50 protein-coding genes and 2 pseudogenes are annotated in these 56,720 nt (G+C 66.0%); 32 read left to right on the top strand and 20 right to left on the bottom strand.

The annotated features are described in order from the left end of the window. Positions 1-83: 83 nt before the first annotated feature. The 3 genes from AC1DS6_RS27995 to AC1DS6_RS27985 are packed head-to-tail and all read right to left on the bottom strand — an operon-like array spanning position 84 to position 3,045. Entirely contained in the window at positions 84-1,556 is a 1,473-nt protein-coding gene (locus tag AC1DS6_RS27995; protein WP_051649221.1) for a LutB/LldF family L-lactate oxidation iron-sulfur protein, read from the bottom strand. Further along, positions 1,553-2,272 carry a LutC/YkgG family protein gene (locus AC1DS6_RS27990; protein WP_441631432.1) on the bottom strand — a complete coding sequence of 240 codons (720 nt, stop codon included), beginning with the start codon at positions 2,270-2,272 and terminating at the stop codon, positions 1,553-1,555. The genes AC1DS6_RS27995 and AC1DS6_RS27990 overlap by 4 nt, the downstream gene beginning before the upstream one ends. Next, positions 2,269-3,045 (bottom strand): (Fe-S)-binding protein, encoded by a 777-nt coding sequence (locus AC1DS6_RS27985; protein ID WP_441631430.1) that lies wholly within the window; start codon positions 3,043-3,045, stop codon positions 2,269-2,271. Before AC1DS6_RS27985 ends, AC1DS6_RS27990 begins: the two co-directional genes overlap by 4 nt. Positions 3,046-3,173: 128 nt before the next feature. On the opposite strand from AC1DS6_RS27985, the gene AC1DS6_RS27980 reads away from it, so the two are divergent. Beyond that, positions 3,174-3,893, top strand: a complete 720-nt coding sequence (locus tag AC1DS6_RS27980) for a FadR/GntR family transcriptional regulator (RefSeq protein ID WP_477103632.1) — start codon at positions 3,174-3,176, stop codon at positions 3,891-3,893. Positions 3,894-4,049: 156 nt separating this feature from the next. Here AC1DS6_RS27980 and AC1DS6_RS27975 read toward each other — a convergent pair whose 3' ends face one another. Together AC1DS6_RS27975 and AC1DS6_RS27970 are read right to left on the bottom strand one after the other, a co-directional pair. Further along, positions 4,050-5,087, bottom strand: a complete 1,038-nt coding sequence (locus tag AC1DS6_RS27975; RefSeq protein ID WP_035873980.1) for an AI-2E family transporter — start codon at positions 5,085-5,087, stop codon at positions 4,050-4,052. 474 nt (positions 5,088-5,561) lie between these two features. Beyond that, on the bottom strand, positions 5,562-6,599 hold the full coding sequence (locus AC1DS6_RS27970) for a helix-turn-helix domain-containing protein (protein WP_477103623.1): 1,038 nt from the start codon (positions 6,597-6,599) through the stop codon (positions 5,562-5,564). Between the two features lie 229 nt (positions 6,600-6,828). On the opposite strand from AC1DS6_RS27970, the pseudogene AC1DS6_RS27965 reads away from it, so the two are divergent. The 4 genes and pseudogenes from AC1DS6_RS27965 to AC1DS6_RS27950 form a co-directional block, all read left to right on the top strand. Beyond that, a pseudogene (locus AC1DS6_RS27965) lies at positions 6,829-7,389 on the top strand (amino acid permease); the annotation flags it as partial. A 104-nt stretch (positions 7,390-7,493) separates the two neighbouring features. After that, the gene (locus AC1DS6_RS27960) at positions 7,494-8,876 is read left to right on the top strand and encodes an ethanolamine ammonia-lyase subunit EutB (protein ID WP_477103622.1); all 1,383 of its coding nucleotides are present in this window, start codon (positions 7,494-7,496) and stop codon (positions 8,874-8,876) included. Between the two features lie 13 nt (positions 8,877-8,889). After that, positions 8,890-9,690 (top strand): ethanolamine ammonia-lyase subunit EutC, encoded by an 801-nt coding sequence (gene eutC / locus AC1DS6_RS27955; protein WP_441631424.1) that lies wholly within the window; start codon positions 8,890-8,892, stop codon positions 9,688-9,690. Positions 9,691-9,892: 202 nt separating this feature from the next. Then, positions 9,893-10,072: pseudogene (locus AC1DS6_RS27950) on the top strand (HigA family addiction module antitoxin); the annotation flags it as partial. 17 nt (positions 10,073-10,089) lie between these two features. Here AC1DS6_RS27950 and AC1DS6_RS27945 read toward each other — a convergent pair. Continuing rightward, a complete protein-coding gene (locus AC1DS6_RS27945; RefSeq protein WP_477103621.1) occupies positions 10,090-11,514 on the bottom strand; it encodes an FAD-binding oxidoreductase in 1,425 nt (474 codons plus the stop codon). Between the two features lie 136 nt (positions 11,515-11,650). Next, complete coding sequence (gene pdxR / locus AC1DS6_RS27940) at positions 11,651-13,249, bottom strand: MocR-like pyridoxine biosynthesis transcription factor PdxR (RefSeq protein ID WP_441631420.1); 1,599 nt, start codon at positions 13,247-13,249, stop codon at positions 11,651-11,653. A gap of 184 nt (positions 13,250-13,433) precedes the next feature. Here pdxR and AC1DS6_RS27935 point away from each other — a divergent pair, with 184 nt between their 5' ends. The 9 genes from AC1DS6_RS27935 (at position 13,434) to AC1DS6_RS27895 (ending at position 24,039) form a co-directional block, all read left to right on the top strand. Further along, complete coding sequence (locus AC1DS6_RS27935) at positions 13,434-14,780, top strand: ArgE/DapE family deacylase (protein WP_276286008.1); 1,347 nt, start codon at positions 13,434-13,436, stop codon at positions 14,778-14,780. Between the two features lie 160 nt (positions 14,781-14,940). Further along, positions 14,941-16,557 carry an ABC transporter substrate-binding protein gene (locus tag AC1DS6_RS27930; RefSeq protein WP_477103620.1) on the top strand — a complete coding sequence of 539 codons (1,617 nt, stop codon included), beginning with the start codon at positions 14,941-14,943 and terminating at the stop codon, positions 16,555-16,557. A 158-nt stretch (positions 16,558-16,715) separates the two neighbouring features. Continuing rightward, the gene (locus AC1DS6_RS27925; RefSeq protein ID WP_035859607.1) at positions 16,716-17,720 is read left to right on the top strand and encodes an ABC transporter permease; all 1,005 of its coding nucleotides are present in this window, start codon (positions 16,716-16,718) and stop codon (positions 17,718-17,720) included. Next, positions 17,717-18,556, top strand: a complete 840-nt coding sequence (locus AC1DS6_RS27920) for an ABC transporter permease (RefSeq protein ID WP_035859582.1) — start codon at positions 17,717-17,719, stop codon at positions 18,554-18,556. The genes AC1DS6_RS27925 and AC1DS6_RS27920 overlap by 4 nt, the downstream gene beginning before the upstream one ends. Before the next feature lie 18 nt (positions 18,557-18,574). Beyond that, positions 18,575-20,212 (top strand): ABC transporter ATP-binding protein, encoded by a 1,638-nt coding sequence (locus AC1DS6_RS27915; RefSeq protein WP_477103619.1) that lies wholly within the window; start codon positions 18,575-18,577, stop codon positions 20,210-20,212. A 154-nt stretch (positions 20,213-20,366) separates the two neighbouring features. After that, complete coding sequence (locus AC1DS6_RS27910) at positions 20,367-20,684, top strand: cupin domain-containing protein (RefSeq protein WP_441631414.1); 318 nt, start codon at positions 20,367-20,369, stop codon at positions 20,682-20,684. A 114-nt stretch (positions 20,685-20,798) separates the two neighbouring features. Beyond that, positions 20,799-21,878, top strand: a complete 1,080-nt coding sequence (locus AC1DS6_RS27905) for a histone deacetylase family protein (protein WP_441631438.1) — start codon at positions 20,799-20,801, stop codon at positions 21,876-21,878. Continuing rightward, positions 21,875-22,804, top strand: coding sequence for a DMT family transporter (locus tag AC1DS6_RS27900; protein WP_441631412.1), 930 nt, complete (start codon positions 21,875-21,877; stop codon positions 22,802-22,804). Before AC1DS6_RS27905 ends, AC1DS6_RS27900 begins: the two co-directional genes overlap by 4 nt. Before the next feature lie 236 nt (positions 22,805-23,040). Then, a complete protein-coding gene (locus AC1DS6_RS27895) occupies positions 23,041-24,039 on the top strand; it encodes a Bug family tripartite tricarboxylate transporter substrate binding protein (RefSeq protein WP_441631410.1) in 999 nt (332 codons plus the stop codon). A 169-nt stretch (positions 24,040-24,208) separates the two neighbouring features. Here AC1DS6_RS27895 and AC1DS6_RS27890 read toward each other — a convergent pair whose 3' ends face one another. The 3 genes from AC1DS6_RS27890 to AC1DS6_RS27880 form a co-directional block, all read right to left on the bottom strand. Continuing rightward, a complete protein-coding gene (locus AC1DS6_RS27890) occupies positions 24,209-24,682 on the bottom strand; it encodes an aminoacyl-tRNA deacylase (protein ID WP_441631408.1) in 474 nt (157 codons plus the stop codon). A gap of 122 nt (positions 24,683-24,804) precedes the next feature. Further along, complete coding sequence (locus AC1DS6_RS27885) at positions 24,805-25,755, bottom strand: LysR family transcriptional regulator (RefSeq protein ID WP_441631406.1); 951 nt, start codon at positions 25,753-25,755, stop codon at positions 24,805-24,807. Positions 25,756-25,855: 100 nt separating this feature from the next. Next, a complete protein-coding gene (locus AC1DS6_RS27880) occupies positions 25,856-26,788 on the bottom strand; it encodes a LysR family transcriptional regulator (protein ID WP_477103618.1) in 933 nt (310 codons plus the stop codon). Between the two features lie 128 nt (positions 26,789-26,916). Between AC1DS6_RS27880 and AC1DS6_RS27875 the strand changes: the two genes are divergently transcribed. Together AC1DS6_RS27875 and AC1DS6_RS27870 are read left to right on the top strand one after the other, a co-directional pair. Continuing rightward, a complete protein-coding gene (locus AC1DS6_RS27875; protein ID WP_477103617.1) occupies positions 26,917-27,912 on the top strand; it encodes a Bug family tripartite tricarboxylate transporter substrate binding protein in 996 nt (331 codons plus the stop codon). 26 nt (positions 27,913-27,938) lie between these two features. Continuing rightward, entirely contained in the window at positions 27,939-29,129 is a 1,191-nt protein-coding gene (locus tag AC1DS6_RS27870) for a M24 family metallopeptidase (RefSeq protein WP_477103616.1), read from the top strand. A gap of 63 nt (positions 29,130-29,192) precedes the next feature. Here the strand turns inward: AC1DS6_RS27870 and AC1DS6_RS27865 are convergent, their stop codons facing one another. Beyond that, on the bottom strand, positions 29,193-30,830 hold the full coding sequence (locus AC1DS6_RS27865) for a phospholipase D family protein (protein WP_477103615.1): 1,638 nt from the start codon (positions 30,828-30,830) through the stop codon (positions 29,193-29,195). Between the two features lie 940 nt (positions 30,831-31,770). Between AC1DS6_RS27865 and AC1DS6_RS27860 the strand changes: the two genes are divergently transcribed. The 4 genes from AC1DS6_RS27860 (at position 31,771) to AC1DS6_RS27845 (ending at position 34,960) form a co-directional block, all read left to right on the top strand. Next, complete coding sequence (locus tag AC1DS6_RS27860) at positions 31,771-32,091, top strand: H-NS histone family protein (RefSeq protein WP_035874525.1); 321 nt, start codon at positions 31,771-31,773, stop codon at positions 32,089-32,091. 145 nt (positions 32,092-32,236) lie between these two features. Further along, a complete protein-coding gene (locus tag AC1DS6_RS27855) occupies positions 32,237-32,635 on the top strand; it encodes a lysozyme inhibitor LprI family protein (RefSeq protein ID WP_441631395.1) in 399 nt (132 codons plus the stop codon). A 161-nt stretch (positions 32,636-32,796) separates the two neighbouring features. Then, on the top strand, positions 32,797-33,954 hold the full coding sequence (locus AC1DS6_RS27850) for an acyl-CoA dehydrogenase family protein (protein ID WP_477103614.1): 1,158 nt from the start codon (positions 32,797-32,799) through the stop codon (positions 33,952-33,954). A gap of 187 nt (positions 33,955-34,141) precedes the next feature. Next, the gene (locus AC1DS6_RS27845) at positions 34,142-34,960 is read left to right on the top strand and encodes a M78 family metallopeptidase domain-containing protein (RefSeq protein WP_477103613.1); all 819 of its coding nucleotides are present in this window, start codon (positions 34,142-34,144) and stop codon (positions 34,958-34,960) included. Positions 34,961-34,989: 29 nt separating this feature from the next. Here AC1DS6_RS27845 and AC1DS6_RS27840 read toward each other — a convergent pair whose 3' ends face one another. The 5 genes from AC1DS6_RS27840 to AC1DS6_RS27820 all read right to left on the bottom strand — a co-directional run bounded on the left by AC1DS6_RS27840 (position 34,990) and on the right by AC1DS6_RS27820 (position 42,198). Beyond that, positions 34,990-36,300: an MFS family transporter gene (locus AC1DS6_RS27840; protein ID WP_035874514.1), complete on the bottom strand. Its 1,311-nt coding sequence runs from the start codon at positions 36,298-36,300 to the stop codon at positions 34,990-34,992. A gap of 505 nt (positions 36,301-36,805) precedes the next feature. Beyond that, on the bottom strand, positions 36,806-37,210 hold the full coding sequence (locus AC1DS6_RS27835) for a hypothetical protein (protein WP_035874511.1): 405 nt from the start codon (positions 37,208-37,210) through the stop codon (positions 36,806-36,808). Positions 37,211-37,369: 159 nt separating this feature from the next. Next, the gene (locus tag AC1DS6_RS27830; protein WP_477103612.1) at positions 37,370-40,228 is read right to left on the bottom strand and encodes a M16 family metallopeptidase; all 2,859 of its coding nucleotides are present in this window, start codon (positions 40,226-40,228) and stop codon (positions 37,370-37,372) included. Positions 40,229-40,537: 309 nt separating this feature from the next. After that, positions 40,538-40,705 carry a hypothetical protein gene (locus AC1DS6_RS27825; RefSeq protein ID WP_477103611.1) on the bottom strand — a complete coding sequence of 56 codons (168 nt, stop codon included), beginning with the start codon at positions 40,703-40,705 and terminating at the stop codon, positions 40,538-40,540. A 665-nt stretch (positions 40,706-41,370) separates the two neighbouring features. Next, the gene (locus tag AC1DS6_RS27820) at positions 41,371-42,198 is read right to left on the bottom strand and encodes a helix-turn-helix domain-containing protein (RefSeq protein ID WP_441631384.1); all 828 of its coding nucleotides are present in this window, start codon (positions 42,196-42,198) and stop codon (positions 41,371-41,373) included. 98 nt (positions 42,199-42,296) lie between these two features. Here AC1DS6_RS27820 and AC1DS6_RS27815 point away from each other — a divergent pair, with 98 nt between their 5' ends. The 3 genes from AC1DS6_RS27815 (at position 42,297) to AC1DS6_RS27805 (ending at position 44,594) form a co-directional block, all read left to right on the top strand. After that, a complete protein-coding gene (locus tag AC1DS6_RS27815; RefSeq protein ID WP_441631382.1) occupies positions 42,297-42,668 on the top strand; it encodes a DUF3703 domain-containing protein in 372 nt (123 codons plus the stop codon). A 116-nt stretch (positions 42,669-42,784) separates the two neighbouring features. Beyond that, the gene (locus tag AC1DS6_RS27810; protein ID WP_441631380.1) at positions 42,785-43,228 is read left to right on the top strand and encodes a FixH family protein; all 444 of its coding nucleotides are present in this window, start codon (positions 42,785-42,787) and stop codon (positions 43,226-43,228) included. 25 nt (positions 43,229-43,253) lie between these two features. Then, positions 43,254-44,594, top strand: a complete 1,341-nt coding sequence (locus AC1DS6_RS27805; RefSeq protein ID WP_477103610.1) for a cytochrome-c peroxidase — start codon at positions 43,254-43,256, stop codon at positions 44,592-44,594. Between the two features lie 67 nt (positions 44,595-44,661). Here the strand turns inward: AC1DS6_RS27805 and AC1DS6_RS27800 are convergent, their stop codons facing one another. Continuing rightward, positions 44,662-44,961 carry a hypothetical protein gene (locus AC1DS6_RS27800; RefSeq protein ID WP_477103609.1) on the bottom strand — a complete coding sequence of 100 codons (300 nt, stop codon included), beginning with the start codon at positions 44,959-44,961 and terminating at the stop codon, positions 44,662-44,664. A gap of 282 nt (positions 44,962-45,243) precedes the next feature. Here AC1DS6_RS27800 and AC1DS6_RS27795 point away from each other — a divergent pair, with 282 nt between their 5' ends. The 5 genes from AC1DS6_RS27795 (at position 45,244) to thpR (ending at position 49,337) form a co-directional block, all read left to right on the top strand. Then, positions 45,244-45,939, top strand: a complete 696-nt coding sequence (locus AC1DS6_RS27795) for a hypothetical protein (RefSeq protein WP_477103608.1) — start codon at positions 45,244-45,246, stop codon at positions 45,937-45,939. Further along, positions 45,936-46,352 carry a hypothetical protein gene (locus tag AC1DS6_RS27790; protein ID WP_441631372.1) on the top strand — a complete coding sequence of 139 codons (417 nt, stop codon included), beginning with the start codon at positions 45,936-45,938 and terminating at the stop codon, positions 46,350-46,352. The genes AC1DS6_RS27795 and AC1DS6_RS27790 overlap by 4 nt, the downstream gene beginning before the upstream one ends. 323 nt (positions 46,353-46,675) lie before the next feature. Then, complete coding sequence (locus AC1DS6_RS27785; RefSeq protein ID WP_441631436.1) at positions 46,676-48,148, top strand: AlkA N-terminal domain-containing protein; 1,473 nt, start codon at positions 46,676-46,678, stop codon at positions 48,146-48,148. After that, positions 48,145-48,681, top strand: coding sequence for a methylated-DNA--[protein]-cysteine S-methyltransferase (locus AC1DS6_RS27780; RefSeq protein ID WP_477103607.1), 537 nt, complete (start codon positions 48,145-48,147; stop codon positions 48,679-48,681). The genes AC1DS6_RS27785 and AC1DS6_RS27780 overlap by 4 nt, the downstream gene beginning before the upstream one ends. A gap of 47 nt (positions 48,682-48,728) precedes the next feature. Next, positions 48,729-49,337: an RNA 2',3'-cyclic phosphodiesterase gene (gene thpR / locus AC1DS6_RS27775; protein WP_477103606.1), complete on the top strand. Its 609-nt coding sequence runs from the start codon at positions 48,729-48,731 to the stop codon at positions 49,335-49,337. A 21-nt stretch (positions 49,338-49,358) separates the two neighbouring features. On the opposite strand, the gene AC1DS6_RS27770 is transcribed toward thpR, so the two are convergent. Next, positions 49,359-49,997, bottom strand: a complete 639-nt coding sequence (locus AC1DS6_RS27770) for a LysE family translocator (RefSeq protein WP_477103605.1) — start codon at positions 49,995-49,997, stop codon at positions 49,359-49,361. A 157-nt stretch (positions 49,998-50,154) separates the two neighbouring features. On the opposite strand from AC1DS6_RS27770, the gene AC1DS6_RS27765 reads away from it, so the two are divergent. From AC1DS6_RS27765 to AC1DS6_RS27755, 3 genes are all read left to right on the top strand, one after another. Next, positions 50,155-51,117, top strand: coding sequence for a LysR substrate-binding domain-containing protein (locus AC1DS6_RS27765; RefSeq protein ID WP_477103604.1), 963 nt, complete (start codon positions 50,155-50,157; stop codon positions 51,115-51,117). Positions 51,118-51,396: 279 nt separating this feature from the next. Next, entirely contained in the window at positions 51,397-52,146 is a 750-nt protein-coding gene (locus AC1DS6_RS27760) for a flagellar brake protein (protein WP_441631362.1), read from the top strand. 279 nt (positions 52,147-52,425) lie between these two features. Then, positions 52,426-53,562 (top strand): NAD(P)/FAD-dependent oxidoreductase, encoded by a 1,137-nt coding sequence (locus tag AC1DS6_RS27755; protein ID WP_477103603.1) that lies wholly within the window; start codon positions 52,426-52,428, stop codon positions 53,560-53,562. Positions 53,563-53,607: 45 nt separating this feature from the next. Here AC1DS6_RS27755 and AC1DS6_RS27750 read toward each other — a convergent pair whose 3' ends face one another. Next, a complete protein-coding gene (locus tag AC1DS6_RS27750; RefSeq protein ID WP_441631358.1) occupies positions 53,608-54,705 on the bottom strand; it encodes a diguanylate cyclase in 1,098 nt (365 codons plus the stop codon). A gap of 3 nt (positions 54,706-54,708) precedes the next feature. Then, positions 54,709-55,557, bottom strand: coding sequence for an IclR family transcriptional regulator domain-containing protein (locus tag AC1DS6_RS27745; protein WP_045240097.1), 849 nt, complete (start codon positions 55,555-55,557; stop codon positions 54,709-54,711). A 420-nt stretch (positions 55,558-55,977) separates the two neighbouring features. Between AC1DS6_RS27745 and AC1DS6_RS27740 the strand changes: the two genes are divergently transcribed. Beyond that, positions 55,978-56,499: a hypothetical protein gene (locus AC1DS6_RS27740; RefSeq protein ID WP_441631355.1), complete on the top strand. Its 522-nt coding sequence runs from the start codon at positions 55,978-55,980 to the stop codon at positions 56,497-56,499. Positions 56,500-56,720: the final 221 nt, after the last annotated feature.

The following is a 56,720-nucleotide window of genomic DNA, read 5'->3' as shown; positions in this document are numbered from 1 at the left end:
TCGCATCGCGCTGGGGTGTGGCCCGCGGGCGGGCCTACACATCGAATCCGCGCGCTTTCGTTGTGTTTGTTCCCGGTGCCGGCCTACTCTGCCTGTCCACGCTCGCGCAGCAAGTCCGACAGACTGCGCGGCGCTGGCGTAAGCGGCGCGCGGTGCCGTGTCCAGCCAAGCTGGCGCGAAGGCGTAAGCGCACGCAGCCGCGTTGCGGCCCAGCGGAACAGTCGGTAGGTGAAGGGATGTGCGAAGGCTCCGCTCCAGAAGCGCCAGACCAGGTGTTCGCTGCGGCTGAATTTCGCCCCCTGGCCTCGCAGCGGATGCGCTACCTGTTCGTCCGGATCGCGGTTGGCTTCGGTGCGCAGGCGGACCAGTAATTGCGGGATGGGGATGCGCACCGGGCACACTTCGCCGCAGGCGCCGCACAGGCTGGAGGCGGTGGCGAGATCGGCGGTGGCGTCGAGCCCGAGCAGGTGCGGCGAGATGATCTTGCCGATCGGGCCGGGGTAGGTGGTGCCGTAGGCATGGCCGCCAATGCGCGTGTACACCGGGCAGTGGTTCATGCACGCGCCGCAGCGGATGCATTGCAGCGTGGCGCGCAGTTGCTCGTCGGCGTAGGCCTGGCTGCGGCCATTGTCGAGCAGCACCAGGTGTACCTCGCGCGGGCCGTCGCGCTCGCCGGCGCGGCGCGGGCCGGAGATCAGGTTGAAGTAGGTGGTGATGGCCTGGCCGGTGGCCGAGCGCGTCAGCAGGCTGGCCAGCGGCACGATGTGCTCCAGGCGGGCCACCACCTTCTCCATGCCCATGATGGCGATATGCACGTCGGGCACGGTGGTGGAGAGGCGGCCATTGCCTTCGTTCTCCACCAGCCACAGCGTGCCGGTGTCGGCCGCGGCGAAGTTCACGCCGGACAGGCCGATATCGGCGTTGACAAATTCCTGCCGCAGCGCGCGCCGGCCGGTCTGGATCAGTTCGTCCACGTCCTCGGTGTAAGGCGTGCCGGGGATGTGCCGCTCGAACAGTTCGGCGATGTCGCCGCGCGTCTTGTGGATGGCGGGCATCACGATGTGCGACGGCTTCTCGCCGGCGAGCTGCACGATGTATTCGCCCATGTCGGACTCGATGCAGTCGATGCCGCGCTCGGCCAGGTAATGGTTCAGCTCGATTTCCTCGCTGGCCATCGACTTGCCCTTGATCACCCGCCGCGCCTGGCGTGCCTGCGCGATGCGGTGCACGATGGCGTTGGCTTCATCCGCGGTCTCGGCCCAGTGCACCTGCACGCCGGCTGCCGTGAGCTTGTCTTCGAGCTGCACCAGCAGGTCGGGCAGGCGCGACAGGGCGTGCTGGCGCACCGCTTCGCCCAGGTCGCGCAACTGTTCGAGTTCGTCGCCGTCGGGGAACTGCACCGAGCGCTTGGCCTGCAGGAAATCCATGGCGCCACGGAAGCTGCTGCGCAGCTTGGGGTCATCCAGCGCGGCGCGCGAGCGCGCCTTGAAGTCGGCGGCGGGGACGAAATGCAGGGGCGCGGCGCCTGCGGTGCCGGAGGTGTTCGGCGTACTCATTGGGCGGCTCCCGTTGCATCGCTGCGAGTGACGATGATCACCCACAGTTCGCGCGGACCATGCGCGCCGTAGGCCAGCGTCTGCTGGATATCGGAGGTTTTGGATGGTCCGGACACCAGCACCAGGTTGGTTGGCATCCCAGCGCTCCAGCGTTCGGCACGCGCGGCGGCATGCAGGTCGGGATGCAGGGTGTCGGCGTAGACCAGCGCGATATGCAGCGGCGGTACCAGCGAGACGGTGCGTGGCGTTTGCGCGTCGGGCGCCAGGATCAGCGTGCCGGTGCCGGCAATGCCGGAACGCGCGACGGTAAAGCCCGCGTCCACGGAGTCGAAGAGCTCGGATTTCCAGGCTTCGATGGGGCGGTCGTAGGCGATGGCCGCCACCGGGGCGTGCAGGGCACGCACAAGCGCTGCGCCTTCCGCGCCAGCAGGGTCCAGTAGCAGGCGCCGCACGCCGGCTGCGGCGAGCTTGTCTGCAAGTTGCGCGGGCCAGGCGTCGGCACTCGCGCACCAGGCTTGCGCGTGCGAAGCGCCCAGCGCGGCCTGCATGGCTTGCGCCAGTTCGATCGGGGTGGCAGGCACGGCGGATGCCGCCTCGCGGCGCGCCTGATAGTGCGCGTCGATGCTTGCGTCCAGCATGCTGGCATCGCTCGCGGCGGCCGGCGCTGCCGCGCGCAGCCTGCCCAGCATGCGCTCACGGGCATTCAGTGCGTTCATGCTTGGCCCCCGGTACGCCGCCACAGGAAGGTAGCGAGATGTTCCACCGGGAGCGCCGCGCCCTGGTGCCGGGCCGCATGCCCGATATTGAGCAGGCAGCCGCAGTCGGCGGAAACCAGCCGGTCGCAGCCGGTGGCGCAGGCCGAGGCGATCTTGTCCTGCACCATGGCACCGGAGATATCGGGATGCTTGAGCGAGAAGGTGCCGCCAAAGCCGCAGCATTCGGATTCGCGCTGGTGCTCGGCGCGCGTTACGCCGGGCAGGGCGTCGACCAGGGCTACGCCATGCTCGCGCGTACCCATTTCTCGACGCGCGGCGCAGGAGGTGTGCAGCACCACTGTTTCGGGCGGTTGCCCGGCCACGCCACTGACATCGAAGCGTACCTTCAGCACGTGCAGCAGGAATTCGCTTAGTTCGAACACGCGCTCGGCCAGTTCGCGCGCCTTGGGGCCCGCCACCGGGTCATGCTCGAACAGTTGGGGCCAGTGGTGCCGCATCATCCCGGCGCATGAGCCCGAGGGCACGATGACCGGCCACGGTTCGGCGAAGAGGTCCAACTGGGCCAGCGCTACCGTGTGCGCCTGCTCCGGGTTGCCGCTGCTGTATGCCGGCTGGCCGCAGCAGCTCTGGCCGCGCGGGAAGTGCACGGTCAGCCCTTCGCGCTCCATCAGGCGCACCGCATCCAGCCCGGCTTGGGGCACGAACAGGTCAACCAGGCAGGTGGCGAACAGGTAGACCTGTGCCGGGGCAGGGGGGTAGCGCCTTTGCTTCATGTCTCGCTCCGTGGGGCGGCTGCCTTGCTGTCAGGCCGGCCGGTGTTTGGGCGCATAATTCCGCGAGACGCGCGCCAGTTCAAATTGGTTGGACCAGGTGGATGCGCAGGGCGATTTCGGAGCTGGGGATGGCGGCGGGCATGCAGGCGCGGGGGCGCGTGGAAGAGGTCATGCGGAAACTGGAAACGGCCATGCTGGACGGCACCTGGCCGGCTGGCGCGCGCCTGCCCGCGGAGCGCCTGCTGGCGGCGCAGTACGGCGTGGCCCGCAACACCATCCGCGAGGCGATCCAGCGCCTGGCCGCGCGCGGGCTGCTGCAGAGCCGGCAGGGCGCCGGCGTGTTCGTCACCGACCAGTTGCGTACCGGGATGGCCTCGCCGTGGCGCCAGCTGGTGGCCGACCACCCCGTGCTGCGCGACGATATCCTGGAGTTCCGGCGCGTGCTGGAGGGCGCCACAGCCTATTTTGCCGCGCTGCGCGCCGATGCCGCCGATCTCAAGCGCATCCGCGGCCTGCTGCGCGCGCTGGAAACCTCCCGCGAGCAGGACGACAAGGCCGCCGAGGCCGAGGCGGATGCCAGGCTGCACGAGGCCATCGCCCAGGCCTCGCACAACACCATGTTCCTGCACCTGCATACCAGCGTGATCGGCATGCTGCGCGAACACATCACCATCAATGGCACCGGCCTGCGCGTGCAGGACGAGGACGCCTCGGCGCTATTGCTGCTGCAGCACCGCACGCTGTGCGAGGCGATCTGCGCGCGCCGGCCCGAGGAGGCGCGCACCGCCATGCAGACGCATATCGATTTTGTGCGCAGCCGGGTGGAAGAGGGTGGGGGTGGGGTCTAGGGTGGATTGGTCCAACCAGGGTGGGGAGCCTGGCGACTTGCGCCCTATTCGGCGCATCTTCGGCACGCGAGACAGCGCCGCGCGGCCCTCCCGATTTACCCTAGGTCTTCGGGACATCGGGGCGGCGGCGCGGCGCGAGCCGGCCAGGCCGCCGGCTCAGACCAGTCCCGCGTTGGACAGCTCGCGCTTCAGGTAGGCGTAGTAGATCGGCCCGGCAATCACGCCGGGGATGCCGTACAGCGATTCCATCAGCAGCATCACCGTCAGTAGCTCCCAGGCGGCGGCATTGATGCGCGCGCCGATGATGCGCGCGTTCAGGAAGTATTCGAACTTGTGGATCACCACCAGGTAGAACAGCGAAGCGATCGCCATCGGCAGCGAGATCGACAGCGAGGCCACCACGATGAAGGTGTTCGATATCAAATTGCCCAGCACCGGCAGCAGCCCGACCAGGAAGGTGAGCGCCACCAGCGTCTTGGTCAGCGGCAGGTGCACGCCGAACAGCGGCAACACCACCAGCAGGTAGACCGCCGTCAGCACGGTGTTGATCAGCGAGATCTGCACCTGGGCGAAGATGAACTGCGAGAAGGCCAGTTGCAGGTTGCGGGCGCGTTCCACCAGCGCCGTGGCCAGCGGCCTGCGGTTGGGCTTGGAGATGGCGCGGTACAGGGCGACCATGGCGCCGATCACGAAGCCGATCAGGATGTGCGCCAGGGTGCGCAGCACTTCGGCGCCCAGCTTTTGAGCCATCTGCGCGTGCTCGCGCAGCCAGTCGATCAGTGTGTTGGCGAGCTCGTCCACCCCGCGCGGCAGCGCGTCGCTGACCCATACCGGCAACTGGGCCCGGGACTTGTCGATGATGTCGGCGGTGCGGATCAGCAGGGTGTCCAGGGTATTGCCGTCGCCGCTGACGAAGCGTACGACTGCCCAGCCTCCCAGCGTCAGTCCCAGCAAGGTGACCGCCGACAGGATAGCCACTGCCAGGGCGTCGTGACGCTGGTGCAGGCGCACCAGCTTGGGGGCCAGCACGTCCACCAGGGAGTACAGCAGCAGGCCGGCCAGCAGGGCTGCCACCAGGTTGGCCTGCATCACTGTCCAGAGCGCCAGGGCGGTCAGGATATAGGCGGCCGTGCCGATGCTGAACCACTTTGCTTCCGGCAGGCGGGGCAAGTGTGGCGGATCGGGTTGATTCATAGGTCTCCTGCTTGGGGGGGCCGTGGGACGGCCGGGCGTCTGTGGATTGTACGGCGCTTGATTGGGGGGTGGGGGATTGGGGTGTTGCTGGGGGGAGTATTGAGGGGCGTTGGGGGCTGGCTGCGGGCGCCTTGGTCAAGGTCAAGGTCAAAGTCAAAGTCAAAGGCTTGAAACCTTAAAGTCAAAGGCGGTTTCACCCCCCTGCGGGGGGCGACCTACTTTTTTGTCTTGCCAAAAAAGTAGGCAAAAAAGGCGCGCCGGATGGGGCGACCCCCCCTCGTCGGCAGACAAAAAGAGCGGCCGGGGGCCAAACTCGCATCGCCTTAAGGCGATACTCAAACATGGCCCCCTCTTTTCCGCTCTTTTTGCCTGCCGACGAGGCGCCCCATACGGCCTGGTACACCTTCACGGCTCGCTTCGCATCGCGTGGGGGGCTCGCTTCGCATTGCTTGGGGGCTTGCGGTTGGCGTTTGTCTAGTTCGGGCGGCTTTGCCCGGTTGGTCCGCGCAGGGCCGCCGATGGCAGTTCGCCGAACATGCGGCGGTAGTCCTGGGCGAACTGCGACAGGTGATGGAAGCCCCAGGCTCCGACTATGTCGGAAACGGTGCGGTGGCCGTTGCCGGACTTGAGGTCGCGGCGTACGCCGTTCAGGCGCAGGGCGCGCAGGTAGGCGGCGGGTGACATGCCGGCTACGTCTTCAAAGCAGTATTGCAGCGCGCGCCGGCTCAGGTGGAAATGCCGGCACAGGTCCGGCACGGTGATGGGGTCCGCGGCATGGGCCAGCAGGTAGTCGCGGATGCGCTGTACGGTGCGTTGGCGGTTGACGTGCGTGACGGTGGCGCGTTGCGCGCTGTCGCTGGATGCCATCAGCAGGGTCACCAGGCTGCCCAGCAGCCGTTCCTGCAGGTCGCCGCAGAACAGCGCCGGGTCGGCCCGGTCGGCTACATCCATCGCGTGATGGCCCGCGGCTTCGGAAAGAATCTCCATCAGCGCGCGGCACAGCCGTGCGCGTGCCCACGGCTGGACCGACAGCACCTCGCGCTGGCCGAGCACGCTGGCCGGGTCGCGATGCTCTACTTCCTCCATGTAGCGGGCGAACTCGGCGGTCTCCACCACGATGCCGAAGATGCCGAAATCCTCCGGCGTGCGCAGTTCGAACTCGGTGCCTCCGGGCCGCACGGCAATGGCCGTGGGCGCGATGGCAATCCCGCCCACCTTGGCCGGGGCCTGGACCGAGGGCAGCGGCACGCCGAACCACATCGCGTCGGGCCAGGCCATGCACGACTGCCGCAGGCTGCGGTTGGTGCGCTCGATAAATACCTGCACATGCGGCAGCCATAGCTCACGGACCTCGCCGGCGAAGTGGCCGGGAGAGAGCTGGTCGTAGGTCTGGGTCCAGCGCGACAGGTTGCTGGCGTGCTCGTCGGCATCGTGCGCGGCGGTGACGCGGAAGATGCCGTGGCGGCCGGCGCTGGTGTTGCTGTCGGTGCTGCGATCGAACGTAGCGCTCATGGCGAAGATGGGGGCATTCGGTGCAAAGCGTCTCTCCCGCAAGTTTCATTCCAGCGTCGGGATGCAGCATCCGTTGCGCCGGCGCCCTTGCCTGCTGTCTTTGCACGGGTCCAAGGCAATGCTGCCAATTTTCGATAACGCTGCCCGCACGGTTTTGGCGATGATGCCGGAAATGCCACCGCCAAGGCAATGCACCGCGGTGGCAAACCGCCCCGGAGAAACCCTAGCCATGTCCAGCCAGCCCCACGCATCGCCGCTCTCGTCCTCCCCTTCGTCCGGTGGCGCCAAGACCCTGACGCAGACGCTGGGCACCGTACAGCTCTGGGGCATCGCCGTGGGGCTGGTGATCTCGGGCGAGTACTTCGGCTGGAGCTTCGGCTGGGCCAGCGCCGGCACGCTCGGCTTCATGGTCACGGCGGTGGCGGTGGCGACCATGTACGCCACCTTCATCTTCAGCTTCACCGAGCTGATCACCAGCATCCCGCATGCCGGCGGGCCTTTCGCCTATGCGTATCGCGCGTTCGGGCCTGGCGCGGGCTATCTCGCGGGGCTGGCTACGCTGATCGAGTTCGTGTTCGCGCCGCCGGCCATTTCGCTGGTCATCGGCGCCTACCTCAATGTGCAGTTTCCGGGGCTCGATCCCAAGATGGCCGCGGTGGGCGCCTATATTGTGTTCATGGGACTCAATATCATCGGTGTGCGCATTGCGGCCACCTTCGAGCTGGTGGTGACGCTGTTTGCCATCTTCGAGCTGCTGGTCTTCATGGGCGTGCGGGCCGTGGGCTATGCGCACTACCACTGGCACGGGCGGCACCAGGTCGCGCACGGCGACCTGGCCCGCAGCGGGCCGCAGGTGCCGGCTCCCGTGGCCGCCCCCGCCGACTGAGACGCACTATGGCCTTCACCCACACCGTTGCCTCGCGGCGCCATCTCTTCGCCGATCTCAAGACCCTGCTCGCCAAGGCCAGCCCCGCACGCTCGGGCGACTACCTGGCGGGGCTGGCGGCCGCCAGCGAGGAAGAACGCATGGCCGCGCGCATGGCGCTGGCCGAGGTGCCGCTGGCGCATTTCCTGAACGAAGCGCTGGTGCCATACGAAGAGGACGAAGTCACGCGCCTGATCGTCGACCGCCATGACGCGCACGCCTTCCGCGAGATCGCGTCCCTCACCGTAGGCGACTTCCGCAACTGGCTGTTGCTGCACGAGACCGATTCCGCCGTGCTGGCCCGCGTGGCGCCGGGCGTTACGCCCGAGATGGCCGCCGCCGTGAGCAAGCTGATGCGCAACCAGGACCTGGTCGCGGTGGCGCGCAAGTGTCGCGTGGTCACGCGTTTCCGCAACACCATCGGCCTGCCCGGCAGGCTCTCGGTGCGGTTGCAGCCCAATCATCCCACCGACGATGCCCGCGGCATTGCCGCATCGATGATCGATGGCCTGCTGTATGGCTGCGGCGATGCCACCATCGGCATCAACCCGGCTACCGACAATCTCGGTGCCATCGTCACCCTCATGCGCCTGATCGACGACCTGCGCCGCCGCTACGACGTGCCCACGCAGTCATGCGTGCTGACCCACGTCACCAATACCTTGCGCGCCATCGAGCAGGGCGCCCCGGTGGACCTGGTGTTCCAGTCGGTGGCCGGCAGCGAGCGTGCCAACGCGGGCTTCGGCATCAGCCTGGCGCTGCTGGCCGAGGCGCATGACGCCGCGCAGAGCCTGGGGCGCGGCACGGTGGGCAACAACGTGATGTACTTCGAGACCGGCCAGGGCAGCGCGCTATCCGCCAACGCGCATCACGGCGTGGACCAGCAGACCATGGAAACCCGCGCCTATGCGGTGGCGCGCGAGTTCTCGCCGCTGCTGGTGAATACGGTGGTGGGCTTTATCGGCCCGGAATATCTCTACGACGGCAAGCAGATCATCCGCGCCGGGCTGGAGGACCACTTCTGCGGCAAGCTGCTCGGCGTGCCGATGGGCTGCGACGTCTGCTACACCAACCATGCCGAGGCCGACCAGGATGACATGGACACGCTGCTGACGCTGTTCGGCGTGGCGGGCATCAACTTCATCATGGGCGTGCCCGGCGCCGACGACATCATGCTGAACTACCAGAGCACCTCCTTCCACGACGCGCTCTACCTGCGCGACACGCTGGGCCTGCGGCCCGCGCCGGAGTTCGAGGCCTGGCTGCAGGCGATGGGCATCTTCGGCGAGGACGGGCGGCTGCTTGAACTCGCCGAGCGCCAGCCGCTGCTGCAGCTTGCCCACGGTTTGTGAGACATCGCCAGCCATGAGCCGCAAACTGATCCAGGACAACCCGTGGCAGCGCCTGCGCCAGTTCACTGCCGCGCGCATCGCGCTGGGCCGTGCCGGCCACAGCCAGACCACGGAGGCCGTGCTCGCCTTCGGGCTGGCGCACGCGCAGGCGCGCGACGCCGTGCATCTGCCGCTGGCGCGCGCGGCCATCGAGCAGGCCCTGCGCGACGCGGGTCTTGGCTGCGTGCCTGTGCACAGTGCCGCGCCAGACCGTCAGCACTACCTGCGCCGCCCCGACCTGGGCAGGCAGCTTGATGACGACAGCCGCACACGGCTGGCGCAGGCCAGGCCCGCCGAAAAGCCTGACGTGGTGTTCGTGATCGCCGACGGCCTTTCCGCGCTGGCCGCCGAGCGCCACGGCGTGGCCCTGTTGCTGGCCGTGCGCGAACGCCTGCCGGACTGGCGCATCGGGCCGGTGGTGGTGGCCGAGCAATCGCGCGTGGCGTTGGGCGACGAGGCCGGGCACCTGCTCGGCGCGCGCCAGGTGGTGATGCTGATCGGCGAGCGGCCCGGGCTGAGTTCGCCGGACAGTCTCGGCATCTATCTCACGCATGACCCGCGGCCCGGGCGCAGCGACGCCGAGCGCAACTGCATCTCCAATGTGCGGCCGGAAGGGCTGCCCTACGCACAGGCCGCCGACAAGCTCGCCTTCCTGCTGCGCGGCGCGCTGGCGCTGGGGCGCAGCGGCGTGGACCTGAAGGACGACAGCGAGCACGCGGCGTTGCCCGAGGCAGCGCCGGGCACGCTGCCTGCGTCCGGCGCAAAGACTGACTGAGGCCGTGGTGAGCGCAGTCGGCACCGCGCTCACCGGACAGCCTCGCCATCCGGCCTGTCTGCGGCCGAACCTTCACCTTTTACGCCGGTCCTATGGCAACCCGGCCAGCCGAGCGCTCGCGACCGCGCATTCGACGGTAATACGCAGGGGGCCTGATCCAATCCCTGCCAGGCACGGCCCCGCGCCTGCTTGCTCCGATCTCCTGGTCGTTTATCGCGAGGAGTTTCCCGCGCCTCTGGGCATGAGCGCCAATGCGCTCGCCGTGGCACTGCATGTGACCGCAGCCCGCATCAACGACATCGTGCGCGAGCTTCGGGGGATTACGCCGGACACCGCTCTCCGGCTGGTGCGCCACTTCGGCGGCGACGCTGAATCCCGTTTGGCGACATTGCGCCTTCCTCAATCCGGATCAAACACCCGCCCTGGGCTGAGGATGTTGTGTGGATCCAGCGAGCGCTTGAGCAGGCGCATCAATCCCAGTTCCTCCCGCGTGCGCGAGCAGTGCAGGTAGGGCTTCTTGTGAAAGCCGATGCCGTGCTCGGCAGAGACGCTGCCCTTGAACTCCCGCACCACGCCGTACATCACGTCGGAGATCTCGTGCTCCGGGAAGTCTGCGTCGGTAGCGCCCGGCAGGTACACGCTGACGTGCAGGTTGCTGTCGCCCACGTGACCGAAATTGACCAGTTCCGCATGCGGCCACACGGCCAGCATGCGTGCGCGCAGCGTGTCGGCGAATTCGCCGATGCAGCCGATCGGCAGGCTCACGTCGTAGGCGGCATTGGGCGCCCACATCACCGGGAATTCGGCGACCGCGTCGCGCAGTTGCCAGAAGCTCTCCGCTTCCTTGTTGCTGGAGGCCACCGCCGCGTCCCGGATCAGGCCGGCTTCCATGGCGGACTCCAGCATGCCTTCGAAGGCCGCGGCATCCTGCGCGTCGTCATTGCCCTGCAGGTCGAGCAACACATAGAAGGGATGGCCTTCGGGCAGCGGCGCGCGCACGCCGGCCACGCGCGTGGTCACGAGGTTGTAGAAGTCCGCCCACATCGCCTCGAAGGCGGATAGCCGGCCCGAGAGCTTGCGCTGCGCATGGCGCAGCAGGCGCACCACGTCGTCGTAGCTTTCGAGCGCGCACAGCGCCGTCTGCGTGGCCGCCGGCAGCGGCGCCAGCCGCAGCACGGCACGCGTGATCACGCCCAGCGTGCCTTCGCTGCCCACGAAGAGCTGGCGCACGTCATAGCCCGCATTGTTCTTCTGCATCTTGTTGAGCGACGAGACCACCGTGCCATCGGCCAGCACCGCTTCCAGCCCCAGCACCTGGTCGCGCATCATGCCGTAGCGGATCACGCGGTTGCCGCCCGCGTTGGTGGCGATATTGCCGCCGATCTGGCAACTGCCACGCGCGCCCAGATCCACGGCCAGCAGCCAGCCGGCCGCGCGCGCGGCTTCCTGCGCGGCCTGCAGCGTGGTGCCCGCCATCACCGTCATGGTGCCGGCTTGCGCGTCGATCTCTTCCACGCCGCGCATGCGCTCCAGCGACAGCACCACCTCGCCGCCCTCCGGCGTGGCGGCGCCCGCCAGCCCGGTCAGTCCGCCTTGCGGCACCACAGGCTGATGCAGCCGGTTGCACAGCGCCAGCACGGCAGCTACCTCCTCCGTATTGCGCGGGCGCACCACCGCCAACGGCGGCACCGCGCCGAGCGGTGCGTACCAGTCCTTGCGGAAACGGGTTTCGATGGCGTCGCCCGTCTGCAAGCCGGCGGCGTCGAGCAGGCCGGCAAGTTCGGTGAGCAGGGTGGCGGACTGGGCTGGCGCGTTGCTTGGCATTGGGGGGAGGCGGTGAAGGGGAAGAACAAGGACGCTAATGCTATGGAAGGATCGGCCTTGCGTTAAGGGCCAATCCAGCGGGAGGCGATGGCACCATCGCACGGCGCCGCGCGCATGGCAAGCCGCGCACGCGCCATCACGCGCCGCTCCACGCCTCCCGGTTGATGGCCGCCGCAGGCGCGCGGCGCGGTGCCTGCGTGCGTGCCAGGTGCTCCAGCGCGGGTTCGATCACCTCCGCCAGCTTGTTGAATGCAGGCGCGATCTCGGCTTCCGGCACGCAGGCATAGCCCAGCAGCAGGCCCTGCTGCGTCGCCTGCGCGGGATCGGAGAAATAGCGCGACAGCGGCCGCGTGGACAGGCCCTGGGTACGCGCCGCCATGCTGATGCCGAGATCGTCGGCGCCCGGCGGCAGGTGGAGCACCATGTGCAGGCCGGCCTCGTGCGTGGACGTGGGCCAGGCCGCGCCGAGGCGCGCCGCGATGGACTCGCGCAGCAGGCCCTGGCGTTGTGCGTAGCGCTGCCGCATGCGCCGGATATGCGTGGCGTAATGCCCTTCCTCGATAAAGTCGGCGAGCACCGCCTGCTGTACCAGTTGTCCCTCGCGGAACAACTCCGAAAGCCCTGTGGCGAAGTGCGGCGCGAGCGGCTTGGGCAGCACCATGAAGCCCATGCGCAAGCCGGGGAACAGCGTCTTGGAGAACGTGCCCATGTAGATCACGCGGTCGTGTTCGTCCAGCCCTTGCAGCGAGGCCAGCGGCCGGCCTTCGAAACGGAATTCGCTGTCGTAGTCGTCCTCCACGATCCAGGCGCCGCGCTGGCGTGCGTATTCCAGCAGCATGCGCCGGCGCGACAGGCTCATCACCATGCCCAGCGGATACTGGTGCGAGGGCGTGGCAAAGATAAAGCGCGGCGGATTCTGCAAAGTAGCCGCATCCGGGGCGAGCCCCTCGCTGTCCACGGGGACCGGAATGGTCTCGATGCCCGCGCTGTTCAGCAGGCTGCGGGTGCCCCAGTAGCCCGGGTCTTCCATCCACGCCTTGTCGCCGACGTCGCCCAGAAGGCGGGCGATCAGGTCGATGGCCTGGTGGATGCCGGTGGTCAGGATGATCTGCTCGGGCTCGCAGCGCACCGAGCGCACCAGCCGCAGGTGCTCGGCCAGCACGCGGCGCAGCGGCATGTAGCCGCCGTTATGGGCATAGGTCAGCAGTTCGGGGCGCGGCGCGCGCCAGTGCTTGTTCAGCAGGCGTGCCCACACGGCGTGCGGAAACAGCGACACGTCGGGTACGCCCGCAACGAATGCGCCCCATTGCCGATCCGATGCACCGGAGTGCGATATCAGGTGCTGGCCGCGGCGCGAAAGCGTGAACCGGTTCGGGTTCTGCTGCATCGCAGGCACTGCCATGGTGCCACTTTGCGCCCTGTGGTTGTGCAATGCACTATGGTCGGGAAAACTTTGCGACACGAAGGTGCCACTTCCGCTCGCCGCTGTGACATAGCCTTCCGCGAGCAACTGCTCATAAGCGTAAAGCACGGTATTGCGGGAAACCCCTACCTCTTTCGACAGCAGGCGCGAGGCGGGCAGCTTGGTGCCCGCAACCAATGATCCGGCAAGGATTTCCTGGCGAATGATCTCGTAGAGCTGGCGGTTCATGTGCGCGCCATTCTTGTCCGTCGCGCCGTCCGCAGGCCGCTCCAGACGCTGCAACAGCAGCTCGGACAGAATCGTCTCTTTCAAAGCGGCCCCTAGTGAAAAGAAAAATATGGATCTATGTATGGTACCAATGATCCGCTAAGTTTCCACCCATCATATTTCGAGCGTCGTTTTCCTGAACGGCGTTTTGCCGATCCGGCCTATCCGGCCGAGTTGCCCTCTCCGGACACACGCCCGCTGCGTGCACCGGACCCCCGTGGAGCCACTTATGCATCGTCCTGCAGGCAGTTCCGGTTTGTCCTCCATTGCTACCCCCACGCTTTCCACCGACGACATCGCCGCCGCAGTGCGCGCGCTGGAGCCGTACATGGTGCGCACGCTGTCGGAGTTCGTGGCGGCGCCCAGTCCCTCCGGACAGGAACAGCCGGCCGTGGCGTTCATGGAAGGCGCGCTGCGCGAACTTGGCCTGGAGCCCGAGCGCATCTACCTGCGCAGCGAGACGCTCAAGGACCTGCCGCTGTTCTCGCCGCCGTGCTGTCCGGACGGCGGCCGCTACAACCTGCTGGCCACGCACAGGCCGGTGGCCAAGGGCGGCCGTTCCGTGTTGTTCAACGGCCATCTGGATGTGGTGCCCACCGGACCGGAATCGATGTGGCGCCAGTCGCCCTATGCGCCCTTCGTCGAGGACGGCTGGCTGTTCGGCCGCGGCGCGGGCGATATGAAGGCCGGCATCATCTGCACGCTCGCCGCCTACAAGGCGCTGAAGGACCTCGGCGTGCAGCCCGCCGGCGCGGTCGGTTTCAACTCCGTGCTCGAAGAAGAGAACACCGGCAATGGCGCGCTCGCCACCGTGGCTGCGCTGCGCAGCGCGGTGGGCGCCGGCAAGCTGGCTTCCTTCGACACCGTGGTGATTCCCGAGCCGCTGGGCGAGAGCCTGATGAGCGCGCAGATGGGCGTGTTCTGGATGTTCGTGGAACTGACCGGGCGGCCCGCGCACGCGGCCTACATGACCAGCGGCGTGAACCCGGTGGAAGCCGGCATCGAAGTGATGGCCGGCCTGCGCAAGCTCGAGGCCGAGTGGAACCTGCCCGAGAACCGTCCCGCAGCCTATCGCGACCACGCCCACCCGATCAACTTCAACCTTGGCCAGATCCAGGGCGGCGAGTGGAATTCGTCGGTGCCCTGCACCTGCACGCTGGGGATCCGCATCGGCTTCTACCCGACCATGAGCGTGACCGATGCCAAGGCGCGGGTCGCGGCCTGCGTGCAAGCCACGCTGGATCGCCTGGCCAGCAACCTGACACTCAATATCCGCTACGAAGGTTTCCACGCGCCCGGTTGCGAGTTCGATCTCGATGTGCCCAGCATGCAGGCGCTGGGCGAGGCGCACCGCAAGGTCAATGGCGAGGCAGTGCGGCGCGAGGCCACCACCGCCACCACCGATGCGCGGCATTTCCGCCTGATGCTGGAAACGCCGGTGACCTGCTACGGACCGCAGGCCCGCAACATCCACGGCATCGACGAGTCGGTTTCCATCGAAAGCATGGTGCGCGTCGCCACCACGCTCGCGCAGTTCATGCATGACTGGTGCGGTGTCGAGCCGGTCGCTACCTGAGTCAACGCGTCAATGCGTCAATGCGTCGGCGCGTCCGCATGGCGGCGCGCGGCACTCGCGCGGCTTGACGGGGCTGCATGAGGTGCCATGGACCCAGGCAATCGAAGTTAGTCGTCTTCCGTATCCGCAGATCACGATCACCACCACAGGAAACTGACCGATGAAACACCTCACCCAACACCTGAAAAAGAGCTTTGGCAAAAGCCTGGTGTCGATGGCGCTGGCCACCGCCGGCCTGGCCCTGGCACCGGTACTATTGCCCGCGGGCAACGCTGCCGCGCAGACCGCCGGCGGCACATTGTCCGGCATCGTGCAACCCGAACCGCCGATCCTGATCAGCGCGATGAACTCGCAGGCGCCCACGCAATACATCGCCGGCAAGATCTACCAGGGCCTGCTGACCTACGGCCCCGACCTGAAGCCGCGCCCGGAACTGGCCAAGTCGTGGAAGATCTCGCCCGATGGCCTGACCTACACGTTCGAGTTGCAGAGCGGCGTGAAGTGGCATGACGGCAAGCCCTTCACCTCCGCCGACGTGGTGTTCTCGATCGACAAGATGCTGCGCGAAGTCCACGTGCGTACCCGCGCGGTGCTCAACAAGTACGTGGAGTCGATCCGCGCGGTGAACGACAGCACGGTCGAGATCAAGCTCAAGGAAGCCTTCCCGCCGTTTATCTCGATGTTCGAGACCGGCACCATGCCGATGATGCCCAAGCACATCTACGACGGCACCGATTACCGCAACAACCCCGCCAACCAGAAGCCCGTCGGCACCGGCCCCTTCGTGTTCAAGGAGTGGAAGAAGGGCGCCTATATCAAGCTGGCCAAGAACCCCAACTACTGGAAGAAGGGCAAGCCCTACCTGGATGAGCTGGTCTTCTACGTGATCCCGGATTCGGCCTCGCGCGCGGTCGCCTTCGAGAAGGGCGACGTGCAGGTGCTGCGCGGCGGCGACGTCGACAACGTGGACGTCAAGCGCCTGCGCACGCTGCCCAATGTGGAATACACCACCAAGGGCTGGGAGCTGTTCTCGCCCATGTCGAACCTGCTGATGAACACGCGCAAGCCGCCGTTCAACAACGTCAAGGTGCGCCAGGCGGTGATGCACGCGCTCAATCGCAAGATGATCGTGGACAACATCTTCTTCGGCATGGGCAAGCCGGCGATCAGCCCGTTCGCCTCGGCCACGCTGTTCTTCGACAAGAACACGCCGGCCTATGATTTCAACCTGAAGAAGGCGCGCGAGCTGATCAAGGAGTCCGGCGTCAACGTGGGCCAGTACCCGGTCAAGATCCTGTCCACGTCCTACGGCGCCAACTGGGACCGCCTTGACGAGTACATGAAGCAGATGCTGGAACAGCTCGGCTTCAAGGTCAGCATCGAGTCCGCCGATGCCGGCACCTGGTCGGCCCGCGTCAGCAACTGGGACTTCGACCTGACCGCCACCTACACCTACCAGTACGGCGATCCGGCGCTGGGCGTGGAACGGCTCTACGTGACCAAAAACATCGTCAAGGGTACGCCGTTCGCCAATGTACAGGGCTACAGCAATCCGCAATCGGATGAACTGTGGGCCAAGGCCAGCATCACCATGGACCCGGCGGAGCGCCAGAAGCTCTACACCGAGGTGCAGAAGATCCTGATGACGGAAGTGGCCGCGGGCAACCTGTTCGAGCTGGAGTTCCCCACGCTGTACCGCAAGAACGTCAAGAACCTCGTGACCACCGCCATCGGCCTGAACGAGTCGTTCGACAACGTCTCCATCGAGAAGAACTGAGTACGCGAGTACGAAGCCGCCAGTAAGTTCGCGCGCCGGGCAACCCGCCCGGCGCGCGCGAGATGGTGCCGGCCAAGCCCGTCGCCGCCGCGCTCCGCCAGGACTGCGGTGATGGCGCGGCCGGCCCGGGCCCAGCGTTTGCCCGTGTGGAGCATGCCGTGAATTTTCTCTCTTTCCTGCTATCCCGGCTGTGGAAGGCCCTCGTGGTCGTCCTCGGCGTGGTCATCATCAACTTCTTCCTGATCCGCATGGCGCCGGGAGACCCAGCCACCGTGCTGGCGGGCGAGGCCGGCGCGGGCGATGCCGCCTTCGTGGGCCAGTTGCGCCAGCAGTTCGGGCTCGACCAGCCGGTGCTGACGCAGCTTGGCATCTACCTGAAAGGCGTGGCCACGCTCGATCTCGGCTACTCCTATCGCAATCACCTGCCGGTGCTCGACCTGATCCTGGACCGGCTGCCCGCCACCATCGTGCTGATGAGCGGCGCCTTCGTCTTCTCCCTCGTGCTCGGCGTGTTCCTGGGCGTGGTCTCGGCGCGCACGCGCTATGAGAACAAGCGGCGCTGGATCGACAGCGCGGTGATGTCCGGCGCGCTGCTGCTGTACGCCACACCGCTGTTCTGGCTGTCGCTGATGGCCATCATCCTGTTTTCGGTGGTGCTGGGCTGGCTGCCCGCCTTCGGCATGGAAACCATCGGCGCCGGCTATACCGGCATGGCGCGCGTGCAGGACGTGGCGCTGCACATGATCCTGCCCACCATCTCGCTGGGCTGCTTTTTCATGGCGGTGTATGTGCGCCTGACGCGGGCGTCGATGCTGGAAGTGATGGGTATGGACTTTGTCAAGACCGCGCGCGCCAAAGGCGTGCCCGCCGGGCGCGTGATCCGCGTGCATGTGCTGCGCAACGCATTGTTGCCGGTGATCACCTTTGCCGGTATCCAGCTTGGCCAGATGGCGGGCGGCGCGGTGCTGACCGAAACCGTCTTCTCCTGGCCGGGCATCGGCCGGCTGATGTTCGATGCCCTGCTGCAGCGTGACTACCAGCTGCTGCTCGGCATCTTCTTCGTCACCTCGGCGCTGGTGGTGTTCTTTAACCTGGTGACGGACATCGTCTACCGCTTTATCGACCCGCGCATCTCGGTGGGCGGCAAGGGAGCCACGGCATGAAAGCCTTCGCACAACGTTATTGCCGCAACTACGGCGCGGTGATCGGCCTGGTCGTGCTGCTGCTGGTGGTGGCCGTGGCGCTGCTGGCGCCGGTGCTGTACGAGGAGTCGCCCTGGCTGATGGTGGGCGATCCGCTGGTGCGCCCGTTTGCCGAAGCGGCCTTTCCCTTCGGCACCGACATGCTCGGGCGCGACATCACCGCCGGCATGCTGTACGGCGCGCGCGTCTCGTTGCTGGTGGGCGTGATCTCCACCGGCGTGGCGCTGGTGTTCGGCATCCTGATCGGCTCGGTGGCCGGCTATTGCGGCGGCCGCATCGACGACGCGCTGATGCGCTTCACCGAGTTCTTCCAGACCATTCCGCAACTGGCGATGGCAGTGGTGATCGTGGCGATCTTCAATCCCACTATCTACTCCATCGTGGCCGCCATCTCGGTGGTGTCGTGGCCGCCGGTCGCGCGGCTGGTGCGCGGCGAGTTCCTCACCCTCAAGCAGCGCGAATTCGTGCAGGCCGCGGTGGTGATCGGGCAGAAGCCGCTGAGGATCATCCTCACGCAGATCCTGCCGAACGCCATGTCGCCCATCATCGTGTCGGCCTCCTTCATGGTGGCGACCGCGATCCTGACCGAGTCGGCGCTGTCCTTCCTGGGCCTGGGCGACCGCAACATGATGAGTTGGGGCTTCATGATCGGCGCGGCCCGCACCATGATCCGCGAAGCCTGGTGGATGAGCGTGTGGCCCGGCGTGGCCATCCTGCTGACGGTGCTCTCCATCAACCTGATCGGCGAAGGCCTGAACGACGCCATGAACCCGCAACTGCGCCGCCGAGGCGAGTAAGCACAAGGAATACGCACCATGCAAGCACCAGACAAGCTACCGCTGCTATCCGTGCGCGACCTCACCATCGCGCTGCCCGCCGGCGGCGACCGCGCGCACGCGGTGAAGCACGTGAGCTACGACCTGCACGCCGGAGAGATCCTCTGCATCGTCGGCGAGTCCGGCTCGGGCAAGTCGATGAGCGCCAACGCCATCATGGGCCTGCTGCCGCCCTACCTGAAGCCGCGGGGCGGCCAGATCCTGTTCCAGGGCAAGGACCTGCTGGCACAGGACGAGCAGACCCTGCTGTCCATGCGGGGCAAGGAAATGGCGATGGTGTTCCAGGAGCCGCTATCGGCCCTGAACCCCGTGATGACGGTAGGCGACCAGATCGCCGAGGTCATGCGCGTGCACGACGCCTGCCCGGGCGAGGCGCGTACCCGGCGTGTACTGGAGTTGCTGGCGTTCGTGGGCCTGCCCGATCCCGCTACGCTGATCCACAGCTATCCGTTCCGCCTGTCCGGCGGGCAGCGGCAGCGCGTAGTGATCGCCATGGCGCTCGCGCTGGAGCCGGCGCTGCTGATCGCCGACGAACCCACCACGGCGCTCGACGTCACCACGCAGGCCCAGATCCTGGCGCTGATCAAGCGCATCCAGGCGGAGAAGGGTATGGGCGTGATGTTCGTCACGCATGACTTTGGCGTGGTGGCGGAGATCGCCGACCGCGTCGCGGTGATGGAGAAGGGCGTGCTGGTGGAAGTCGGGACGGTGCAGCAAGTGCTCAACCACCCGCAGCATCCCTATACCCGCCGCCTGATCGGCGCGGTGCCGCACGGACGCGCCAAGGCGCGCGACCAGCAGGCGGCCGAGATCGTGCTGGATGTGCGCGGGCTGCGCAAGACGTACTCTTCCGGCGGCGGTCTGTTCAGCAAGAAGCGCGTGGTCAACGCCGTGGACGGCGTGAGCTTCAGCGTGCGGCGCGGCCAGACGCTGGGCATCGTCGGCGAATCCGGTTCGGGCAAGTCCACCATCGGCAAATGCCTGCTGAAGCTGACCGATATCGACGGCGGCGAGCTGCTGTTCGACGGGCAGGATATCGCGCGCCTGTCCGAGCGCCAGTTCCGTCCGCTGCGCAGCGACGTGCAGATGATTTTCCAGGACCCGTTCGCCTCGCTCAACCCGCGTCATACGGTGGGGCGCATCATCACCGACGGCCCGGTGGCCAACGGCGTGCCGCTGGCCAGGGCGCAGACCCGCGGCCGCGAACTGCTGCAGCTGGTAGGGCTGGAGGCGTCCGCCTTCGACCGCTATCCCAACCAGTTCTCCGGCGGCCAGCGCCAGCGTATCGGCATCGCGCGTGCGCTGGCGCTGGAGCCGAAGCTGCTGGTGGCCGACGAATCCGTCTCCGCGCTCGATGTCTCGGTGCAGGCGCAGGTGCTGCAACTGCTGAGCGACCTGCAGAAGCGGCTCGATATCGGCCTGATCTTCATTACCCACGACTTGCGTGTTGCCGCCCAGATCTGCCACCACGTGATCGTGATGCACAAGGGCAAGGTGGTGGAGTCCGGACCGCCCGGCCAGATCTTCGACGCGCCGCTGCACGATTACACGCAGCGGCTGATTGCCGCGATTCCTGGCAAGGAGTGGGACCCGACGCTGATCCGCGCCGCTGCCTGAAGCCGCGCGCGCCATGCGGCCCGCGAGCGCGCCCAGGTGCTGCGCGCCAGGTACGAACTGATGCTGGCCAACGCCCGCGACCTCGCCGGGCGGGGTGGACCGCTAAGCCGCCAGGCCTTTGCCACAACACATATCGCTTTCAAGAGCATCCGCCATGAGCAGACCCCAGGCCGTCCCCACCGTGCAGGTCGACAACGACCGCGTGGTCGTCACCGAGTGGCGCTTCGCGCCGGGCGCGGAGACCGGCCATCATCGCCATGGCTACGACTACGTGGTGGTGCCGATGACCACCGGCGCGCTGCGGCTGGAGACGCCGGCCGGCGAGGTCGTCAGCCAGCTCGTGGCGGGCCGCGCCTACTACCGCGGCGCGGGCGTGGAGCACAACGTGATCAACGCGCATGACGGCGAATGCGTGTTCGTGGAAATCGAAATCAAGCAAACCGCCGCGCAGCCGCCCGCCACGGGCGACTGAGTGGCAAGGGGTCCAGGCCGGCGATAACGACAACGCGCAAGCTCAGGCGACGTGGTGCCAGGGGCGCCACCCGGCGGCCCGGAAACCGTGAGTCTCACCTTTACAAAAACCATCATGCGCGCCTTCTTCTCGGATGACCAACTGCTGCACCAGCCCCGCCAGTTCATGCGCGCGGGCCGCTTGTGCGAACCTACCGACGTGCCCGCCCGCGCCCACGCGCTGCAACGTGCGCTGGCCGGGCGCGGCATTGCGCTGGCCGAGCCGGCGGACTTCGGCCGCGCGCCGCTGGAGGCGGTGCACAGCCCGGCATATCTCGATTTCCTCGGCTACGCTTACGAACGCTGGATGGCGCTGGCGCGCCCCGGCTTCGAGCCGGGCATCGAAGTGCTGCCAAATCTCTCCCCGTACTACAACGGCCGCGTAGACCAGCCGCGCCGCGTGCCGTGCCCGACCGATTCCATCATCGCGCAGGCTGGTTACTACCTCGGCGACCTGAGCGCGCCGCTCGGGCCGCATAGCTGGCGTTCCATCCTGCGCTCCGCGCACAGCGCCGTGGCCGCGGCCGGGTACGTCTGCGAGCAGCAGGACCGGCAGGGTGTCGCGTACTCGCTGTCGCGCCCGTCCGGCCACCATGCGCACAGCGACCGCGCGGTGGGCTTCTGCTATGTCAACAACTCGGCCATCGCCGCCGAGACGCTGCTCAAGCGGTTCGACAAGGTAGCGGTGCTCGACGTGGACGCCCACCACGGCGATGGCACCCAGCAGATCTTCTACCAGCGCTCCGACGTGATGACGATCTCGCTGCACGCCGACCCCAGCGCGTATTACCCCTTCTATACCGGCTACGCCAACGAGCGCGGCTATGGCGCGGGCTACGGCTACAACCTGAACTTCCCGCTGCCGCACGACACCGGGGATGCCGGCTTCCTGGGCGCGCTCGACAACGCGCTCGACGCGCTGCGCGACTACCGGCCGCAGGCGCTGGTACTGGCGCTGGGCTTCGACACCTATATCCACGATCCCATCAGCGTATTGCGCGTCGGGCTGGACGCGTACCGTGGCATCGGTGAGCGCATCAATGCGCTGGGCGTGCCCACGGTGGTGGTGCAGGAGGGCGGCTACGAGGTGGAGGCGATCGGTCCCGCGCTCGACGCTTTCCTGTCTGGCCTTGTCCCTGCGATGGCCGGGGTATGAGCGATCCGGGGCACGCAGGCGCAGCGGGCTGGTGGCGCGGTGGCCTGATCTTTCTCTGCGCGGTGGCGTTGTTCGCCACCGTGGATGCCACCGCCAAGCATCTGGTGGGGCGCTATCCCGCGCCTTTCCTCAATGCTGTGCGCTATGCCATTACCGCCACCGTGGCCATCGCCATGCTGGCGGGCTCGGGACGCCTGCGCTTCTGGCGCACGCCCCACCGCGGGATGCTGGCGCTGCGCGGCGTGATGCTGGCGCTGGTGGGCACCTGCTTCATGACCGCGCTGCTGTGGATGCCGCTGGCCGAGGCCACGGCGATCTACTTCATGTCGCCGCTGGTCATCGTCGCGCTCTCGCCGTGGCTGCTGGGCGAGCGCGTGGGGCCGCGCAAGTGGGTGGCGGTGGCGGCGGGCTTCGCGGGCATGCTGCTGATCGTGCGGCCCGGCGGGGAACTGTCGGCAGTGGGCACGGTGCTGATGGTCGCCGCGGCGGTGGCGTATGCCCTGCTGCAGCTGCTGACGCGGCGCCTTGCCGGGAAGGTGGAGGCGGGCGTGCAGTACGGTTTCGCGGCGGTGATCTGCATGATTGCCACAGGGTTGCCGGCGCCGTTCTTCCTGCCCGCGGCATGGCCTGGCATGGCAGACTGGCTGGCCATTCTCGCCATGGGATTCATGAGCGCGATCGCACAGGTGCTGCTGATCCTCGCTCTGCAGCGCGCGCCGGCATCCACCGTGGCGCCGCTCAATTATTGCCATTTGCTGCTGGCGCTGGTGTACAGCGCGCTGTGGTTCGGCCGCTGGCCGGATGGTCCCGCCATGGCGGGTATCGCGCTGATCATCGCAGCCGGGCTGTCGCTGACGTTGCCGCAGCGGGCCGGGGCCGATGCGGGAAATCGCCTTCGTTCCACTTCCATCGCGGAATCATCATGAGTGATTTGCGCGCGCCCAAACCGGTGCGCCGCGCAGGCAATATGCACTAACGGCGGAAGGCCGGATACCCAACACGGTGCGCCAGCATCTCAAAGCGATGGTAGCGATGGGGGCGGCTTGGTCGCGCCCTGGAAATGCCGGAGTTTACTGCGAGCCGGATGGCACGGGGCTTGCTGCTGATGCGTATCCGCCGTCCTTTGGATCACGACGGTTCACTACCAGAAGCCAGGAATCCCATGACCTTCCCTTTGCTCCAAAGCCGCACCGTTGCCGCGCTGGCCGCCATGCTTGCCACCAGCCTCATTGCCGCCGCCCCTGCCTCTGCCCAGGCCAGGCATGACTGGCCCACTCAGCCGGTGCGCATTGTCGTCCCCTTCCAGGCTGGCTCCGCCACCGACCTGATCACACGCCAGCTCGGTATGGGCCTGGGCCGCGAATATGGCCAGACCTTCGTGGTCGAGAACCGTCCCGGCGCCGCCGCCATGATCGGCAGCGAGGCCGCCGCGCGCGCGCCCGGCGATGGCTACACGCTGCTGATGTCCGGTCCCGCCTCCATGGTGACCAACCGCTTTCTGTACAAGAAGCTCAGCTACGATCCCGATGCTTTCGAGAAGGTCGCGGTGGTGGCCTTCACGCCGAATATTTTGCTGGCCAGTCCTGACCAGCCCTTCAAGACGCTGCCGGAAATGATCGCCTATGCCAAGGCCAATCCGGGCAAGCTGACCTACGCCTCGTTCGGCGCCGGTACCACCTCGCATATGGCGGGCGAGATGCTCAAGGCGCTGGCCGGAATCGATATCGTGCACGTGCCGTACAAGGGGGCGGGGGAGGCGATTCCCGCACTGCTTTCGGGACAGGTATCGATGTATTTCGATACGATCATGACGGGCCTGCCTTATGTGAAGGCGGGCAAGTTGCGGGCGCTGGGCGTGTCGAACAGCAAGCGTTCGGCGATGGCGCCGGAGATTCCTACGATTGCCGAGCAGGGGTATCCGGGGTTCGATATTGCGCCTTGGTATGGGATCGTTGCGCCCAAGGGCACGCCGGCGGAGGTGGTTGCCAAGTTGAATGCATCGATCAACAAGCTGCTTAAGGATCCAGGCTTTCGGGAGAAGCTGGCGGCTACTGGTGCCGAGCCGCGAGGGGGCTCGGTGGCGGATTTTGGGGCGATGGTTGGGGCGGAGATTCCGCGGACGGAGAAGTTGGTCAGGCAGGCCGGGGTTAGTTTGCAGTAGGGTGGTTTGGTGAATTGCAGTGTTGGAGGCTTTGACGTCAAAGGCCTTACTTCAAAAGCTTAAAGTCAAAGGCAGTTTCACCACCCCTGCGCGGCCTGGTAGGTAAACCTTCACGGCTCGCTTTGCATCGTGCTGTGTGTGGCCCGCTCGCGGGCCACACTTCGGTTTGCTACATCATGCGGCGCGAGAAATGCCCTTGTTCTGCTCCTGCCATCAGGTCTGCGAACTGGTCGCCGCTCATGTGGACGAGTTGCTGGTGGTCGCCTGCCTCGAAGAATACTTCCGGCTGGGCCAGCAGGCTGTCATCGAGATAGGTGTGCATGCCGTAGGCCATGGCGACTGGCGGAATGGCGCCGAGATCGCAATCCTTGAAGACTTCGCGGATTTCGTCTTCATGCGCCAGTACCAGCGTGCGCCCGGTTTGCGCGCAGATGGCGGCGAGGTTGAGGTGGTGGCTGGACGGGATCACCGCGGCTACGTAGCCGATGTCATCCTCCAGCAACAGGGTCTTGGCCAGGCGATCTCCGGGAACGTGCGCAGCCTCTGCAGTGGCCATGCTGCTGAGGGTGTAGGGATGGCGGATGGTGTCGAAACGGCTGTTCCTGCTGTTGAGGCAATTTGCCAGGGTGGTAGCCAAGGCCATGATGCGTCTCCTTCGCTGTACGTGCGGCGGCCACGGGGGCGGGCCCCTGCGTTTCCTACTATAGTCCGTGCCCCCGCCGGCTGCGCTGCTATCCGCCTTGCCCGCGTTGCCTCGCGTCGCCGTCATGCCTCGTCGTCCGCTTGCGCGGGGGCGGCCTGGCGCGGCTGGGGCCACAAAGCCTGCAATTCGGTCTTGAGGAAGTTCAGCAGGTAACGCGTGGCCATGGTCTGGTAGCGGTTCGGCATGGTCAGCATATAGAGACGGCTACCGAATACGCTGATCTGGTAGTCCGCCAGCACGGGCAGCAAGGCGCCCGTGTCGAGCTCCGCGCCGACGGCGTAGAGCGGGAAGATGCCCAGGCCGAGATCGCCCATCACGCCATCCTTCAGGAAGGCGAAGTTCTCGGAACTCAGCGTGGGCTCCAGCGACACTTGCTCGCGTGCGGCGCCGCTGCCATTGCCGCGCGTGCCGAAGGCCTTGAGCTTCTGGCCGATGGGCGAGGCGCAGACGATGGCGTGGTCCTTGAGATCGGCCAGCTCGCGCGGAGGCGGCTGCGTGGCCAGGTAGCCTGGCGATCCGCACACCACCCATTCGACCACGCCGATCTCGGTCGCTACCACTGAATCCGGTGGCGTGGAGATGATGCGCAGCGCCACTTCCACATCCTCGGACACCAGGTTGTGGATGCGGTTGTCGAACACCACGTCGAGCGTGATGTCGGGATAGCGGTGCTTGAACTTCACCAGCAGCGGCGACAGCATCGAATGCCCCAGCCCGGTGGGTACCGACAGGCGTACGTGGCCTTGCAGGCTCTTGCCCATGCTGTTGATCAGCGCGTTGGCCGCCGCCACTTCGCCCAGGATGTTGCGGCCGTGCTCGTACAGCCCCGCGCCCACTGGCGTGGGTTCGACATGGCGGGTGGTACGGCGCAGCAATTGCACGCCCAGTTCTTCTTCAAGGGCCTTCAGGTGGTAGCTCACGTTGGCGCGGGTCATCTTGAGCTTGCGCGCGGCAGCCGAGAGGTTGCCGGCGTCGACGATGTCCACGAAAAGGCGCAGGGCGTTCAGGTCCATGTGGCGGGTTGGTTCCTTCGGGTGAAAACGTGCCGGCAGGCGCCGGCACGGCAGACAGTGTAGCTTTTGCGGCGGGCGGCGCCGTGCGCGGCCTCTGGCGCTATAGCGACTGCGCGACCTCCTTGAACGACTGCACGAGCTGGCTCAGCCCAGGGCTCTCCGCATTCCTGTTCCACAGCATCCCGAGCGCGCTGAAGGCGACTTCCGGCGTCATCCGCACGCATTCCAGCAGGCCCATCGCGGCATAGTGAGCGGCGACCGACCCGGACAGCACGGTCAGGTATGGCGACTCGCGCAGCAGCATCTGGATGGTGATGATGGAAGCGGTCTCGATGCGCGGCATCGGCACCGGGGTGGCGGCGTGCATGAACGCATCTTCCAGCCGCGTGCGCATCAGGGTGCCGGCCGGCGGCATGATCCAGTCGTAGGCCGCCGCCTGCGCCCAGGTCGGCTTGCGCTTTCGCGCCATCGCATGGCCCGGGCTTGCCACCACCTTCACGGTGTCTTCCATCAGCAACTCGCTGGCGAAGCCGGACTTATGAGCGCGGATGTCGAGCGGGCCCAGTATCAGGTCCAGTTCGCGGCGCCCCAGCCGCTCCAGCAAAGTCTCCAGCGTGGCCTCGACCACATGGATGAAGATGCCCGGCATCTGGCGCTGCAGCCGCGCAATGCCCTTGGGCAGGATCACCGGCGCGGCGGAGAGGATGGAGCCCACATGCAGGCGCCCCACCAGACCGGTGCGGATCGTGCCGAGTTCATCGTTTACGCGGCGCACATCGCCCAGCATGCGCAGCGCGTGACGCCGCAGCACTTCCCCGGCCGGCGTCAGTTGCAATTGTCGTCCGCGGACAAATAGCGCGGTGCCCACCACATCTTCGAGGTCCTTCAGCCAGTGAGAGACCGCGGGCTGCGTCATGTGCATCGCCTCGGCGGCCGCGGTGATGCCGCCGGATTCCACCAGCGTGAGGAAAATCTCCAGGTGGCGCAGCTTCATCCGGCGTGCCCAGAGGATGTCGTCAAGGTTCCATGTCATGCACGAATGCTAATGGAAGTCTCAAGTTATTTCATTATTAATTCATGAATAGGCTATGCATAATCGGTCGTGGATTTCACTTCGATGACATGCCCGGCGCGGGCTGGGACGACAACCGGGAGTGCAGCGTGAGGACATGGAAAAGCAGGGCGGTGGCAGGCGCGCTCGTGATGGGCGCCATAGCCGGTTTGCAGTTTGGCGCGGCATCCGCGCACGCCGATGCGGTGTACCCGGCCAAGCCGGTGCGCCTGGTGGTGCCGCAAGCGCCGGGCGGCGGCACCGATGTGGTCGGGCGGCTGTGGGCCGATTACATGTCGCGCCATCTCGGGGCGCCGGTGGTGGTGGAAAACCGGGCCGGCGCGAACGGCGTGGTGGCGGCCAGCTTCGTCGCCAAGCAGGCGCCGGATGGCTATACGGTAATGGTGGCGGGCATTTCCTATCTCGCTTTCAACCCGTATATGTACAAGGCATTGCCCTATGACCCGCAGAAGGATTTCGACGGCGTCAGCCTGCTGGTCAATACGCCATTCCTGCTGGTGGCCAGCCCGTCCACAGGGATCAAGTCGCTGGAGGATCTGGCGAGAGCGGCAAAGGCGAAGCCGGCGGAATTGAATTTTGCCTCGGCGGGGAAAGGCAACTCGACCCACCTCGTCGTTGAAATGCTGGAGCAGCGCCTGGGCCTGCAACTGACCCACGTGCCATACAACGGCGCGGCGGCCGGACTGACGAGCGTAATGGGAAACCAGACGCAATTGATGGCAGATGTGCTGAACACCGCCGCGGTGCAGGCGAATGGCGGCAAGGTGCAACCGCTGGCAGTTATCGGTACGCGGCGCGCATCGAGCGTACCCAATGTGCCCACGCTGGCCGAACTCGGCATCAAGGATTTTCCTTTGCCGGGCTGGTACGCGCTGGTAGTGCCGGCTGGCACGCCAAGGGTAATCATTGACCGGCTGAATGCGGAAACCCGGAAGTTCTTTGCCGATGCTTCGGTGAAAGCCAGGCTCGATGCGCTTCAGCTCGAGCCGCTGCCATCCAGCCCGGAAGCGGTAAAGGAATGGATGCAGCGCGATAGCAGGATCTGGGGTCCCCTGATCAGGCAACTCGGCCTGAGCAACGACTAGATTAGACAGCCAAAGGAAATACTGCCGTGCCAATACTTACCAAAGCCGTCTGGGACAGCCGCTATCGCAAGATGCTCGCCTTGATGGACGACATCCATGCCGATGCGATCATCTTCACCAGCAGCGACTTCTTTCAGTTCGCGACCAATTTCCACACCGATGTATTGCCCTGGGAGCGGCCGGTCTTTGCCGTGGTGCCACGCAATGGCACGCCGTTCCTGGTGATGAACGAGTTGTCCACCAACCATATGCGGTTCTCCCAGGAGCGGGAGAAAGTCTGGATTACCGATATCAGCTATTACGCCGAGCATCCCAGGCTGAGCCACCGCCTGCCCTTGCTCGGGCAAGTGCCGGAATTGCTCGCCGAGCGCCTTAAAGGGGCTGGCCTGGCGCGCTCGCGCATTGCTGTCGAAGGCGGCAGTGCCGTGCTGGCCGCCGCTGCCCGGCTGCTGCCCGAGCTGACGCTGCAGCCCGCCACGGCGGAATGCCGCAGCCTGCGCTGGCAAAAGCATGCGGAGGAACTCGCGGTGATGGCGGCCATCGGATCGATTTCCGACTGGGTCCAGGATCGCTACCGGGAAAATATCCGCCCCGGCAGGCTGGTGCAGGAACTGGATTTCGCCATGGCCTCGCTGTTCGTGCAGGAGGCGGCTGAGCGCTTTCCCGGCGAGCATTTCGAGGTGATCCGCTGCTGGACCCTGAGCGGTCCGGCATCGGCTTCGCCCCATGGCGACGGGGCCTCCTGCGGCGCGCGCATCAAGGAGGGCGACGTGCTGGTCAATATCGTGATACCGCGCCTCAACGGCCTGGCCATCGAAAACGAGCGGACATGGTTCTGCGGCCGGCCGGGCGACGAGCAGGTCAGGCTATGGACCGCGGCCCGGAACGCCAACGAAGCCGCCATTGCCGCGGCCCGCACCGGCAACCCAGTGAGTGCCATCGATGCCGCCGCACAGGCACAGATCGAGCAGGCGGGCTTTGGCGACTATATTCGCCATCGCACCGGCCATGCGATCGGCATCATCCATCACGAGTATCCGGAGGATATGGCCTTCTGCCACCGGCCTCTGCTCGATGACGAAGTGTATTCGGCTGAGCCGGGCATCTATGCCTATGGCATTGGTGGATTCAGGCTGGACGACACGGTCGTGGTCGGGCAGACGCCGCGCACGCTGACCTCCACGCCCAAGACGCTGGAATACGCGACCGTGCTTTAAAGCAATGCCATGGGCAGTGATTCAAGCCGTCACCGGCAAGCCAAGGACCAAGGACAACGCTGGCTACAACTCTTCCTGCAGCGGCAGCAGCCGCAGCAGGCCCTGGCCGAAATGCTGGAAGACACTCATGTCGGGTTCACTGTCGTAGGTCCGCAGTAGCCCGTTGTCGCGCGTTACCCAGACCAGCTTCGGCTCCCCGCCGGCGGGGTCTGGTTCCAGCATTACCTTGTAGGCCACATCAAGCAGCTTTTCGTCCAGCGCCGCGCCAAGCTGCGTGCACAGCGTCGCGTTGTCGACCACCACGCCCATCTCGGTATTGAGCCGGGCCGAGCGCGGGTCCAGGTTGAGCGAGCCGACGAACAGCAAGCGGCGGTCGACCATATAGCTTTTGGCGTGCAGGCTTGCACGGCTCTTGCTGATCAGGCTGCGGTGCCCTTCGTGCGCCATCTCCGCATAGGCCGACGGTTTGAGCTCGTAAAGCTGGATGCCTGCCGCCAGCAGCGCCTTGCGCGTGGGCGCATAGCCGGCGTGCACGGCGCTCACGTCGGTGGCCGCGAAGGAGTTGGTCAGGATACTGACGCGCACCCCGCGGCGCGCCATGCCGGCAAGCCAATCGACCGCTGATGCGTTCGGCACGAAATACGGCGAAACCAGTGACAGCTCCCGCCGGGCGCTATCCAACAGGTGCACCAGCTTGGGGATGGCGTGGCTGCTGTTGTCTTCGGGCGGAAGCGTGACCTTGACAGCCTGGTCCGCAATCACGGAGCCCTGCCCCCAGTAAGCGGGCAACTTGCCGCCTTCCAGCGCCTGCGCCATGCCGGAATCGAGCAATTCCCGCGCATAATCGCCGCCCCTGGCCTCGGCCGCATGTTCGTCCAGGTATGTGCGCAGGGCCTGCACCTCGGCTTGCGCATCGGCAGGGGCCGGCATCAGGCTGGCCACGGGATAGCTCGCCGCGCCATTCCAATAGTCATCGAACACGGCCGATACCTGCGGCACCACCGGGCCGCCGGCGAGCACATCGAAGTCGCTAAAGTCCGTTGCCGTACTGGCGGAGAAATAGGGGTCGCCGATATTGCGCCCGCCCACCACCGTCAGCTGGTTATCGGCGGTCATTGATTTGTTGTGCATGCGCCGGTCCAGACGCCGGAAATCAGTGGCGAACTCCAGCCAGCGCGCGCTGCGGTTGGCGAAGGGATTGAACAGCCGCACCTCGATATTCGGATGGGCGTCGATTGCCGCCAACTCGCGGTCCTGCCCGCTCAGGTGCAGGTCGTCGAGCAGCAGGCGCACCCGCACGCCGCGGTCGGCCGCGGCAACCACCGCCGCCAGCAAGGTCTTGCCGGTGAGGTCGCCGTCGAAGATGTAGTACTGCAGGTCCAGGCTGCGCTCGGCGCCGCGCGCCAGCGCCAGGCGTGCCACCAGCGCATCCGGCCCGGACGAAAGCGGGTAGAAGACCGATTGGCCAGGGTGCTGCGCCTGGCCGGGGGCGAGCGCCCTGCCCAGGCGCGTGCCGGCGGTGTCGGCAAGGGCTCGCGATGGCGTCCGGCTGGCCGGCTCAGGCAGGCTGGCGCAGGCCGTCAGCAGGGCGGCTGCCATTGCGCTGCCGGCAAACAGGCCGAAGCGGCGGAGCCAGCGTCCTTGCGCTTTCCCGGCGGCCACTACCTGCGCCTCATGGATTTCCTCCAGGCAATGCGACATGGTGTTTTCCCCAAATTGGCTGTGCCAATGCCCCAAGGGGGCGGCGCGTTTTGCAAGGTACCACCAGTCCGGTTGGCATGGAACTGAAAGATTTCTGGCCAGCCAGATCTCGTGGCACGCGCGCTGCTTTTTGGAAAGGCGCGGGCGCCAGAATCCATAAGCCGGAACGCTGCCTATCAAACGCCGCAGGCGTTCCAGGCTAAAACGCAATCAACCCGGAATTGGGCAAATGCCGGGTAAAAAAAGTCGCCACAGATGCATAAGCGAGGCTTCGGCAGCGCCGATTTGCTAGTGTTTCTGGCGCGCGGATTGCCCGGCATTTCTTGCTTTGACGATCATCGATCGCCAGCTTTCCGCGCGGTTCCAGGGTGGGATTGACGGCGAGGCACGGCCCGAATTGGATGGGAAAGTGGATACTGCTTAGCATCGTGGCCGAACCCTATGCCTTTGCCTGGCAATTTCCGGAAACCCGTGCTCGCCGGTTCAGCCTTCCTTATCACATTGGCATGGCCTGCACAATGTCCGCACATCGCTCGGATTAGTCGGGCATCGCGTTTGCCAACGACTTGCAAGACCGTCCTTTCAAAGACCTTTCGGACAGAGTTGTCTTATTGCATCTTAGTGCCGGCGGGTGATTGCGGCGCCGTGGCGCACGTCAATGCCGTTAGCAGCGTGCGGGAGCAAATTGTTGAGCCGCCTTTGCCGCGCAAGCTATTACTTGAATCCGGCAATGCGCACAGGTATTCGTCTGCTTCGACGGGGCATTCCGGCTGCCGATCCTGGGTGCAATGTGGGTGTCCGCCGGGCTTTTCAATTCGCTACAATTCGGGGCGGATGTATCATCTTCTTACGCGATTGGATTTTCTTTAATCAAACGTGGTAGGCTGTGCCAGCAAAATTTCCCCTATCATTGAATTAACACCGCTCCAGGAGAATCAAAATGGCGACTTACAAGCAACTGATCGCAGAAAAGGAAGCGCTCGAAGCCAAGCTGGCGGAGATGCGTGCTAGTGAAGTGGCGGGCGTTATTGCCCAGATCCAGGGGCTCATGGCGGAATACGAACTGACGGCTGACGATATCGCCCCGAAGCGCCGCCGGGGCCGCCCGGCAGCCAGCGCGAACGGCGCCGCGGCCAAGCCCAAGTCCAGCCTGCCTCCCAAGTATCGCGATCCCAAGACAGGCGCCACCTGGACCGGCCGTGGCCGCGCACCGGCCTGGCTGGGTAAGAACCGTGCCCGCTTCCTGATCGCAGAAGCCTGATCACGCAATAGCAGACTGAAAGCGCTGGCTCCAGCCGGCGCTCGCTTGCCCACATTTGTCCGCTTGCCGGGCATGGTGGCAAGCCAATGGCCGCGCCTTGTGCGCGGCCATTGGCGTCCAGGAAACAATTCCCCCAAGATTCGATATGAAAAAAGCGCTGCTTTCAGCGTTGCTGCTTGCCGCGTCCTTTGCCGCGCATGCTGACGAAAAACTGTTGTCGAAACAGTACGGGGCCTGCATGGAGCGCCCGGATGTCACTACTGCCGGCATGCACGAGTGCATTGCGGCGGAGACCGCACGGCAGGACAAGACCCTGAATACCATTTATAAGCGTCTGCAGCAGGCGATTTCGCCCGCCAGGAAGCCCAGGCTGCTTGATGCGCAGCGTGCATGGCTGAAGTTCAGGGATGCCAACTGCGATTTCCAGGCCGATCCCGACGGCGGCACGCTTGCTGGCGTCAATGCGTCCGCCTGTGTGATGCAGATGACGGCGGACCGGGCCAAGGAACTGGCCGACCTCGCCGTCGAAGCGGGAGCGCGCTGACCAGTCGGATCGGCCATGCGGCGAGGAATGCGCCGTTTTGGCCATATTCCACCGTTGTCAAAATTTGTTATCCATTCTGTTCAAGACCGGGGGGATTGTCAAAACCAGGTGACGGCGTACCATGTGGGCCACATCGTTGTTTGCTTTGACCGGAGACCCCCATGAGCCTGGATGCAGAATCCTTTTCGCTGCTGCGCGCGTCGGTGCAGCGTTTCATCGACGAACGCCTGAAGCCGGCGGAAGACACGCTCGAGGAAACCGACGACGTACCAGCCGATATCGTTGCCGACATGAAGGAGATGGGCCTGTTCGGGATCTCCATTCCGGAAAACTACGGCGGCATCGGTTTGTCGATGGCGCAGGAATGCGACGTGGTGTATGACCTCGGTCATACCGCTTTCGCTTTCCGCTCGGTATTCGGCACCAATGTGGGCATCGGCTCGCAGGGCATCCTGATGGACGGCACCGAAGCGCAGAAGCAGGAATATCTGCCCAAGATCGCCAGCGGCGAGCTGGTCATCTCGTTCGCGCTGACGGAGCCGAACGCGGGTTCCGACGCGGCTTCGCTGCAGACCAAGGCAGAGCTCGACGGCGATCACTACATCATCAACGGCACCAAGCGCTTCATCACCAACGCCCCGCGTGCCGGCGCCTTTACGCTGATGGCACGCACCGGCGGCGCCGGGGCATCGGGCATTTCCTCGTTCATCGTGCCGGCGAATACGCCGGGCATCTCCCTTGGCAAGCCGGACAAGAAGATGGGCCAGCGAGGCACCAAGACCTGCGACGTGGTGCTGGAAAACGTGCGCGTGCCTGCCGCCAACATCATCGGCGGCGTGCCCGGCGTGGGCTTCAAGACCGCCATGAAGGTGCTCGACCGGGGCCGCCTGCATATCTCCGCGCTGGCCTGCGGCATGGCGCACCGCCTGATTACCGATGCCGTGGCCTATGCCAAGGAGCGCAAGCAGTTCGGTCAGCCGATCGGCGATTTCCAGCTGATCCAGGCCATGCTGGCCGATAGCCAGGCCGAGCTGTATGCCGGCTTGTCGATGGTGCGCGACTGCGCCCAGCGCTACGATGCCAAGACGCCTGGCAAGAGCGATCCGGAAGTCAGCATGCTGGCCTCCTGCACCAAGATGTTCTGTACCGAGATGGTGGGCCGCGTGGCCGACCGCGCCGTGCAGATCCATGGCGGCGCGGGCTATATCGCCGAGTACAAGGCCGAGCGCTTCTATCGCGATGTGCGCCTGCTGCGCCTCTACGAGGGCACCACGCAGATCCAGCAACTGATCATCGCCAAGCAGCTGCTGCGCGACTGACCGGAAGACGCGAAGCGAGGCGGGCGCAAGGCCAGCCTTGCCGTTAGCGTGCGGACCCCCGGCCCGCGGCGCGCCGGCCGGTGTCCGCGCCGGGTCCGGGCAGTGTTCGTGCCGCGATGGCGCTGCGCCCGCGGGCCAACCGAAGCGCGCACGCGATGTCCTGTTGTATTCAACGGAGGCCGCCCCGATGGCAATTGCCGCTTTCAATTTTCCCGTTCCCAGTACTGACCACCTGCGCCGGCCGCACTCGTCCGGCAACGGCACGTGGACCGATGGCGCACCGTGCTACCCGATTATCGAAGCCCTGATGGCCGGCGCCGCGCGTGGGTCAGGCGCGCCGCTGGACTGTATCCGCCTGGCGCTGGACGCGGCCGGCGCGCTGGGCCGTGCCGATCCGGTGACCTCGGTCCAGCCGGCTCGCCTGCAAAGCTTCGACGGCGCGCTCTACCGCACCGGCACCGGCGCGTGGACCATCCTCCACAGCGATCGCCTGGCAGCGTCGGATGTGCGTTTCATGATCGCTTACCTGCTGGGCCGCCAGCTTCTTGGCGGCAGCGAGATGGACTACGTGGAGTGCGCGAACGCCGACGTGATGGTCATGCCGGAAGATGACTCCGCTGGCGGCCTGGCCTACGCCTTTGCGAGCCGGTTGCTGATGCCGCTCAATGCCTTCCGCCTGGCATTGCCCGGCGCGGTGGACCTGGATGTGCTGGCCGGGCTGGCCGAACGTCTCTGCCTGCCGGTGCATCATGTGGCGCGGCGCTGGTTGTCCTATACCTCCCGCAGGGCCCGGCTGACCTTGCGGCGCGACGGTATCACGCTCGGCACCTGGGCCAGCGAGACGGCATTCGGGCTGTGGGGCGAGGGCCTCGACGGCGCGAAGGGCTTGCGCGCGGCGCCACAGACGTTGCGGCTCGACGACGGCACCAGCATCGAGCTGGCCGTGGGCCCCAGGCATCTTGCTGCGCGGACCGGCGCGTACCAGTGCGCAGCCTTTCCCCGCTAACCCAGGCCACCCCCGGCCGGGCGCCGGCGTCAGTGTTCGTGATGCAGGTACTTGGCCTGCCGCGGCAGGCGGAAGCTGACCATGAACACGATCACCATCATCACCGTCACGTACCAGTAGAAGCTCGATTCGTGGCCCAGGGATTTCAGGTCCAGCGCGACGTATTCGGCGGAGCCGCCGAAGACCGCGTTCGCCACGGCATAGGCCAGGCCCACGCCCAGCGCCCGGATCTCCGTCGGGAACATCTCGGCCTTGACGATGCCGCTGATGGACGTGTACAGGCTGACGATGGCCAGCGCCAGGGAAATCAGCACGAAGGCGACGAAGGGACTGTGGACGCCGCCCAGCGCCGTGAGGATCGGTACGGTAGCCAGCGCTCCCAGCGCGCCGAACAGCAGCATATTGTTGCGCCGCCCGATGCGGTCGGAGAGCGCGCCGAACAACGGCTGCATGCACATGTAGAAAAACAGGCAGCCGGTCATCACGTAGCTGGCGGTCTTGATCGACATGCCGGCGCTGTTCACCAGGTACTTCTGCATATACGTGGTGAACGTGTAGAAGATCAGCGAGCCGCCCGCGGTGTAGCCGAGCACCGTGAAGAAGGCCGCCTTGTGATTGCGGAACAGCTCGGTCAGGGTGCCGGCCTCCTTGCTCGCGCGGGTGGCGGCAGAGGTGGTTTCGTGCAGGGTGCGGCGCAGGAAGAGCGCCACCACTGCCGTGACGGCGCCGATCACGAACGGAATGCGCCAGCCCCAGGCCTTGAGTTCCTGCTCGTCGAGAAACTGCTGCAGCACCACCACCACGAGCACCGCCAGCAACTGGCCGCCGATCAGCGTGACGTACTGGAACGACGAGAAAAAACCGCGCTGGCCCTTGAGCGCCACCTCGCTCATATATGTGGCGGTGGTCCCGTACTCGCCGCCCACCGAGAGCCCCTGCAACAGCCGTGCCATCAGCAGGAGCGCGGGCGCCCAGGCTCCGATGCTGTTGTAGGTGGGCAGGCTGGCGATCATCAGCGAGCCGCAGCACATCATCGTCACCGAGATCAGCAGCGAGTTCTTGCGGCCATGCCTGTCCGCGATACGGCCAAAAAGCCACCCGCCGATCGGCCGCATCAGGAAACCCGCGGCAAACACGCCCGCGGTATTCAGCAGCTGCGCCGTCGGGTCGGATTTGGGGAAGAAGGATCCCGCGAAATAAATGGCGCAGAACGCGTAGACGTAGAAGTCGAACCACTCGACGAGATTGCCGGATGAGGCGGCGACGATGGCGTAAATGCGCTTGCGCTTTTCCTCGGCGCTCGGCGGTGCGTCGAGAAGGGGGGCGGACAGGTCAGTCATGATTTGTCTCTTCCTTTCGGCATGCCGCCCCACGTGAAGAGCCGTGGTGCGAGATCGGCACGCAGGATTCCAGTGTAGTGCGCTTGCGCCGAACTGCCGGGCCGCCGTCAGGCCGGGAACTGCGTGGTGGACAGCACCTGCCTGAGCATCAGGAAGTCAAAGACCTGCCGCACGCTGGGCAGTTACACCAATTGCCTGGCGTGCAGGCGGTTGAAGCTTTCGCTGGCCCGAGTGCGCAGCAACCCAGTCCGTGACGGCCGATCCGCAACCGGCCTGGGGCCAAGCGTGGAGGGAGCCGGGGGAGGGGTGCGATGCCTGTGAAGAACGGCGTATCGCCTGGATTGGACCGGGAGGCGTCCGGTGCGCGGGGAGCATCGCCGCACATAAACGATGCTGGCCGCATCGCGCGGCTGGGCAAGCGCCGCTAAGCCGCTTCAGTTGCGAGGCGCCTGGCCTGGACGGCTGTTTTCGACGTGGATAGCGCCTCTTGCTACCACTTGCCGCCTTATTGCGTGGGTTCTTGCGTTTCTTGTGCTTCTTGCGGCCAGACTCCGTCCACATCCCTTAGCAGATGACCTGCCAGGATGTAGTCGCCCAGTCGGGTCGCCTTGGCTTCGAGATCAAGCAGTTCATGATCGGCCAGCGTGCCGAGATCGAACTGGCAATACAGGTTGCGCTGCCGGAAGGTGGTCTTGGTTTTGGCCAGGCCCTCGATCAGGGCTTCGCGCGAATGGACAGCAATGCTTTCCTGTCCGCGGTATTGCACTTTGATGCCGCGCTTTTCTCCGAGCCGGCCGAGTTCGACGGCGTCCTGCCATCCGGTTTCATAGTCCAGCTCAAGCGCCAGCACATCTTTCGATGCGAGAAGCCGAAGCGCTTCTGCTTTGCTGCTAGCTCGCACTATTGACATCCACACCTCTTATATCGTCTTATACTGTACGAATATACAGTCAACGCGTCATTGCGGCAAGGGGTTGCCCCCCGGCCCTTTGGACTACTCTTGGGCTACCGCGCCGGCGGCGTCTTCCGCCGCCCCGCGGTACCGCTATTTTCCTCCAGTCTGGCCCTTTTAGGGGGCGGGTGTGGTCTCGGTGGCCGCACTATCCGCCTTTATGGTCGCTCCGGCATTTTGCGCTGCCGTGACAGAAAAATCGCCCGCATAGACATGCACCACCCGCGCCGGGTCCAGGTACCTGCGGATTACCGCGTTGACCTGTTCGACGGTCGCCGTGGCGATAGCTTGCTCATATTCCGTGACAAAGCGCATCGTGCGCCCCAGGAACAGCTGGTTGGCCAGCGCGCCGGCCAGTGCCGAATCGCTGGTGCGGGAAAGCGTGCCTAGCTGCAGCAGGCCGCTCCTGGCTTGCGCCAACTCCTCCGGCGTAATCCCGGTATCCGTAAGGCGGGACATTTCCTCTTCGACGCCGCGCTTGAGTCTATCCAGGTTCTGCGGCGCATAAAGCGCTTGCATGCCAAACCTGCCGTTGGTGTCGAGCGCGCCCACTTGCACGAAACTGCCGACACTGTAACTGATGCCGTCGCGTTGGCGTAGCCGATCCGCAAGCCGGCCCTTGAGCGCGTTGCCGCCGAACACGCGATTGGCAATGACCAGGGCCGGATAATCCGGGGAATTGCTGGTCAGCTCGATCGGCAGGGCGGCCAGGTAGATGGCATTGGCCTTACCAGGTGTCTCCCGGGTCAGGCGGGCGGGCGCGAGCGGTACGAAGGGGCGGTCGACACGCGCATAGGGCGCCTGCGCCTCCCAGTCGCCGAACAGGGTAGCCAGCTGCGCCTGAGCCGCCTCGCGGTCGAAGTCCCCGACCAGCACCGCCTGTCCGTGGCTGGCGCCATAGAAGCGCGTGTGAAAGTAGCGCAAGTCGGCCAGCCGCAGCTGTCTGAGTGCTGCAATATTCTCTTGCGTCGTGGGCACATAACGCGGGTCCCCCAGCTCGTAGGGATTGCTGTGGCGGCCGAGCGCATTCGATGCAACCGTTTCGGGCTGGCTCAGCCCGCTTTCGACGCCGGCAATGGCGTTGGCACGCAGCGTCTCGAACTCGGCGGCTGGCAGGCTGGGCTCGCGCAAGATCTCGCGCAGCAGCGCCAGCGTCTCGGCAAGTGTTTCCCGCCGCGCCTCGAAACGAACGTTGACCGATTCGGCGTCGCCCTGGATCGACACCACTGCCCTGAGCGCATTCAGCCGGTCGGCGATCTGCTGCCGTTCCAGGCGAAGGGTGCCGCGCATCAGCATGGCGGCGGTCAGGCTGCCGGCCGCGTCCAGGCCCTGCAGGCTGTTCACGTCGCCCATGCGCAGGATCAGCATGCCATTGACGGTCTGCCCGCGGCTGGGCTTGGGCAGCAAGGCGAACTGCATGCCGTTGGCCAGCTTGCCGCGCAGCGTATGGGCCTCGATATTGTCCGGGCTCGGGTCGAACGCCGGCACCGCGGCCTTGGCTGGCTTGGCCTGGTAGGCGGCCACCAGCGCGGCGATATCCGGAGCGGCGGGCACGCTGGCCGACGCAGGCGTCTCGGCTGGCTTGTCCCCGGGCATGTCGAGCGGCACGAAGCGTCCCAGCGTGCGGTTGCTGGCGCGCAGGTAGTTCTGCGCCACCCGCTGCAGGTCGGCCAGCGTCACGCGCTCGGCCTGCTGGCGCGCGATCAGCAGCAGGCGCCAGTCGCCCTTGGCAATCGCCTCGGACAGGGCCACGGCATAGCCGGAGGGGTTTTCCAGCAGGCGCTCGTAGCCGTTGAGCATGCGGGTGCGGGCACGCTCCAGTTCCACCTCGGTGACCGGCCGCTCGGCGAAGCCCTCGACCTGCGCCACCAGCGTCTGCCGCGCCACCTCGAGATCCTTCGACTTGCTCAGCCCGGCGCCGAACAGGACCGAGCCGGGATCCTTCATTGACGATACCGAGCCGAACTGCCAGCTGGCCTTGCCGCTTTCCACCAGCGCCTTGTACAGGCGGCCGCCGGAGCCATCCGAGATGATGTCCGCCAGCAACTGCATGGCCACCGCATCCGGATGGGCGCCGGGGGCAATGTGGTACTGCACGGCCACCACTTGCGAGTCACCGACGCGGCGCAGCGTGATCTCGCGCGCGCCTTCCTGCGGCGGCTCCACGGTGTACTGCGCCGGCAGCGTGCGCGCCGGGCGCGGGATCGCGCCGAAGTGCGTGCCGATGCGCGCCAGCGTGGCGGCTACGTCGAACTTGCCGGCCACCACCAGCACCGCGTTGTCGGGCTGGTAATAGCGGCGGTAGAAGTCCTGCAGGTTGCCGATGGCGACATGCTCCACGTCGCTGCGCGCGCCGATCGGCGCCTTGCCGTAGTTGTGCCAGCGATAGGCGGCCGAGCGCATCTGCTGCATCAGCACGCTGCCGGGGTTGTTCTCGGCGCGCTCCATCTCATTGCGCACCACCGTCATCTCGCTGTCGAGGGCCTCGCGGGCGACGAAGCTGTTGACCATGCGGTCCGCTTCCATCTTCAGCGCCCAGTCGAGGTTCTCATCGCTGGCGGTGAAGCTCTCGTAGTAGTTGGTGCGGTCGAAGGCAGTCGTGCCGTTGAACTGCATGCCGCGGCGCGTGAGTTCCTGCGCGATGGTGTTGCCCGGCAGCGCCGGCGTGCCCTTGAACAGCAGGTGCTCGAGCAAGTGCGCCATGCCGGTCTCGCCATAGTTCTCATGGCGGCTGCCGACCAGGTAAGTCATGTTCACGGTGGTGACTGGCTGCGCCGCGTCGGGCGCCAGCAGTATGCGCAGGCCGTTGGGGAGCCGGTACTCGGTAATGCCCTCCACGCTGGCCACTTCGACCGGCGCGGCGGAAGACAGCCTGGCAACTGCCGCAGTCGCCGGGACTGCCGGGGCGGCGGCAGGTACGGCTACGCTGAAAGTCAGGGCCAGCAGGCAGGAAAGGCACTTGAACGTGAGACGCATGCGGAATTCGAGGTGTGGATTGGCTCCCTTGTCGCGGAGATCTGTGCGATTCTGCGGGGCGCGGCAAGGCAGCGGTAAGGTCGGCCCGATGGCTGATTCTAGCTCTTGCCAGGCCCGTAGCGGCATGGCGCAGCGCTTTTCAGCCGGTTCGCAGTGAATTTGGGAATATTCCGCATGCTTCAAGCCGCGGCAGGGCACCGGGTGTCCTGAATCAAAATTCGTTGAATTCAGGTTCAGGACATCAAGACAAGATGCCAGCGGATTGCTGCTCCGGCCGGTCCCCGTCAACAGACCGGCAGCGCACCGGCATCATCCATCGTCGCTCTCGCCCTCCTGCTCATCCAACGCGGCCAGTTCGCTCAACACCAGCGTTTCGTGCGCAAGCACAGTCACCAGCGAAAGCAGATGGCCCTGGGTCTCTTCGGTGAGGTTGCAGAAGGTGCCGCCCGCCGCGTTCTCGGTAGCAACCGACAACAACGCATTGAGCTGCGCGGTCTTTTCGGCGGCGAGTGCTTAGCGGGCTTTCGGATGGGGCATGCGCGGTCAGGAAGGTATCGCGGCCCGCGCGTTGGGCGGTGATGTTGTAGCGCGGGTAGTACTTATGCATCGAGTGCCCTCCGTCGGGATGCGCGCAGGCGCTGGCAGATTAGGGGGAGCTTGGGGGATGCGATTTGCCCGGAACGGGCGAGCGAAGACTGGGGCATGGGAGTGCCTCCTCTGTCAGCGTATTTTGACTCCGCTCCCCGCTGCTAATCGGGGTGGGCGGGCGCAAGGCGAGGTTAGCAGACCGGGACAGAGATCCGGCGAGCCCGAAGGCTCCCCCGCCTAGGCCCGCCCATAAGGACGTGCAGAGGCACGACGGACGCAAAAACGCCGCCTGGTGGCGGCTGTCCGCCTCTGTCATCCGGGCTGCTAAACCCGGCCGCTGTGGTTGCAGCGACGAGCGAAGTATAGCGTGGGGCAATGCGGCCCAACCCGGCCGCAACAAAAAGTCACGCCCGCTACGCCATCAAACCACCACCGGCACCAGATCGATCCTGCCGGCCGTCCAGCCGAGCAAGCATGCTTTCCCGTCGGTGATGTGGGACTCAGCCCCGGCCAAGCGTTCTGCGCACCTTTTGAAGCATCGGCATTCCAGCACCTCAACCGGGCGCCTGAGGGCGCAGTGCCGTCGGTTCGATGCCGAACATGCGCTTGTGCGTGCGAGTAAGGTGAGCCGAGTCCGCAAATCCTGCCTCATGCGCAGCTTCGGTCCAGGATGCGCCCGACATGACCGCCTCGACGGCCAGATTGATGCGCAGCCATAGGAGATACGCTCTGAACGAGCTCCCGGTCCCGGCGACGAACAGATGCCGAAAACGACTCTCCGACAGGGCGACCACCGAGGCCACGTCATTTAATGAGAGGGGATTTCGAATGTTCGACCGGATATAGTCCAGGGCCCGGCTAAGGCGCGGGTCCATGTCCTTGTCCGGCCTCGTCGCGGTCCCACACAACTCTGCAACGGCCAACGTTGCTGCCTCGACCATGTCTTTGGCCAACTGGCTCGACTGCAAAGCCTCGGACAGCAACCTGGCAGCCGCGCGGGCACCTGCGGCCGGGAGTTCAGCGACGGCATTCGAACCGAAGCGTGCCGTGAGTGCGCGCCCGGCGCTGGTTTCGGGTTCCACGAAGAGATGGGCCATGGTAGCGGCGCCAACAACTTCGAACTGGTGCGTGCATTCACTGGGGACGATGGCGGCCTCGTAGTCAGTCCAGGCACCATCAGCCGTGGTGCGAAAGCGGAAGCTACCGCGCAACGCGATGACGAGTTGATGGGCATGGTGCCCATGCCATTGCGTTCTGCCCTGACCTTCGCCTATCCAGAGAATGCCGCCTTGCCATAAGTAGCTGCGACCCGTGGATGTGACGGCCGAGAAACGACCGTGCGCGATGGACGGTTGCGCGGAATCGCCCTGCAGTGCTGTCACGATGCGCCCCCCCTCAACTCAGCCGTTTCGTTCAAGTTCATTCCGTGCGCGGCCCCGACAATGGCTCGCATATTAGCAGCCCATCCCGGACACCCACGATGTACCGCTCTACCTTCGCCTTTCAAATTCGCCCCCACGTCCAGGCCGAGCTCGATGCCGCAGCGGCGCACGAAGCTCGGGGCGAGTCAATCTTGGCGTTCACGCATCTCGAGCGCGCCCACATCCTTGGGCAGGAATCCACTGTGGAACACGTGCGCACCCACTGTGCGATGTTCCGCTGGGCGCTCCGCCAGAACATTGCGGGCGAAGCTTTCGGCCAGACCTGGCGAATCGTTGCCGCGGCATTGAAAACCTGGCCGGGTTGGGTGCCCATCGGTAATACCGGCGGTGCCAAAGTCAGCGGCTTCAAGCCCATGCCGGTTCCGGCAGACCTGCAGCAGCTCATCGACGCCGCTCGCTCAGTGCACTAGCGGCCACGACGCGCCCCATCGACGGCGCCCCCGGATTCCCGACAACTTCTTTAGGTGCCTCATTAGGGCACCCGGACTTAGCTCATTCCATCGTCATTGGAAAAAAGGACCCAACCATGTTCAAACTCTCCGCGCCGACCGCGCTCGCAGCAGTCGCCTTCTCCCTTCTCACCGCCGCCTGCGGCACACCGCCGGCGAACCTTGACCTTTCCCTGCAGCATCCTAGTTCCCAAGGCCAGTTCGTTGTCCGCATGGACCCTCCGGCTTCGGGGCCAGCTATCAACCAGATGCACGCATGGCAGGTGCACCTGGAGACACCCGATGGAAAACCTGTGTCGCGAGCCGTGATTGGCTTCGACGGGGGCATGCCGCAGCACGGCCACGGCTTCCCTACCAAGCCTCGCATCACACGCGAGGTAGCGCCTGGCGTCTACGCACTCGAAGGCATGAAGTTCAGCATGACCGGCTGGTGGGACATGCGCCTGGCAATTCAGGCCGGGGATGTGACCGACGGAGCCGTGTTCAACGTCATCGTCGGGGACTCGGGGATTCAGCGCTAAGCGTCTTGGTCAGGGAGACAGTTTAATGAGCCAGCTCCACAAATCCAAGCTGCCTGCGTCACGGCAGGCGAGCAAGCGCGGAAGGCTGACGGGCGCACTCGCCGCTGTGGCCGTGGTCCTGGCCCCGCTTGCCTTGCTTACCGGCTTCGGACGTGCCGGCGACGCCATGGACGGCGCCGCCTCGTGGTCGCAGGAGGAACGGGCCGTCCTATCCTCAACGCGCCTTAACAAGCTTCCCGCACCGCCGCCCGACCCGTCGAACGCCGTGGCGGACAAGCCAGAAGCAGTCGCGCTCGGCAGGCGGCTGTTCGCGGATGCACGCCTATCTCGCAACGGGGCGGTGTCGTGCGCCAGTTGCCATGCGCCCGACCGCCAGTTCCAGGACGGACTGCCTCTCGGAAGGGGTATCGGAGTCGGGAAACGCCGGACCATGCCAATCGTGGCGACGGCGCACAGCCCGTTCTTGTTTTGGGACGGTCGCAAGGACAGCCAGTGGTCTCAAGCGTTGGGTCCCTTAGAGGATGCTGTTGAGCACGGCAGCAACCGCGTCCAGTTCGCCCGGGTCGTGCGGACGCACTACCAGCGGGAGTATGAGTCGCTGTTTGGCGCCCTCCCGAACCTGCAGGATCTGCCGGCCGACGCGAGCCCCCTGGGCGGCGCCGACGAGAAGCGGGCCTGGTCTCGGCTGACGAACGAGCAACGCGATGCCGTCAACCGCGTCTTCGCCAATCTCGGCAAAGCCATCGCGGCCTACGAACGGACAGTGACCTACGGTGAGTCCCGCTTCGACCGGTACGTTGACGCGGTTCTCATAGGTGACCGCGCGGGCCAGAAAACGTTATCGACCCAAGAGGTCAATGGCCTTCGTCTGTTCATCGGCAAGGCTCAATGCGCGACGTGCCACAACGGCCCGCTCCTGACGGACCAGGCCTTCCACAACACGGGCGTCCCGCCCAGAGAGCCAGCACGCCCGGACAGTGGCCGCGCTCCCGCCACAGCCAAGGTCTTGGCGGACGAGTTCAATTGCCTGAGCCGCTACAGCGACGCGCCACCGCAAGTCTGCCAAGAGCTGCGCTTCATGGCCACCGGCGAACCGGGCATGGAAGGCGCCTTCAAGACCCCGAGCTTGCGCAACGTGGCACTACGGGCTCCGTACATGCACGCGGGCCAGCTCGCGACCCTGGAAGAGGTAGTAAGGCACTACGTGCGTTCGCCGGCAGCGGCTGTCGGTCATTCCGAGCTGGCACATGGTGGCACGGGGCACGCCGAGCGCAAGCCCATCCGCTTGACGGAGGAGGAGATGCGCGATGTTGTCGCGTTCCTGCGGACCCTGTCGGGTCCCGTCATGGAGCGTTCTTCTCGCTAAGAACCGAGAGGGTTGCCCTATCATTTCAGCCGCGTTGCACTGGGGAAGATGGACGCAGGTTCACCCCTCAGCCATGGCGCGCGACCATACCCTCGCGGGCAACGCATTGATTTGCGTACTGATACAGGTACTCCTGGGCGAAGCGGAATGCGTCCATCGGGAGCGTGCTGGCTCCATGCCTGCGAACCGCTACCTTCGCCGCGCGCAGGGCATTGAGGCGGAGGTCACGAAATCCACCTTCCGTCGCGGCCACGTAAATGCGGCAAGTCGTCGCAACGGCGACGGCTGGAAAGAGTAGCTTGCGGACGAGCGGATTGGAATCGGACGAATCCGTATTTTGCTGCGGAATCTTCGCAAAAATATGCATTGCATTTTAGGACTTGTCTGATTGATTTCCATGAGGAATTACGTGCAAATGGAGGGCGAATTTGCGCACATAGCCCATCCTGACGGAGATCGTATGCAGGAAGACAAACAGCCCATCTGCAGTTGGGCGGCCCAACCATGAAGCGAAGCACTGCCTGCGTTGGCGACGCGCTGGAGCGCGGGGGGAAGACCCTACCTGATGCAGGCCAGGCTTACTGCGAAGCTTGCAACAGCACCGGCACGATTGCCAGTTCCGGGCCGGGATCTTCGGGGAGGGTGCCTGATGCAGCCGATCAAGACAGTTAAGGTGCAACATGCGCCCGTCGAGGACCGGGCGCCGGCCAAGGTCGATTTGCCGCCGCCGCGCGGCACCCTGTATTGGGGCGGTGCCGGGCTGGACGGCGGATATGTTCAGCCGCTGCTCGATGCGTTCCGGAAGGCGGGGATTGCGCACTGCTTCGCTGGACTGACCCATACCGCCAGAGCGGCCATGCCAGATGGATACGAGTTCGCTGGCACGTTGCTTGATGCCATCCATTCGGGAATGCTGATCCGCTCACGCGACGACAGCGAGTGGACGATTACGGGGCGCATGTCGGCGGAGGCGCCGCAGTTCAACCTGATCGGTTACAGCTACGGCTCTCTCCTGGCCGCGCAAACCGCATGGTCATATGCCCGCGCCGGCCACGTGATCGACCATTTGGTATTGGTGGGCTCGCCGATTGAGGCGGGATTCCTTGCGCACCTGCGCAGCCACGAGAACATCCGCAAGATCGTGGTTATCGATTTGAAGCAGCTCGGAGACCCGACCTACGCCGGAATGCCCTGGCGCGCGCTGGTCGAATCGGCACCGATGCTAAATATGCAGATGCTCGCCGGCAAGGGCGAGGGGCACTTCTACTATGCCCATGTTGTGCGAGACAGCCCGAAACGATGGGCGGCACTTGCCGAGCGCGTTGCGGCGGAGGGCCTTGAATGACGACGCGCAAAAGGGCCGTGGTGCGCATCGTTGACTGCATCGCCGTGCTTCTCGCCCTGGATGGGTTCGCCTTTGCGGTGGCCACCATGCTGACACCGATAACTCGGCAGCAGGTGACTACGGGCGCCCTCGTCGTCTATGCCGCGGTGGCATTCCTTCTGGCTGCCGTGCCGCTGCTGGTGGGGTTGGTGTTTGTGCTGGTGGCTATGGTCCGGCGGTCCGCTGGCGCATTCTCAGTTCCTACTGCATCGGGTTCGCGCTGTTCGGCGGGGGGGAGTCTTCGTGTCGGAGTGGATCGCCGCGCGTCTCCCATAGTGAACAAAGCCATTCTTGGCCGAGGATGGTTCGCGCTCCGCCGCCAACTCGATTGCAAGCTGGCATGGAATGGTCGATACCTGATTCCTTCAAAATGAAAGCGAAGATGCTAACCTTGATTGCCGCGATGCCGGCACTGATGTCGATACTGTATGTTGTGTATCGAGTTTAGAACCGCCATGCACCGGAAGTCATGTTGACCTGTGGATTGATTCTTGGCTGACCAGCAACAATACTCCCGCCCTGTTTCAACAGCGCGACATAGCAAGCGATATTTTTCCATTTCACCGAGGCCCCTCCGAGCCAGCGCCACCTCACGCCTGATCCACATCGCTTGAGGCGCGGCAGGTCAATACACGCCGTCCAGGCAAATGTCCGAATCCAGCTAGTACCGCCCTCGCAACGGAGTAGCATGCTGGCTATGAAACTCGATCCGGACACCTGCTACAAGGCCGTTGCCTCGCACGACCGCCGCTTCGACGGGCGCTTTTTCGTGGGCGTGTCGTCCACCGGCGTCTACTGCCGGCCGGTGTGCGCCGTGCGTACACCCAAGCGCGAGAACTGCTCCTTCTACGAAACCGCGGCGGCCGCCGAGAAGCAGGGCTTTCGCCCCTGCCTGCGCTGCCGTCCCGAACTGGCGCCGGGGCACGGTCTGGCTGATCTGTCGGGACGGCTGGCCCAGGCGGCGGCCACGCTGATCGACGATGGCTTCATGGCCGATGCCGGCGTCGCCGCCCTGGCCGCGCGCATCGGCGTCACCGAGCGCCACCTGCGCCGGCTGTTCGATGCGCAGTTCGGCGTCTCGGTGCTGGAGTACGCACAGACCCAGCGGTTGCTGCTGGCCAAGCGCCTGCTGACGGATACCGCGCTGACGGTGACCGATGTGGCGCACGCCGCCGGGTTTGGCAGCGTGCGGCGCTTCAACGACGTGCTCAAGACGCGTTACGGGCTCACGCCGCTGGCGATGCGCAAGCGCGCCGCCGACAGCGTGGCCGAGGAACTCGTGTTCGAGCTGGGATACCGCCCGCCGATGGCCTGGGCGGCCTTCCTGCAGTTCCTGGGGGTGCGGGCGGTGGACGGCATCGAGCAGCTTGCCGATGGCAGCTATGCGCGCACGCTGGCGATCGACAGCGGGGGCCGCACGCATCTCGGCTGGCTGCGGCTGGCGCATGTGGAGCGCCGCCATGTGATCAGGGTCACCTTGTCGGGCTCGCTGGCGCACGTGATTCCGCAGGCGCTGGGGCGCGTGCGGCGTTTGTGCGACCTGGGTTGCCGGCCCGATGTGGTCGATCAGCACCTGGGGCCCCTGGCGGCCGGGGTGCCCGGCATGCGCCTGCCCGGCGCGGTGGATGGTTTCGAGATCGCCGTGCGCGCGGTGGTGGGTCAGGTGATTTCGGCGAAGCATGCCCGCACCCTGCTGGCGCGGCTGGCCGAGCGCCATGGCCGCGTGCTGGCGCAGCCGGCGCCTGCCCTGCGCCTTGCCTTTCCCGACGCCGCCACGCTTGCCGCGGTGACGCCGGAGAGCCTGCGCGAGATCGGCATCCCGCTGGGCAAGGGCCGGGCCATCCACGCCATCGCCAGCCGCGTGGCGACTGGCGAGCTCAAGCTGGAACCCAGCGCCGCGCCGGAAGACACGCTGGCGCGCCTGCGTGCGATCGACGGCGTGGGCGACTGGACCGCGCAGTACGTGGCCATGCGCGCGCTCGGCTGGCCGGACGCCTTCCCGGGCACCGACTATGTCTTGCGCAAGGTGCTCGGCATCGCTACCGTGCGAGGCATGAGCCAGCACGCCGCGCAGTGGGCGCCGTGGCGTGCCTACGCAGCCATCCACCTGTGGCGGCGCCACGAAGACAGCAAGCCGGGACAAGAAGACAAGGAAAGGGGCGCACCATGATTGCATACCGTATCGTCGCCAGCCCGCTGGGCGAAGTCCTGCTGCGCGCCGATGGCGCGCGCTTGAGCGGCGTGTTCTTTGCCGGGCAGAAGTACTACCCGGCGGCGGCCACGCCGGATACCGATGTACCCGCCGCCGCGAAGCCGGTCTTCGAGCAGGCGGCCGACGAGCTGGCCGATTATTTTGCCGAACGCCTGCAGGCCTTCTCGGTGCCCATGATGCTGGCCGGCAGCCCCTTCCAGCGCAGCGTCTGGCAAGCGCTGTGCGAGATCCCGTTCGGCGAGACCACGTCCTATGGCGAACTCGCTGCCGGGCTCGGGCTCCCACCAACCCATGCGCGCGCGGTAGGCGGCGCGGTGGGGCGCAACCCCTTGTCGGTGATCGTGCCCTGCCACCGGGTGCTGGGCGCCAGCGGCGACCTGACCGGATACGCCGGCGGCACTGACCGCAAGCGCGCGCTGCTCAGGCTGGAGGGCACGGCCGCGGCAATGGCGCTGCCCATCCTGCGCCAGTCAGCGTTGGCGTTTGAGTGAGCGGGCACGGCGCAGGCGCCGCCGCGCAAGTTGGCGAGAGGATACCGATGGCACGCCTGTTCGTGGCAATCGAAATCCCGCAGGCGCTCGCCAGCGCGCTGCTCGCGCGCGTGCCCCGCGTGGCGGGTATCCGGCCGGCGACGCTGAACCAGATCCACCTCACGCTGCATTTCCTCGGCGAGCAGGACGAAGCCGCGGCGATGCGCATCGAGCAGGCGCTGGGGACGGTGTCATGCGCGGCCTTTGCGCTCACTGTGAAAGAGGCAGGCTATTTTCGCGGCCGGCGCGCGAGCGTGCTGTGGGCGGGGTTGGAGTCCAACGCGGCGCTGGATGATCTGTACGCGGGCGTGGAGCGGGCGCTCGCCGGGAACGGTATCGACACGGGTATCGGGCATGATGAGAACAACGCGTTGCCGGACTCTGGCTCAAGGCCTCAGGCGCGCTTCCATCCGCATATCACGCTGGCCCGTTGCGCGCCCGCCGTGGCGCACGCCACGCTGCAGGCATGGTGCGGCTCGCAGTCCGGGCTGGTGTGCGAACCGTTCCACGTCGATCGCTTCATCCTGTATCAAAGCCATCTCCTTCCCGGTGGCGCGCAGCATGTGTGCCGGCGCGCCTATGCGCTGAATGCGAGCGAGGATCCGCCGGCAGGCTGATGGCGCATTCGGCTCAAGCCGTCACGCCAGGTTGCTCAGGCCAAGCGCAAGGCCCAGCCCAAGCAGCGCCGAGCCAATCACGCGGTCCAGCACACGCTGTCGCTTCAGCATCGCGGTGCGCAGCGCGGGCGTGGTGAAGCAGCACGCAATCAGCCCGAACCAGACCAGGTGCGCCAGCGACATGAACAAGCCATAGCCGAACTGCACGGACAGCGGCGTTTGCGTGTTCACCACCTGCGTATAGGTGCTGACGACGAACAGCGTGGTCTTGGGATTGAGCGCATTGGTGAGAAAACCCATCTTGAGCGCGCCGGACGAGGTCAGGGCAGGAATGCCCCCATCCGCCGCGAGCGGCGCCGCGCTGGCGTCCGGCACGCGCTTGCGCAAGGTCTGGATGCCAATCCAGATCAGGTAGGCGGCGCCGAGGATCTTGACCACGGTCAGCAGGCCATGCGCGTGCTCCATCAGCAGCGCCACGCCGAACATCGTGTAGAAGACGTGCACTTGCACGCCCAGCGCGATGCCGAGCGCGCAAAGCAGCCCGGCCCTGCGGCCATGCAGATAGCTGTTGCGCATCACCATGGCGAAGTCGGGGCCGGGGCTGATGACGGCCAGCACGGTGATGGTGGCGACGGCCAGGAGTTCGGTGAGGGGATGCATATCGTGTGAGTATCTCTGACGGAGATGGGCGGGGAATCTTGCGGCCCATGTTTGAAAGCAGGATGGGAATGTCGCTATTTTCAGAGTCCACGCGGTGCGCCACAACCGATTTATACTCGTGCAAATCGGTGAGTAAAACTGATACATCAAGGCAATCATGCACTGGCTGGGCGGGATACGTTTTTTCGAGGCGGCGGCGCGGCACCAGAGCTTCATGCGGGCAGCCGACGAACTGCACCTGACCCACGGGGCGGTCAGCCGCCAGATTCGCCAGCTGGAGGAGGCGCTCGGCGTGGCGTTGTTCGAGCGGCGCAACCGGGCCGTCTTCCTGACCGAGTCCGGACGCATCCTGCATGCCGCCGCCACGCAGTCGCTGGAAGTCCTGGCCACGGCGGCCGAGCGCATCCGCGCGCACGGGCAGCACAAGGCGCTGGTGCTGTCGTGCGAACCCACCATTGCCATGCGCTGGCTGATTCCCCGCCTGCCGCGCTTTGCCGAGGCGCATCCGGGCGTGACGCTGCATCTGATGGCCGCCGGGGGAGCGGTCGACTTCGCCCGCAGCGGCGTGGACCTTGCGCTGCGCCGCAACGATTTCCACTTCGGCACGCAGCTGCACGTGTGCAAGATTGCCGAGGAATGGGTGGGCGTGGTGTGCCGCGCCGGCACCCCGGCGGCGCGGGCGCCGGCCTTGAGTTCGCTCGCCCGCCTGCACACTCGCTCGCGTCCCGATGCCTGGCAGCGCTGGGCCCGAGCCAGCGGCAGTACGCAGCGCTTTGGCGCGGATGCCTGGTACGAGCATTTCTACCTGACCATCCAGGCCGCCGCCGCCGGGCTTGGCTGCGCCATCGCCTCGCGCCTGATGGTGGCTGACGAGATGGCCGATGGCCGCATCGCCGCGCCGCGTGGGTTCGTGCGCGACGGCTCGTCCTACCACCTGCTCTCGCCAGTGGCGTTCGAGCGCGACGAGCGGCGCCGCGCAGTCCGCGACTGGCTGTGCCAGGAGGCGCAAGCGTCGCTCGGCGCGGACCCGGCCACGGCAGCCGTGCAGGCGGGCACGGCAAATGGCCGCCGCCGCGGCAAGAGCGCAACGGACCAGGGGCGGCGTGCAAAGGCATCCTAGATCACAGGCCGGCAAAGCCCGGCGAGTCCGCGCGGATCGCCGATGCGTAAACCCGCCCGGGCGGGCTACCCCACGGAAGTCTGTCTCAAGTTTTGCCACACTCCGCCGTTGTCCAAACAAGAGCTTGCACAGCGGCGGGCGCCGCGCTTAACATGCGGCGCTGGCCGCTCGCACCCCGGTTGTATTTCGATTGCAACCCGGTAAGCGGGCAGCCCGAATTCCCCGTCGCAAGCCAGTCTGGCGCGACGCAGGCCTCTCTCAGACGTTTGCGTGATTTTCATGAGTCTCCAAGATTCCCCGGAGCAATCCGAGCTTGACGCCGGCGCGTTGCCAGACGACCGCTATCGCCTTACCCATTCCTCGCAGATCGGCACGGTGCTGCGCGACCTTGCCTGGCAGAAGTGCAGCCTGAACGTGCGTGCGCGTACCGCCCACGAGATGGTCACCACCGTGCTGCATGTGGACCCGGCCAGCCGCACTTTTGTCTTCGACTGGTGCCGCACCGAGCCCGAGCGCGAAGCGTTGCTGGCTTCCAGCGAGAATGCCTTTTCGGCGTCCCTGCGCGGCGTGCCGGTGAACTTCATCATCGGTACCCCCGAAACCACCCAGTTCAAGGGCGGCCCGGCCTTCTCCGCGCCGTTCCCGGAGAAGCTCTACCACTTCCAGCGCCGCCGCCATTTCCGTGCGCGCACGCTGGTGACCAAGGGCTACGTCTGCACCATCAAGATGAGCGACGGCACTGTGCTCACGCTCGATATTGCCGATCTCTCGCTTTCGGGTGTCGGCCTGCGCTCCAAGACCGTGGATGCCACGAAGTTGCCGGTCGGCACCACGATCCCGGGCGTGCAGCTGGATTTCGGCGCGCTGGGCAAGCTCACCCTGAGCCTGCAAGTGGTGGGCCACTGGCTCGCCGGGCACAATGACAGCGCCATCCACCACTTCGGCTGTGCCTTCTCCAATCTCGATGGCCGCATGGAGAACTTCCTGCAGCGCCTGGTGTTCGCGCTGGAACTAGCCAGCCGGGGTTGAACGACGCTGGCCGCACGCAGCGCCGTTCGCTGACGGCGCGCGCCGGCCGGCCGGCTGCCTCGCCTCGCCATGCCGGCATTGCCCGCCGGCGTCTTCCCGATTCTTGTCTTTCCTTCCAGGCATGTCTCCGGCCCGGCAGCCTGGCTGCCAGGGTTCGCCGCTTTGCGCCGATTCGCTAAATTTTGCGTATCCGCAAAATTTGGGTTACGCTTGCCGACATCGGATCTGCCGCTGAGGGGCTTCCCGCAACGGCGCACGCATGGATGAAGGAGGGCTTCGATGACAGCATACGATTCCGCGGATTTCCTGGTGATCGGCGGCGGCATTGCCGGTGCCTCGCTGGCCTACTGGCTGGCCCAGGCCGGGCGCGTGATCGTGCTCGAACGCGAGGCGCATCCCGGCTACCATTCCACCGGCCGTTCGGCCGCGCTGTTCATGGAGAGCTATGGCACGCCGCAGGTACGCGCGCTCACCATGGCCAGCCGCGCCTTTCTGGACGCGCCGCCGGCCGGTTTTGCCGAGCATCCCGTCCTGAGCCCGCGCGGCGCCATGACAGTGGGCAAGCCGGGCGAGGCCGCCGAACTCGACCAGCATTTCGAGGCGCTGGCGGCGCTTGGCGCACGCGCGCAGCGCCTGGACCGTGACGCCACCTGCGCCCTGGTGCCGGTGCTGCGTGCCGGCAAGGTGCTCGGCGCCGTCCTGGAGCCCGATGCCGCCGACATGGACGTGCACAGCCTGCACCAGGGCTACCTGCGCGGCATGCGCCAGCGCGGCGGCACCCTGGTGTGCGATGCGGAGGTGACGGCGCTCGCGCGCAACCAGGGCTTGTGGGAAGTGCAGGCAGGCGGGCGCGCCTATCGCGCGCCGGTGGTGGTCAATGCGGCCGGCGCCTGGTGCGACGTGGTGGCCGCGCTGGCTGGCGTCAGGCCGCTGGGGCTCACGCCCAAGCGGCGCTCGGCCTTTGTCTTCGCACCGCCCGAGGGCGTGGAGATCGCGCACTGGCCCATGTTCGTCTGCTTCGACGAGACCTGGTACCTCAAGCCCGACGCCGGCATGCTGCTGGGCTCGCCCGCCAATGCCGATCCGGTGCCGCCGCACGATGTGCAGGCCGAGGAGATGGACATTGCCCTTGGCATCCATCACATCGAAGACATGACCACGCTCGCCATCCGCCGCCCGGCCCGCGTCTGGGCGGGCTTGCGCTCGTTCGTCGCCGACGGCGACCTGGTGGGCGGATTCGACGGCCAGGCCGAAGGTTTCTTCTGGGTGGCCGCGCAAGGCGGCTACGGCATCCAGACCTCGGCCGCCATGGGCGAGGCCTGCGCCGCGCTGGTACAGGGCAAGCCCTTGCCGCAGCGCATCGCGGATTTCGGGCTGACCGAAGCCATGCTCGGACCCGGCCGGCTGCGGCGCTGAATCGCTGAAGCACGCAGGCACTCAGGCGCGGCGGCAATCCAGCGCTCAGGCCGCGCTGATGCGGATCCGGTTGCGGCCGGCCCGCTTCGCTTCATAGAGCGCCCGGTCCGTTTGGGTCAGCCACTCCTGATGGCCTTGCATGCGTGTATCGAACGCGGCCACGCCCAGGCTGGCGGTGTGGCCCCGCAGCGCGGCGATCTCCGCGCTGGCGCCGGAGCCGGGTTGCAGCGCGCGCGACAGGCGCTCGGCCATCTCTACGGCCTGCGTCAGGCTCGCGCCGCTGAGCAGCACGCCGAATTCCTCGCCGCCGTAGCGCCCCACCAGGCATTGGCGCGGTTCGCCGCGGCCCGGGGGGTGAAGTTGCACAGTGTGCTGCACCACCAGCGCGGCGAATGCCTTGAGTGCTTCGTCGCCGGCCACGTGGCCGTGGGCGTCGTTGAGTTGCTTGAAATGATCGATATCCAGCAGCACCAGGCTGGCGGCCTGGCGGCGGCCGTTCTTGCAGGCCTGGAACTCCTCGGCCAGCTTGGCTTCCCAGTAGCCGCGGTTGAGCACGCCGGTGAGCCCGTCGAGACGGCTGCTGGCCTCGACCGCCTTGCCGTGCGCAGCCAGGCGGCGCGAGATGCTGTAGGTGGTGCGTCCCAGCGCCAGCGGGTAGAGCACCAGCATGGGCAGGCTGGCCACGATGGTGGTGAGGTCAGCCTCCGGATGCCAGGCCGCGCCGAAGGCCAGCACCCCGGCCAGCGCGCCTGCCAGGTGCCAGCCCAGGCCGCGCAGCAGCAGGCGGGTGCCGCCTGCCGCCACGTTGTTCATGCTCATCATCGACAGGATCAGCACGCTTGGCAGCAGGTTGAATTTCATGCATGCCGCCCACACCCCGCCCAGTGCCGCGTCAATCATCAAGTTGCGGATTTCCGCCAGGAAGGGTACCTCGCTGTGCCTGGACCACCATGCCGCCACGTGCGGCCAGACAAAGCCGTGCAGGAACACCGGCGCCAGCAGCCAGCGCGGCACTCCCGCTTCCAGCATGGCGGCCGCCACCGCGAAGAACCCGATGGCAAGGCCGACGACGCGCATGGCATAGACGCGCCGGACAAAGCGCATGCCCTTGCCCGCCTGCGGATTGGGGGTGCCTGGCGCCACGGCTCAGGCGGCGATCAGCTTGCCGATGGCCGCCGCGGCTTCACGCATCGGCGGCAACAGGCGGGAGATCATCTCGGCTTCCGATACCTGCGCCGCGCGCACGCTTACGCTGATGCCGGCCATCACGGTCCCCGAGATGCCGCGCACCGGCACCGCGATGGCGCGCAGGCCAGGTTCCAGTTCTTCGTCGATCACCACGTAGTCCAGCTCGCGCGCTTTCGCGAAACTGATTTCCAGCTCGGGGCGCGAGATCTTGGTCTGCAGCGTGCGCGGGCGCAGATCGACGTGGTCGAAGAAATCTTCCAGCGCCGGCTCGGCGAGGTGGGCCAGCAGCAGGCGGCCGATCGAGGTGCAGTAGGCCGGCAGGCGGCTGCCCATGCCGAGCGAATAAGTGAGCACGCGCTGCACTTCCGAGCGCACCAGGTAAAGGATGTCGGTGTCGTCCAGGATGGCGAGCGCCGAAGTCTGCTGGATGCGCGTGCTCAGGCTGTCGAGGATGGGCTGGGCCAGCGACACCAGGGAGGTCGACGAGAAATACGCGTGTCCCAGGTGCAGCACGCGGGGCCGCAGCGCGAACTGGCCGGCTTGCTGGCTGACGTAGCCAAGCTGTTCCAGCGTGTACAGGCAGCGCCTGACCGATGCCCGCGAAAGCTGGGTGCGTTGGGCCACCTGGGAGATGGTGAGCGGGCGCTTACGCTCCGAGAAGGCCTCCAGCACGCTCAGGCCGCGTGCCAGCGATAGCATGAAGTTCGGGTCGCCGGAGAAGCTGTTGAGCAGGTCTGCCTGGGGCCGGGCGACGCGGACAGTGGCGGCCGTTGCCTGGCCAGGGCTGGTAGGAGGGGGGGCGTCCATGTGTGCGGGTGCGCGCGGGTTGTTCGATAATCGCGCATCTTAAACCGGCTGGGCGCCTCGGGCCAGCGCTTTTGTCAGGCACGAGCCCGGGTTTGGTGCGAGAAGGGGGCCGGCGGGCAAAAAAAACGTCGCCGTCTAAAATTGGCGGCGACCGGAAGGGGTTCGTCATCAAGACGGGGGCCTTGGCGACGCTTCCAGCATAGGACGTGGCACACAGACATTAAATACAACTTCGGAGGGGATCGGTGTGCCGTCATGGCCGCGCCCGAGGCGGCTGGCGGGATGCCGCGCCCGCCCCCACGGCGGGACGGGTAAAATCGCGTCCTTGTTGCCGCCGCCGTCCCGTCCTCCCGCCGCCAGGCATTGCGTGGTCCGGGCGACGCCCGCAGTCCACCGCGCAGCCCCGAATTGAAGCCAGCCATGACCAATCAGCCCGAACTTTCGCCCGAAACCGATGACCACGACGCCGGCGGGGACAACGCAGACAAGATCCAGGAGCCGCGCCTGTGGCGCGCCGACGGATGGACCGCCCGCGTGATCAAGAACGAGGATGACGAGGGTTGGGCTGTTGCCATGATCAAGGATGGCGAGCCGGAGCCTGCTCTGGTGGGGCCGTGGACCATGGGGCGCGACAAGAAGAACCCCAAGCCGCTCGATGCCAATGCCTTTTCGACGCTGGTCAAGACGGCTTCCGAAGTGCTGCGGCGGCATGAGCAGCAGTTGCATGCCATGTTGCACAAGAGTGTGGTTGTGGATACGGATGCTGCGCGGATCAGTGTGACGCTGGATATCGTGCCGGATGAGGATAATCCTTATGCGGTGCTGAGTGCTGTTGATGAGAATGGGGATGAGTTGGCGCAGGTGCGGGTGTCGGCTGGATTTAAGTTGAGTAAGGCTAGTGCGGGGGATTGGATTGAGGATGAGTTTCGGAAGCCTCGGTAGGGGCTGATTGACTGCAGAGTCAACTTCAACTTCAACTTCAACTTCAACTGCAAAGGCTTAAAGTCAAAGGCAGTTTCACCCCCCTGCGGGGGGCGACCTACTTTCTTGTCTTGCCAAGAAAGTAGGCAAAGAAGGCGCGCCGGATGGGGCGACACCCCCTCGGGATCCGACGAAAAGAGCGGCCGGGACCCAAACTCGCATCGCCTTAAGGCGATACTCAA

This window comes from Cupriavidus sp. 05L310 (assembly GCF_056398185.1).
The sequence above is the reverse complement of the archived record's forward strand: the minus strand, read 5'-3'. Positions and strand labels throughout refer to the sequence as shown.

Coding starts and splice junctions, on each gene's coding strand:
- AC1DS6_RS27995 (WP_051649221.1), bottom strand. CDS start 1,556: ATGAGTACGCCGAACACCTCCGGCACCGCAGGCGCCGCGCCCCTGCAT.
- AC1DS6_RS27990 (WP_441631432.1), bottom strand. CDS start 2,272: ATGAACGCACTGAATGCCCGTGAGCGCATGCTGGGCAGGCTGCGCGCG.
- AC1DS6_RS27985 (WP_441631430.1), bottom strand. CDS start 3,045: ATGAAGCAAAGGCGCTACCCCCCTGCCCCGGCACAGGTCTACCTGTTC.
- AC1DS6_RS27980 (WP_477103632.1), top strand. CDS start 3,174: ATGGCGGCGGGCATGCAGGCGCGGGGGCGCGTGGAAGAGGTCATGCGG.
- AC1DS6_RS27975 (WP_035873980.1), bottom strand. CDS start 5,087: ATGAATCAACCCGATCCGCCACACTTGCCCCGCCTGCCGGAAGCAAAG.
- AC1DS6_RS27970 (WP_477103623.1), bottom strand. CDS start 6,599: ATGAGCGCTACGTTCGATCGCAGCACCGACAGCAACACCAGCGCCGGC.
- AC1DS6_RS27960 (WP_477103622.1), top strand. CDS start 7,494: ATGGCCTTCACCCACACCGTTGCCTCGCGGCGCCATCTCTTCGCCGAT.
- eutC (WP_441631424.1), top strand. CDS start 8,890: ATGAGCCGCAAACTGATCCAGGACAACCCGTGGCAGCGCCTGCGCCAG.
- AC1DS6_RS27945 (WP_477103621.1), bottom strand. CDS start 11,514: ATGCCAAGCAACGCGCCAGCCCAGTCCGCCACCCTGCTCACCGAACTT.
- AC1DS6_RS27935 (WP_276286008.1), top strand. CDS start 13,434: ATGCATCGTCCTGCAGGCAGTTCCGGTTTGTCCTCCATTGCTACCCCC.
- AC1DS6_RS27930 (WP_477103620.1), top strand. CDS start 14,941: ATGAAACACCTCACCCAACACCTGAAAAAGAGCTTTGGCAAAAGCCTG.
- AC1DS6_RS27920 (WP_035859582.1), top strand. CDS start 17,717: ATGAAAGCCTTCGCACAACGTTATTGCCGCAACTACGGCGCGGTGATC.
- AC1DS6_RS27915 (WP_477103619.1), top strand. CDS start 18,575: ATGCAAGCACCAGACAAGCTACCGCTGCTATCCGTGCGCGACCTCACC.
- AC1DS6_RS27910 (WP_441631414.1), top strand. CDS start 20,367: ATGAGCAGACCCCAGGCCGTCCCCACCGTGCAGGTCGACAACGACCGC.
- AC1DS6_RS27905 (WP_441631438.1), top strand. CDS start 20,799: ATGCGCGCCTTCTTCTCGGATGACCAACTGCTGCACCAGCCCCGCCAG.
- AC1DS6_RS27900 (WP_441631412.1), top strand. CDS start 21,875: ATGAGCGATCCGGGGCACGCAGGCGCAGCGGGCTGGTGGCGCGGTGGC.
- AC1DS6_RS27895 (WP_441631410.1), top strand. CDS start 23,041: ATGACCTTCCCTTTGCTCCAAAGCCGCACCGTTGCCGCGCTGGCCGCC.
- AC1DS6_RS27890 (WP_441631408.1), bottom strand. CDS start 24,682: ATGGCCTTGGCTACCACCCTGGCAAATTGCCTCAACAGCAGGAACAGC.
- AC1DS6_RS27885 (WP_441631406.1), bottom strand. CDS start 25,755: ATGGACCTGAACGCCCTGCGCCTTTTCGTGGACATCGTCGACGCCGGC.
- AC1DS6_RS27880 (WP_477103618.1), bottom strand. CDS start 26,788: ATGACATGGAACCTTGACGACATCCTCTGGGCACGCCGGATGAAGCTG.
- AC1DS6_RS27865 (WP_477103615.1), bottom strand. CDS start 30,830: ATGTCGCATTGCCTGGAGGAAATCCATGAGGCGCAGGTAGTGGCCGCC.
- AC1DS6_RS27860 (WP_035874525.1), top strand. CDS start 31,771: ATGGCGACTTACAAGCAACTGATCGCAGAAAAGGAAGCGCTCGAAGCC.
- AC1DS6_RS27855 (WP_441631395.1), top strand. CDS start 32,237: ATGAAAAAAGCGCTGCTTTCAGCGTTGCTGCTTGCCGCGTCCTTTGCC.
- AC1DS6_RS27850 (WP_477103614.1), top strand. CDS start 32,797: ATGAGCCTGGATGCAGAATCCTTTTCGCTGCTGCGCGCGTCGGTGCAG.
- AC1DS6_RS27845 (WP_477103613.1), top strand. CDS start 34,142: ATGGCAATTGCCGCTTTCAATTTTCCCGTTCCCAGTACTGACCACCTG.
- AC1DS6_RS27840 (WP_035874514.1), bottom strand. CDS start 36,300: ATGACTGACCTGTCCGCCCCCCTTCTCGACGCACCGCCGAGCGCCGAG.
- AC1DS6_RS27835 (WP_035874511.1), bottom strand. CDS start 37,210: ATGTCAATAGTGCGAGCTAGCAGCAAAGCAGAAGCGCTTCGGCTTCTC.
- AC1DS6_RS27830 (WP_477103612.1), bottom strand. CDS start 40,228: ATGCGTCTCACGTTCAAGTGCCTTTCCTGCCTGCTGGCCCTGACTTTC.
- AC1DS6_RS27815 (WP_441631382.1), top strand. CDS start 42,297: ATGTACCGCTCTACCTTCGCCTTTCAAATTCGCCCCCACGTCCAGGCC.
- AC1DS6_RS27810 (WP_441631380.1), top strand. CDS start 42,785: ATGTTCAAACTCTCCGCGCCGACCGCGCTCGCAGCAGTCGCCTTCTCC.
- AC1DS6_RS27805 (WP_477103610.1), top strand. CDS start 43,254: ATGAGCCAGCTCCACAAATCCAAGCTGCCTGCGTCACGGCAGGCGAGC.
- AC1DS6_RS27800 (WP_477103609.1), bottom strand. CDS start 44,961: ATGCATATTTTTGCGAAGATTCCGCAGCAAAATACGGATTCGTCCGAT.
- AC1DS6_RS27795 (WP_477103608.1), top strand. CDS start 45,244: ATGCAGCCGATCAAGACAGTTAAGGTGCAACATGCGCCCGTCGAGGAC.
- AC1DS6_RS27790 (WP_441631372.1), top strand. CDS start 45,936: ATGACGACGCGCAAAAGGGCCGTGGTGCGCATCGTTGACTGCATCGCC.
- AC1DS6_RS27785 (WP_441631436.1), top strand. CDS start 46,676: ATGAAACTCGATCCGGACACCTGCTACAAGGCCGTTGCCTCGCACGAC.
- AC1DS6_RS27780 (WP_477103607.1), top strand. CDS start 48,145: ATGATTGCATACCGTATCGTCGCCAGCCCGCTGGGCGAAGTCCTGCTG.
- thpR (WP_477103606.1), top strand. CDS start 48,729: ATGGCACGCCTGTTCGTGGCAATCGAAATCCCGCAGGCGCTCGCCAGC.
- AC1DS6_RS27770 (WP_477103605.1), bottom strand. CDS start 49,997: ATGCATCCCCTCACCGAACTCCTGGCCGTCGCCACCATCACCGTGCTG.
- AC1DS6_RS27765 (WP_477103604.1), top strand. CDS start 50,155: ATGCACTGGCTGGGCGGGATACGTTTTTTCGAGGCGGCGGCGCGGCAC.
- AC1DS6_RS27760 (WP_441631362.1), top strand. CDS start 51,397: ATGAGTCTCCAAGATTCCCCGGAGCAATCCGAGCTTGACGCCGGCGCG.
- AC1DS6_RS27755 (WP_477103603.1), top strand. CDS start 52,426: ATGACAGCATACGATTCCGCGGATTTCCTGGTGATCGGCGGCGGCATT.
- AC1DS6_RS27745 (WP_045240097.1), bottom strand. CDS start 55,557: ATGGACGCCCCCCCTCCTACCAGCCCTGGCCAGGCAACGGCCGCCACT.
- AC1DS6_RS27740 (WP_441631355.1), top strand. CDS start 55,978: ATGACCAATCAGCCCGAACTTTCGCCCGAAACCGATGACCACGACGCC.